57 protein-coding genes, 3 tRNA genes and 1 pseudogene (2 of these 61 cut by a window edge) are annotated in these 54,476 nt (G+C 62.8%); 34 read left to right on the top strand and 27 right to left on the bottom strand.

Going from position 1 to position 54,476, the window contains the following annotated elements; translation table 11 throughout:
* The 6 genes from CK215_RS02210 to CK215_RS02185 all read left to right on the top strand — a co-directional run.
* Positions 1-434: the 3' portion of an ABC transporter permease gene (locus CK215_RS02210; RefSeq protein ID WP_067328257.1), read on the top strand. The gene continues 322 nt to the left of window position 1, outside the view; the window shows 434 of its 756 coding nt (coding positions 323-756); the start codon falls outside the window, past its left edge; its stop codon occupies positions 432-434.
* Between the two features lie 141 nt (positions 435-575).
* On the top strand, positions 576-1,742 hold the full coding sequence (locus tag CK215_RS02205) for an ROK family transcriptional regulator (protein WP_095827866.1): 1,167 nt from the start codon (positions 576-578) through the stop codon (positions 1,740-1,742).
* Positions 1,739-2,503: an ATP-binding cassette domain-containing protein gene (locus tag CK215_RS02200; RefSeq protein ID WP_095779583.1), complete on the top strand. Its 765-nt coding sequence runs from the start codon at positions 1,739-1,741 to the stop codon at positions 2,501-2,503. The genes CK215_RS02205 and CK215_RS02200 overlap by 4 nt, the downstream gene beginning before the upstream one ends.
* 40 nt (positions 2,504-2,543) lie before the next feature.
* On the top strand, positions 2,544-3,584 hold the full coding sequence (locus CK215_RS02195; RefSeq protein ID WP_066995049.1) for a sugar ABC transporter substrate-binding protein: 1,041 nt from the start codon (positions 2,544-2,546) through the stop codon (positions 3,582-3,584).
* A gap of 97 nt (positions 3,585-3,681) precedes the next feature.
* A complete protein-coding gene (locus tag CK215_RS02190) occupies positions 3,682-4,677 on the top strand; it encodes an ABC transporter permease (protein WP_095827869.1) in 996 nt (331 codons plus the stop codon).
* A gap of 13 nt (positions 4,678-4,690) precedes the next feature.
* On the top strand, positions 4,691-5,461 hold the full coding sequence (locus CK215_RS02185) for an SDR family oxidoreductase (protein WP_095827870.1): 771 nt from the start codon (positions 4,691-4,693) through the stop codon (positions 5,459-5,461).
* 22 nt (positions 5,462-5,483) lie between these two features.
* Here CK215_RS02185 and CK215_RS02180 read toward each other — a convergent pair.
* Positions 5,484-5,559 (bottom strand) — tRNA-Val (locus tag CK215_RS02180).
* A gap of 218 nt (positions 5,560-5,777) precedes the next feature.
* Here CK215_RS02180 and CK215_RS02175 point away from each other — a divergent pair.
* Both CK215_RS02175 and CK215_RS02170 read left to right on the top strand, forming a co-directional pair.
* A tRNA-Asp gene (locus CK215_RS02175) sits at positions 5,778-5,854 on the top strand.
* A gap of 228 nt (positions 5,855-6,082) precedes the next feature.
* Complete coding sequence (locus tag CK215_RS02170; protein ID WP_095829956.1) at positions 6,083-7,429, top strand: FAD-binding oxidoreductase; 1,347 nt, start codon at positions 6,083-6,085, stop codon at positions 7,427-7,429.
* Between the two features lie 451 nt (positions 7,430-7,880).
* Here the strand turns inward: CK215_RS02170 and CK215_RS02165 are convergent, their stop codons facing one another.
* From CK215_RS02165 to ugpC, 4 genes are all read right to left on the bottom strand, one after another.
* A complete protein-coding gene (locus CK215_RS02165; RefSeq protein ID WP_245322422.1) occupies positions 7,881-8,132 on the bottom strand; it encodes a hypothetical protein in 252 nt (83 codons plus the stop codon).
* 293 nt (positions 8,133-8,425) lie between these two features.
* Entirely contained in the window at positions 8,426-9,355 is a 930-nt protein-coding gene (gene rbsK / locus CK215_RS02160) for a ribokinase (RefSeq protein ID WP_095829955.1), read from the bottom strand.
* A gap of 4 nt (positions 9,356-9,359) precedes the next feature.
* On the bottom strand, positions 9,360-9,812 hold the full coding sequence (locus CK215_RS02155) for an RbsD/FucU family protein (protein WP_095829954.1): 453 nt from the start codon (positions 9,810-9,812) through the stop codon (positions 9,360-9,362).
* Positions 9,813-9,838: 26 nt separating this feature from the next.
* On the bottom strand, positions 9,839-10,897 hold the full coding sequence (gene ugpC / locus CK215_RS02150; RefSeq protein WP_067328236.1) for a sn-glycerol-3-phosphate ABC transporter ATP-binding protein UgpC: 1,059 nt from the start codon (positions 10,895-10,897) through the stop codon (positions 9,839-9,841).
* A 279-nt stretch (positions 10,898-11,176) separates the two neighbouring features.
* Here ugpC and CK215_RS02145 point away from each other — a divergent pair, with 279 nt between their 5' ends.
* The 3 genes from CK215_RS02145 to CK215_RS02135 all read left to right on the top strand — a co-directional run bounded on the left by CK215_RS02145 (position 11,177) and on the right by CK215_RS02135 (position 15,042).
* Positions 11,177-12,841, top strand: coding sequence for a sugar ABC transporter substrate-binding protein (locus tag CK215_RS02145; RefSeq protein ID WP_095829953.1), 1,665 nt, complete (start codon positions 11,177-11,179; stop codon positions 12,839-12,841).
* A gap of 153 nt (positions 12,842-12,994) precedes the next feature.
* Positions 12,995-14,116 (top strand): sugar ABC transporter permease, encoded by a 1,122-nt coding sequence (locus tag CK215_RS02140; protein ID WP_095779633.1) that lies wholly within the window; start codon positions 12,995-12,997, stop codon positions 14,114-14,116.
* Between the two features lie 8 nt (positions 14,117-14,124).
* Positions 14,125-15,042: a carbohydrate ABC transporter permease gene (locus CK215_RS02135; RefSeq protein WP_066998838.1), complete on the top strand. Its 918-nt coding sequence runs from the start codon at positions 14,125-14,127 to the stop codon at positions 15,040-15,042.
* 30 nt (positions 15,043-15,072) lie between these two features.
* Here CK215_RS02135 and CK215_RS02130 read toward each other — a convergent pair whose 3' ends face one another.
* Together CK215_RS02130 and CK215_RS02125 are read right to left on the bottom strand one after the other, a co-directional pair.
* Positions 15,073-15,816: a creatininase family protein gene (locus tag CK215_RS02130; RefSeq protein ID WP_095780646.1), complete on the bottom strand. Its 744-nt coding sequence runs from the start codon at positions 15,814-15,816 to the stop codon at positions 15,073-15,075.
* A gap of 4 nt (positions 15,817-15,820) precedes the next feature.
* Positions 15,821-16,387, bottom strand: coding sequence for an SIS domain-containing protein (locus tag CK215_RS02125; protein WP_095829952.1), 567 nt, complete (start codon positions 16,385-16,387; stop codon positions 15,821-15,823).
* 188 nt (positions 16,388-16,575) lie between these two features.
* On the opposite strand from CK215_RS02125, the gene CK215_RS02120 reads away from it, so the two are divergent.
* Positions 16,576-17,598 (top strand): aldo/keto reductase, encoded by a 1,023-nt coding sequence (locus tag CK215_RS02120; protein ID WP_095829951.1) that lies wholly within the window; start codon positions 16,576-16,578, stop codon positions 17,596-17,598.
* Positions 17,599-17,681: 83 nt separating this feature from the next.
* On the opposite strand, the gene hupB is transcribed toward CK215_RS02120, so the two are convergent.
* The 4 genes from hupB to clpP form a co-directional block, all read right to left on the bottom strand.
* The gene (gene hupB, locus CK215_RS02115) at positions 17,682-17,954 is read right to left on the bottom strand and encodes a DNA-binding protein HupB (RefSeq protein ID WP_027166452.1); all 273 of its coding nucleotides are present in this window, start codon (positions 17,952-17,954) and stop codon (positions 17,682-17,684) included.
* Positions 17,955-18,149: 195 nt separating this feature from the next.
* On the bottom strand, positions 18,150-20,561 hold the full coding sequence (gene lon / locus CK215_RS02110; protein ID WP_066998851.1) for an endopeptidase La: 2,412 nt from the start codon (positions 20,559-20,561) through the stop codon (positions 18,150-18,152).
* 274 nt (positions 20,562-20,835) lie between these two features.
* Positions 20,836-22,110, bottom strand: coding sequence for an ATP-dependent Clp protease ATP-binding subunit ClpX (gene clpX, locus CK215_RS02105; RefSeq protein WP_059185169.1), 1,275 nt, complete (start codon positions 22,108-22,110; stop codon positions 20,836-20,838).
* Between the two features lie 295 nt (positions 22,111-22,405).
* Positions 22,406-23,035 (bottom strand): ATP-dependent Clp endopeptidase proteolytic subunit ClpP, encoded by a 630-nt coding sequence (clpP, locus tag CK215_RS02100; protein WP_066998854.1) that lies wholly within the window; start codon positions 23,033-23,035, stop codon positions 22,406-22,408.
* Positions 23,036-23,467: 432 nt separating this feature from the next.
* Here clpP and CK215_RS02095 point away from each other — a divergent pair, with 432 nt between their 5' ends.
* A complete protein-coding gene (locus CK215_RS02095; RefSeq protein WP_095829387.1) occupies positions 23,468-24,016 on the top strand; it encodes a hypothetical protein in 549 nt (182 codons plus the stop codon).
* Between the two features lie 64 nt (positions 24,017-24,080).
* On the opposite strand, the gene CK215_RS02090 is transcribed toward CK215_RS02095, so the two are convergent.
* Together CK215_RS02090 and cysE are read right to left on the bottom strand one after the other, a co-directional pair.
* Positions 24,081-24,284, bottom strand: coding sequence for a DUF3126 family protein (locus CK215_RS02090; protein WP_040969488.1), 204 nt, complete (start codon positions 24,282-24,284; stop codon positions 24,081-24,083).
* A gap of 145 nt (positions 24,285-24,429) precedes the next feature.
* Positions 24,430-25,278: a serine O-acetyltransferase gene (cysE, locus tag CK215_RS02085; protein ID WP_095829386.1), complete on the bottom strand. Its 849-nt coding sequence runs from the start codon at positions 25,276-25,278 to the stop codon at positions 24,430-24,432.
* A 136-nt stretch (positions 25,279-25,414) separates the two neighbouring features.
* Between cysE and CK215_RS02080 the strand changes: the two genes are divergently transcribed.
* Both CK215_RS02080 and speB read left to right on the top strand, forming a co-directional pair.
* Positions 25,415-26,014, top strand: a complete 600-nt coding sequence (locus tag CK215_RS02080) for a hypothetical protein (protein ID WP_245418585.1) — start codon at positions 25,415-25,417, stop codon at positions 26,012-26,014.
* Positions 26,015-26,056: 42 nt separating this feature from the next.
* Positions 26,057-27,021: pseudogene (gene speB, locus CK215_RS02075) on the top strand (agmatinase).
* 117 nt (positions 27,022-27,138) lie between these two features.
* Here the strand turns inward: speB and CK215_RS02070 are convergent.
* The 3 genes from CK215_RS02070 to CK215_RS02060 form a co-directional block, all read right to left on the bottom strand.
* The gene (locus CK215_RS02070) at positions 27,139-27,906 is read right to left on the bottom strand and encodes an alpha/beta hydrolase (RefSeq protein WP_095829950.1); all 768 of its coding nucleotides are present in this window, start codon (positions 27,904-27,906) and stop codon (positions 27,139-27,141) included.
* Positions 27,907-27,921: 15 nt separating this feature from the next.
* Complete coding sequence (locus CK215_RS02065) at positions 27,922-28,434, bottom strand: DUF192 domain-containing protein (protein WP_066998868.1); 513 nt, start codon at positions 28,432-28,434, stop codon at positions 27,922-27,924.
* Positions 28,435-28,625: 191 nt separating this feature from the next.
* Positions 28,626-29,219: a cold-shock protein gene (locus tag CK215_RS02060; RefSeq protein WP_066998870.1), complete on the bottom strand. Its 594-nt coding sequence runs from the start codon at positions 29,217-29,219 to the stop codon at positions 28,626-28,628.
* Between the two features lie 258 nt (positions 29,220-29,477).
* On the opposite strand from CK215_RS02060, the gene gloA reads away from it, so the two are divergent.
* Positions 29,478-29,918: a lactoylglutathione lyase gene (gene gloA / locus CK215_RS02055; protein ID WP_095829949.1), complete on the top strand. Its 441-nt coding sequence runs from the start codon at positions 29,478-29,480 to the stop codon at positions 29,916-29,918.
* A 125-nt stretch (positions 29,919-30,043) separates the two neighbouring features.
* Positions 30,044-30,331, top strand: a complete 288-nt coding sequence (locus tag CK215_RS02050) for a DUF2218 domain-containing protein (protein WP_067328442.1) — start codon at positions 30,044-30,046, stop codon at positions 30,329-30,331.
* A 12-nt stretch (positions 30,332-30,343) separates the two neighbouring features.
* Here CK215_RS02050 and CK215_RS02045 read toward each other — a convergent pair whose 3' ends face one another.
* Together CK215_RS02045 and ilvA are read right to left on the bottom strand one after the other, a co-directional pair.
* The gene (locus CK215_RS02045) at positions 30,344-30,916 is read right to left on the bottom strand and encodes a DUF1697 domain-containing protein (RefSeq protein WP_066998876.1); all 573 of its coding nucleotides are present in this window, start codon (positions 30,914-30,916) and stop codon (positions 30,344-30,346) included.
* Positions 30,913-32,169, bottom strand: coding sequence for a threonine ammonia-lyase IlvA (ilvA, locus tag CK215_RS02040; RefSeq protein WP_095829948.1), 1,257 nt, complete (start codon positions 32,167-32,169; stop codon positions 30,913-30,915). Before ilvA ends, CK215_RS02045 begins: the two co-directional genes overlap by 4 nt.
* Positions 32,170-32,384: 215 nt before the next feature.
* Between ilvA and CK215_RS02035 the strand changes: the two genes are divergently transcribed.
* Together CK215_RS02035 and CK215_RS02030 are read left to right on the top strand one after the other, a co-directional pair.
* A complete protein-coding gene (locus CK215_RS02035) occupies positions 32,385-33,494 on the top strand; it encodes an alpha/beta hydrolase (protein ID WP_164747326.1) in 1,110 nt (369 codons plus the stop codon).
* Positions 33,495-33,600: 106 nt separating this feature from the next.
* On the top strand, positions 33,601-34,764 hold the full coding sequence (locus CK215_RS02030; RefSeq protein ID WP_095829947.1) for an alpha/beta hydrolase: 1,164 nt from the start codon (positions 33,601-33,603) through the stop codon (positions 34,762-34,764).
* 54 nt (positions 34,765-34,818) lie between these two features.
* Here CK215_RS02030 and ade read toward each other — a convergent pair whose 3' ends face one another.
* Positions 34,819-36,630 carry an adenine deaminase gene (gene ade, locus CK215_RS02025; RefSeq protein ID WP_095830165.1) on the bottom strand — a complete coding sequence of 604 codons (1,812 nt, stop codon included), beginning with the start codon at positions 36,628-36,630 and terminating at the stop codon, positions 34,819-34,821.
* A gap of 165 nt (positions 36,631-36,795) precedes the next feature.
* Here ade and CK215_RS02020 point away from each other — a divergent pair, with 165 nt between their 5' ends.
* The 4 genes from CK215_RS02020 (at position 36,796) to CK215_RS02005 (ending at position 38,392) form a co-directional block, all read left to right on the top strand.
* Positions 36,796-37,008, top strand: a complete 213-nt coding sequence (locus CK215_RS02020) for a hypothetical protein (RefSeq protein ID WP_066998892.1) — start codon at positions 36,796-36,798, stop codon at positions 37,006-37,008.
* A 90-nt stretch (positions 37,009-37,098) separates the two neighbouring features.
* Positions 37,099-37,767, top strand: a complete 669-nt coding sequence (locus CK215_RS02015) for an outer membrane protein (RefSeq protein ID WP_066998895.1) — start codon at positions 37,099-37,101, stop codon at positions 37,765-37,767.
* Positions 37,768-37,961: 194 nt separating this feature from the next.
* The gene (locus CK215_RS02010) at positions 37,962-38,186 is read left to right on the top strand and encodes a hypothetical protein (RefSeq protein ID WP_066998897.1); all 225 of its coding nucleotides are present in this window, start codon (positions 37,962-37,964) and stop codon (positions 38,184-38,186) included.
* A 117-nt stretch (positions 38,187-38,303) separates the two neighbouring features.
* Positions 38,304-38,392, top strand: a tRNA-Leu gene (locus tag CK215_RS02005).
* A 100-nt stretch (positions 38,393-38,492) separates the two neighbouring features.
* Here the strand turns inward: CK215_RS02005 and CK215_RS02000 are convergent.
* On the bottom strand, positions 38,493-39,071 hold the full coding sequence (locus tag CK215_RS02000; RefSeq protein ID WP_095830164.1) for an NUDIX domain-containing protein: 579 nt from the start codon (positions 39,069-39,071) through the stop codon (positions 38,493-38,495).
* A gap of 153 nt (positions 39,072-39,224) precedes the next feature.
* Between CK215_RS02000 and CK215_RS01995 the strand changes: the two genes are divergently transcribed.
* The 3 genes from CK215_RS01995 (at position 39,225) to CK215_RS01985 (ending at position 40,970) form a co-directional block, all read left to right on the top strand.
* Positions 39,225-40,328: an NADH:flavin oxidoreductase/NADH oxidase gene (locus CK215_RS01995; RefSeq protein ID WP_095829946.1), complete on the top strand. Its 1,104-nt coding sequence runs from the start codon at positions 39,225-39,227 to the stop codon at positions 40,326-40,328.
* A 90-nt stretch (positions 40,329-40,418) separates the two neighbouring features.
* Positions 40,419-40,697 (top strand): DUF982 domain-containing protein, encoded by a 279-nt coding sequence (locus CK215_RS01990; protein ID WP_095829945.1) that lies wholly within the window; start codon positions 40,419-40,421, stop codon positions 40,695-40,697.
* Positions 40,698-40,730: 33 nt separating this feature from the next.
* Complete coding sequence (locus CK215_RS01985; protein WP_067328195.1) at positions 40,731-40,970, top strand: DUF2188 domain-containing protein; 240 nt, start codon at positions 40,731-40,733, stop codon at positions 40,968-40,970.
* A 70-nt stretch (positions 40,971-41,040) separates the two neighbouring features.
* Here CK215_RS01985 and CK215_RS01980 read toward each other — a convergent pair whose 3' ends face one another.
* On the bottom strand, positions 41,041-41,322 hold the full coding sequence (locus CK215_RS01980; RefSeq protein ID WP_095779290.1) for a hypothetical protein: 282 nt from the start codon (positions 41,320-41,322) through the stop codon (positions 41,041-41,043).
* A gap of 190 nt (positions 41,323-41,512) precedes the next feature.
* Positions 41,513-42,481 carry an alpha/beta fold hydrolase gene (locus CK215_RS01975; RefSeq protein WP_095829944.1) on the bottom strand — a complete coding sequence of 323 codons (969 nt, stop codon included), beginning with the start codon at positions 42,479-42,481 and terminating at the stop codon, positions 41,513-41,515.
* A 127-nt stretch (positions 42,482-42,608) separates the two neighbouring features.
* On the opposite strand from CK215_RS01975, the gene CK215_RS01970 reads away from it, so the two are divergent.
* The 5 genes from CK215_RS01970 (at position 42,609) to CK215_RS01950 (ending at position 46,118) form a co-directional block, all read left to right on the top strand.
* Positions 42,609-43,349: a competence/damage-inducible protein A gene (locus CK215_RS01970; protein ID WP_095829943.1), complete on the top strand. Its 741-nt coding sequence runs from the start codon at positions 42,609-42,611 to the stop codon at positions 43,347-43,349.
* 103 nt (positions 43,350-43,452) lie between these two features.
* Positions 43,453-44,286: a universal stress protein gene (locus tag CK215_RS01965; protein WP_095829942.1), complete on the top strand. Its 834-nt coding sequence runs from the start codon at positions 43,453-43,455 to the stop codon at positions 44,284-44,286.
* A 197-nt stretch (positions 44,287-44,483) separates the two neighbouring features.
* Entirely contained in the window at positions 44,484-44,984 is a 501-nt protein-coding gene (gene gpt, locus CK215_RS01960; RefSeq protein ID WP_066998919.1) for a xanthine phosphoribosyltransferase, read from the top strand.
* 218 nt (positions 44,985-45,202) lie between these two features.
* Positions 45,203-45,691, top strand: coding sequence for an NUDIX hydrolase (locus CK215_RS01955; protein ID WP_095829941.1), 489 nt, complete (start codon positions 45,203-45,205; stop codon positions 45,689-45,691).
* Between the two features lie 115 nt (positions 45,692-45,806).
* Positions 45,807-46,118 carry a PilZ domain-containing protein gene (locus tag CK215_RS01950; protein WP_066998925.1) on the top strand — a complete coding sequence of 104 codons (312 nt, stop codon included), beginning with the start codon at positions 45,807-45,809 and terminating at the stop codon, positions 46,116-46,118.
* Between the two features lie 51 nt (positions 46,119-46,169).
* Here the strand turns inward: CK215_RS01950 and CK215_RS01945 are convergent, their stop codons facing one another.
* The 3 genes from CK215_RS01945 to CK215_RS01935 form a co-directional block, all read right to left on the bottom strand.
* A complete protein-coding gene (locus tag CK215_RS01945) occupies positions 46,170-47,975 on the bottom strand; it encodes an ABC transporter ATP-binding protein (RefSeq protein ID WP_095829940.1) in 1,806 nt (601 codons plus the stop codon).
* 409 nt (positions 47,976-48,384) lie between these two features.
* A complete protein-coding gene (locus CK215_RS01940; protein WP_095829939.1) occupies positions 48,385-50,064 on the bottom strand; it encodes an NAD+ synthase in 1,680 nt (559 codons plus the stop codon).
* 104 nt (positions 50,065-50,168) lie between these two features.
* On the bottom strand, positions 50,169-50,888 hold the full coding sequence (locus tag CK215_RS01935; protein WP_095829938.1) for a DNA-3-methyladenine glycosylase I: 720 nt from the start codon (positions 50,886-50,888) through the stop codon (positions 50,169-50,171).
* A 197-nt stretch (positions 50,889-51,085) separates the two neighbouring features.
* Between CK215_RS01935 and CK215_RS01930 the strand changes: the two genes are divergently transcribed.
* Both CK215_RS01930 and CK215_RS01925 read left to right on the top strand, forming a co-directional pair.
* Positions 51,086-51,646: a DUF1003 domain-containing protein gene (locus tag CK215_RS01930; RefSeq protein ID WP_095779282.1), complete on the top strand. Its 561-nt coding sequence runs from the start codon at positions 51,086-51,088 to the stop codon at positions 51,644-51,646.
* On the top strand, positions 51,646-52,254 hold the full coding sequence (locus tag CK215_RS01925) for a DedA family protein (protein ID WP_095829937.1): 609 nt from the start codon (positions 51,646-51,648) through the stop codon (positions 52,252-52,254). The genes CK215_RS01930 and CK215_RS01925 overlap by 1 nt, the downstream gene beginning before the upstream one ends.
* A gap of 23 nt (positions 52,255-52,277) precedes the next feature.
* On the opposite strand, the gene CK215_RS01920 is transcribed toward CK215_RS01925, so the two are convergent.
* Positions 52,278-52,637, bottom strand: a complete 360-nt coding sequence (locus CK215_RS01920; protein ID WP_095829936.1) for a diacylglycerol kinase — start codon at positions 52,635-52,637, stop codon at positions 52,278-52,280.
* Positions 52,638-52,714: 77 nt separating this feature from the next.
* The gene (locus tag CK215_RS01915) at positions 52,715-53,134 is read right to left on the bottom strand and encodes a GFA family protein (RefSeq protein WP_095780899.1); all 420 of its coding nucleotides are present in this window, start codon (positions 53,132-53,134) and stop codon (positions 52,715-52,717) included.
* A gap of 322 nt (positions 53,135-53,456) precedes the next feature.
* Between CK215_RS01915 and CK215_RS01910 the strand changes: the two genes are divergently transcribed.
* Positions 53,457-54,476, top strand: partial view of a diguanylate cyclase gene (locus tag CK215_RS01910; RefSeq protein ID WP_095829935.1) — the 5' portion only. The gene runs 51 nt beyond the window's last position; only the first 1,020 of its 1,071 coding nucleotides appear in the window; the start codon lies at positions 53,457-53,459; its stop codon lies off the right edge, out of view.

The raw sequence follows: 54,476 nt of genomic DNA, 5'->3' as shown, positions 1-54,476 counted from the left end.
TCCTGGCGCTGTCGCCGATCATCATCCTGATCTTCGGCCTCGGCATGACGCCAAAGATCGTCATCGCCGCGGTGATCTGCTTCTTCCCGACCCTGGTGAACATGATCCGGGGCCTGGATTCGGCAAGCGACAACGAACACGAGCTGTTCCGCGTGCTGTCGGCGACACGCTCGGAGATCTTCTGGGCTCTGCGCCTGCCCCGCGCCTTGCCGATGCTATTCTCCTCGCTGCGCATCGCCTCGGCCACTGCGGTGATCGGCGCCATCGTCGGCGAATGGATCGGCTCGGACAAAGGCCTCGGCGCGCTGATCATCCAGGCGACGTTCAACTATCAATCCGACCGGCTCTACGCCGCGATCGTGCTGTCCTCGTCGCTGTCGATCGCGCTTTTCTGCATCGTCGTGCTGATCGAGCGTCGCGTCATCAGATACTAGCTTTCCGCACATTGCCCGGGTCGCAAGCGCCGGGGCCGCAGGGAAACTTGCTCTCCTCGGGAGCCGGGCAAATTATTTTTGAATTCCATTTGACTGAATAAATCTTCTCTGCGAACCTTGCGTCCGTCAGGAGCGCAAGCCATGGCGTTGCGGGGAACCAATCAGGAGTTCGGGCGGCCATACAACCGGCGCATCGTGCTCGAATCCATCCGCCGCTTCGGTCCGATCGCCCGCGGCGACATCGCGCACCACGTCGGGCTCACCGTTCAGACGGTCTCGACCATCGTGCGCGAATTGGAGGAACAGGGTTACATACTGTCGGTCCGCGAGGAACCGAAGGGCCGCGGCCAGCCGCCGGCCACGCTGCGCATCAACCCGGAAGGCGGCTATGCCGTCGGCATCCACCTCACCCCGCTGGGGATAGACGCCGCACTCATCAACCTGAGCGGCGACGTGATCGAGAGCGTCCATCGCGAAGCGCCGAGCCCGACACCCGATCTCGCCTTCGAGGCGATCGGCGCCATGGTTGCCGATCTGACCGGGCGCCGCGCCGGAGGACGGGTCATCGGCGTCGGCATGGCGCTTCCCGGCCCGTTCGGCGTCGAGTCCATGAGCTTCGTCGGACCGACCACAATGGCGGGCTGGAAAGGCGTGCCGTTGCGCGAGCGCCTTGCCGCCGCGACCGGCCTGCCCGCCTTCTTCGAGACCGATATGGCGGCGGCGGCCATGGGGGAACGCCTCTACGGCCTCGGCCTCCAGCGATCCGACTACTACTATCTCTATTTCAGCGTCGGGCTTGGCGGCGCCATGGTGCATGACGGCGGCGTGCTGCGCGGGGCCTGGGGCAATGCCGGCGAGATCGGACACATCCCCGTCGTTCCGGAAGGCGAGCTTTGCCCCTGCGGCAACCGGGGCTGCCTCGAACGCTATCTCTCGCTCGAGGCGCGCGGCCGCTGGAACGGCAACGACGCCGAATGGGTGGCCGAAGTCGCTCCGATCTTCCGCAATGCCATCGTCGTGATTGAAAATCTTTTCGATCCCGAGACGATCGTGCTTGGGGGCCTCGCCTCGCCTCAGTTGCTCGAACGCCTGGCTGCATTGGCGGAGCCGCTGCACAATTCGGTTTCGGCTCGCAAGGATCGCGCCGCGCCGCGCATCCTCGTGGCGCAGGGCGGGCAGCATGCCGTGTTGCGCGGCGCCGCGGCACTTGCGGTTTCCGGCGTGCTTTCGCCGCGCTTCGGCCAGATCTTCACCGCCAAGCGGCAGCGCGAAGGCGACCTTCTGAACGGCGGAGACATCGCGGCATGAGCGAACCCCTGCTGGTCCTTGACAACGTCACCAAGAATTACGGCGCCATCCGGGCGCTGAGGGGCATCAGCTTCTCGATCGCGCGCGGCGAGGTGGTGGCGCTGCTCGGCGACAACGGCGCCGGCAAGTCGACGCTGGTCAAGATCATCGCCGGCGGACTCGAGCCGACCTCGGGCCGCATGCTGTTCGAAGGCAAGGAGTTCCTCGCCAAAACCCCCGCCGAGGCCAAGGCCGCCGGCATCGAGACCGTCTACCAGGACCTCTCGCTCTGCACCAATGTCGACGTGGTGGCCAACTTTTTCATGGGCCGCGAGATCACCCGCAAGGTGCTGGGCGTTCCGGTGCTCGACGAGCGCGCGATGGAGTCAGTAGTGGCGAAGGCGCTGGCCAATGCCGGCACTCGCATTCCCTCGCTGCGCACCAAGGTCGAGCATCTCTCGGGCGGCCAGCGGCAGGCGATCGAGCTCAACCGTTTCGTTCATTGGGGCGGCAAGCTGGTGCTGCTCGACGAGCCCTTCGCCGCGCTCGGCGTCGAGCAGACGCGCCGCGGCCTCGACATGATCCGCAAGGTGGCGAGCCAAGGCATCGGGGTCGTCATCATCACCCACATCATGCAGCAGGCCTTCCAGGTCGCCGACCGGATCGTGGTGATCCGCCAGGGCGTCGTGGCGGGCGACGTTGCCCGCAACAAGACAAGTCCCGATGCGGTGATCAACATGATCACCGGGGAAACGCTCGCCGGTGCCGGACCGGCGGGCTGAGGGACAAATGAGGGGTCCGGCGAAAAGAGGAGCGAACGACATGAAGCGAATGCTACTTTCTGTCTTCGGTATCCTGGCCCTGGCCATTGCCACGCTCACGCCGGCATTCGCCCAGTCCAAGGGTACCGTCTACTACCTGGTGCCGACCTTGCTCGACGAATTCCAGACCGGCTCGGTGAGCGCGCTGGAACTGTTCCTGAAACAGGTCGGCTACGAGATGAAGACACTGAACGCCGACAACAAGACCGACGCTCAGCAATCGCAGATGAACGACGTGATCGCGCTGAAGCCGAAGGCGATCATCCTCGCCGCGGTCGATTTCAATGCGTTGAAGCCATCCGTTGAAGCCGCCCGCGCGGCCGGCATCCCTGTGGTCGAGTTCGACCGCCAGATCACCGCCACGCCATCCGACTTCACATCGGTCGCCGGCACGGTCGAGATCGGCCACATTGCGGCGGAGCAGGCCGAAGCGCTGCTGAAGGCCAAGCATGGCTCGGTCAAGGGCAAGATCCTGCAGGTGCTCGGCGATCCCGGCGATCCTTACACGCTCGACATCCAGAAGGGTTTCGAGGAGAAGATGAAGGCGTTTCCGGACGTCAAGATCATCTCGCTGCCCGCCATGCAGTGGGAGGCGAGCAACGCCGGCACCATCGTTGCCGACCAGATCTTGGCCAATCCCGACATCGACCTGATCTTCAGCCACGCCGCGCATCTTTCGGTCGCGGGCGTTGCCTCGCTGGAGGCTGCCGGTAAGAAGCCGGGCGACGTGATGATGATGAGCTCGAACGGCGCGCCGGTCGGCCTCGACCTGATCCGCAAGGGTTGGCTCAACGTCGAAGTCGAACAGCCGCTCTACGCCCAGGCCGCGGCCGTCGCCATGTTCATGGACAAGGTCGTCAACAAGCAGGAGATCAAGCCCGGCGAGTACGACGTGCTCGGCCTGAAGTCGGTGGTGACCAAGGAAGCCTGGGGCCCGAACATCAAGATCCCGGGCGCGGCGATCACCAAGGAGAATGTCGACAACCCCGCTTTCTGGGGCAACCTGAAGCCGCCGACGGATACCGTTAAGCCCGTCGAGTAGGCCTTTTCCATCGAGCTCCGGGCCTCCCGGCCCGGAGCCTCGCGGGCCCGCCCCGCGGCAGCCGCATATTCAAATTCGACGCTAACCGGATCGGCCGATGAGCCCACGCACCCGCCACAGTCTCGAGCTTGTGCTCGACAATCTCGTCTGGTTCATGCTGGTCTTCGTGCTGGCCGTGTTCTCGACCCTCATTCCGAACTTCTTCCAGCTCGGCATCTTCGCCAACATCGTCGAGGCATCGAGCGTGCTGGGCGTGATGTCGATCGGCCTGGCGCTAGTCATCATTGCCGGTCACATGGACCTGTCGGTTGAATCGGTCGCGGCGCTCAGCGCCATGGCAGTCGGCATCATGTTCTGCTCGTCAGGCATCGGCCTCGGCCTGCAGTTGCATCCGGACTGGCTGATGGTGCCGGTCTCGCTCGCCGTAGCCCTGGCGGTGGGAGCCATTATCGGCGTCATCAACGGTTTCCTCATCGTCAGGCTGCAGATGAGCGCCTTCATCATCACGCTTGCCTCCTATATCTGGGTGCGCGGCCTGGTGCTTGTCGTTTCAGGCGGACGCTCGGCGCAGGACCTTGCGCCGGCCATCCGCTGGTTCGGCATCCAGCGGCTCGTCGGGCTGCCGCTCACCGCCTGGATCGCTGTCGGCTGCTTCGTCGTCTTCTCGCTGATTCTCGCCAAGACGCCGTTCGGCCGGCATCTGGTGATGATCGGCGGCAACGAGACCGCGACCTTCCGCGCCGGCATCCGCGTCAACCGCAACCTGATCATCGCCTTCGTGCTTGCCGGCGCCATCGCCGGCCTCGCCGGCTGGCTGCTCGCCATCCGCACCTCCGGCGCCACCGCCAATCTCGGGGTCGGCCTGCTCTTCAACGCCTTCGCCGCCGTCGTCATTGGCGGCGTCAGCCTGAAAGGCGGCGTCGGCACCCTGCCCGGCGTCTATGCCGGCGTGCTGCTCCTGTCGGCCATCAACACCGCCATCAACCTCATGGCCCTGCCGGCCAACTTCACCCAGGTCATCCACGGCTTGCTGGTGCTGGCGGCCGTGCTTCTCGACGCCTTCAAGCAAACCATTCGCCAAAGACTCGCATGACAGGGCGGCTCGCATGACCGGACGCATCCAAGGCAAGGTGGCGGTGATCGTCGGGGCCGCGCGTGGCATCGGCAGGGGCATAGCCCAGCGCTTCGCCGAGGAAGGCGCCAGCCTTGTGCTGGCCGACAGTGAAGCCGAAGCCGGCAGAGCGAGCGCCGACGAACTGGGTGCCGCCTTCATCCGCACCGATATTTCCAAGATGGCCGACGCCGAAGCGGTGGTGGCATTGGCGCTGCAGCGTCACGGCTGCCTCGACATCATCGTCCAGAACGCCGGCATCTATCCCTGGCAACTGATCGAGAACACCAGCCCGGAAGATTGGGACCGGGTCATGGCGGTCAATCTGCGCGGCAGCTTCAACGCCGCCCGGGCAGCGCTTCCACCGATGAAGGCTCAGGGCAGCGGTCGCATGCTCTTCACCTCTTCCATTACCGGCCCGCAAGTGAGCAGCCCCGGCCACGGTCATTATTCGGCAAGCAAGGCCGGCATCAACGGCTTCATCCGCTCGGCGGCGCTGGAGTTTTCTGGCTATGGCATCACCGTTAACGGCGTCGAGCCTGGCAACATCCTGACCGAAGGCATGAAGCTTCACCGCGATGCCGCCTTCATCAAGAGCATGGAGGACGCCGTGCCGCTCGGACGTCTCGGCACGCCGCGCGACGTAGCCAACGCCTTCCTGTTCCTGGCCTCCGACGACGCCAGCTACATCACCGGCACGACGATCGTCGTCGATGGCGGCCAGCTCCTGCCCGAAGGCCAGGATTTCCGCCTGACGCCGCCGTGAGTTCTTGATTGTGCCGGGAAAGTGGTGGGCGATGACGGGCTCGAACCGCCGACATCTTCGGTGTAAACGAAGCGCTCTACCAACTGAGCTAATCGCCCGCTCCGGGCCGGACCTTTAAGCAGTTAGAGCTCTATTCGCAAGGCCCAATGAACAGCCGGCGCACCCGCTATCGGACGGATTTCGCCAATGCCGGCGCACTTGTCAAAAAACCTTCTGCTGATTGCTGTTATGCTCACATGCCGCGCTTGACACCCGCAAACGAACCCCTTATCCAGCGCCCCAACGACGAACACGCCTGACACGTGCTCGTCAGTGCGCGGGTGTAGCTCAGTCGGTTAGAGTGCCGGCCTGTCACGCCGGAGGTCGCGGGTTCGAGCCCCGTCACTCGCGCCAGTCTTTCAAGGGTTTAGGCCCTGCTCTTCAAAAGCTTGAACTTTCATTTTCCGGAGAGTTTCAACGTTTTGTATTCGCTGCGGCCAACATTCGCGATCCACCGCGTCTGAATTGGCGACTACGGCAGCCGCTCGTCAGGCGCCTGTGCTCCACCTTCCCCAGAACTGCCTCAAGAAAGGATGGCTGCCGGTGGGCCATAGCTGTCGCAGCCTTTTCAGGATTCTCCCCTTGCCTACTTTCCCGTTCTCCGAAGCAGATCCGATTCAATTTCCCGGCCCTCCACCAAAAAGCGCTGACGTGGTCATTATCGGTGGCGGCGTTATCGGCGTGACGACAGCGCTTTTTCTTGCGCGGCGCAACATCTCGGTGACCCTATTGGAAAAGGGACGCATCGCCGCCGAACAGTCCTCCCGCAATTGGGGATGGATCCGCAAACAGGGACGCGATGCGGACGAACTGCCGATCGTGATCGAGGCGTCGCGTCATTGGCGGCAGCTGGCTGAGGAATGCGGCGAAGACATCGGCTTGAAGCAGACCGGCGTGACTTACCTGGCAAGCTCCGACCGCGAAATGGCCCGCTTCGAAAAATTCATGACGATCGCCGCCGTCCATGAGATCGACACGCGCCTTCTGAACGCACGCGACACCGCCGGTCTCATCAAAGGCATGTCGCGCAGTTTCAAGGGCGCGATGACGACGCCTTCCGACATGCGGGCGGAGCCTTGGCTGGCCGTGCCGGCACTCGCCCGGCTTGCCGCCCGCAGGGGCGTCAAGATTGTGGAGAATTGCGCAGCGCGAACCCTGGAAATCTCGGCCGGGAGGATCAGCGGTGTTTGGACAGAGGCGGGTCACATCGAGACGTCGAGCGTTCTGCTTGCCGGCGGTGCGTGGTCTTCCCTGTTCCTGAGAAGACATGGCGTTTCCATTCCCCAACTCAGTGTAAGGTCGACCGTCGCGGCAACCGAGCCGATGCCTGAAGTCTATGCAGGAGCCGCGGCAGGAGAGCATATCGCTTTCAGACGCCGACAGGATGGCGGATACACGCTCGCTGCCGGAGCCAGTCATTTGCTCCACCTTGGCCCGGACGCATTCCGGCATGCTAGGAAATACCTTCCCGCGCTTATAGCCAATCCTTTCGGCTCACGCTATTCGCCGGCTGCGCCGGCGGGCTACCCGGATAGCTGGTCAACGCCGCGTCACTGGGCGCCGGATTCGCAAAGTCCTTTCGAAAGAATGCGGGTGCTTAATCCGGCTCCCGAACGTTCTGGTCTGCGTTCCATCGAGTGCAATTTCAGGCGCCTGTTCCCACAGCTCGACGCGGTGCGCCTAAAGGCAAGCTGGGCTGGCATGATCGACGCGATGCCGGATGTCGTTCCCATTGTGGACAAAGTGCAGGCGATAGCTGGCCTCGTTGTCGCAACCGGCATGAGCGGTCACGGCTTCGGTATCGGACCCGGAATCGGCCGCGTTGTCGCCGACATGATCCAGGGAAACCAGATCGGGCACGATCTCACCCGCTTTCGCCTGTCGCGCTTTTCTGACGGAAGCGCCATTCGGCCGGGCCCGGCCCTCTAGAGCAGTCACCGACCGGCCAGCCTGCAGTGAGCAGCAAAATTCTTCAGCTGCGCTTCGGCGCCCCTGTTCACTCGCCCAATATCACACCGGAGGCGACAATCTGCGCGGTTCGGGCGGTGAGCTTCTCGCGCTTTACAAGCGTGGGCTTTTTATAGGGCTTTTTCATCTCACCGTTCCGGGAAACCAGGCTGCCTGTGCTGGTCAAGACGGTGAACGCGCTGGCACTGCTTGCGTTCCGCAGGCGCGTTTGGCGGGTTGAGCCAGCCTTGGCCGGCCCCGGTCATCAAGCCATGGCAGGTAATCGCAACGGCTTTGCGTTTCCGAAAACCCAGGTCTCGAAAGCCTTGTCGGCTCGAACTGCTGCCCGGTCGCGCAGTTCCACGAGAAGGGCGGGACGGTTTGGTCGTCGCCAAGGGTTTACGGTCTGCACTCGCTCGGGAGGGTGAGCCCTCTAGTGTGGACGCGCTCGCTGCACCGGTGGCGCCGCATTTGCCGATATAAAGTCAGCTCCAGTGCCTTGCGATCCCCGCTTGTAGATGAGCCGCATGACCAGTCCGGCATATCCAATCTGGAGAATGATCATTGCAAGCATAGCGCAGCCGAGCGCCTTCCAGGCGGAGCCGGTTTGCAACCCGACCCAGATTGCGACGGTGAACGACGTCGCGAACATGCCCACCAGAAATTGCGGAAAATACATCGCCATTACCCTCGACCCTTAAAGCGCCCGCCGCTCCATCGCGGAGCGGCGGGCCCCCCAAAATACCCCCCGGCTACCGAGGCACGGTCCACCCCGGCATTGCTGACAGTGCAATTGCGATGCCAGACACGGTGGCCCATTACGGGACACCTATGCCGTTGATGCAAGGCGTTGGCGCCGATTAATATTAACCGTGGCTAATATGCAACCCTGGGGGCGTGAGAGACCAACTTCTGTGAGTTGTGGTCAAGCCGATGACCGGCTAGCGTCGCTGAAACGCCACGCGAGATTTAGCGGCTTCAACCGCGCGCCAGCAGCGCCTCGACTTCCTGGAGCGTCGGCATGGAAGGCGCGGTGCCCGGCCGGGTCACCGAAATGCCTGCGACGGCACAGGCGAAGCGCACCGCCTCCAGCGGCTCGACGCCCTTGGCAAGCGCTGCCGCCAGTCCGCCATTGAAGGCGTCGCCCGCCCCCGTGGTTTCGATTACAGGGCCGGCAGTGACGGCGCCGACGTGATCGGATCGCTCCCTGGTGTGCAGCAGCGCGCCCTTCTCGCCAAGCGTCACGATAACGGCGCCGACGCCCTTTGCCAGCAGGCTGTCGGCGGCGCGGCGGGCATCGTCGACCGAAGAGACGGCGATGCCGGTCAGCCCCTCGGCCTCGGACTCGTTGGGTGTGACGTAGTCGCAAAGCGCGTAGATGCTGTCCGGCAGGGTGGCGGCCGGCGCCGGGTTAAGAATGGTAGTCACCCCTGCCCCGTGCGCAATTTGCAAGGCTTTCAGCGCCGCGTCGATCGGCTGCTCGAGCTGGGTGACGAAGACGCCCGCCGAGCGGATCAGGTCGGCATGCGCCTCGATGTCAGCGGACGAGATCAGCATCGCAGCACCCGGGCTGACGATGATGGCGTTGTTGCCGCTGCCCTCCTCGACAAAGATATAAGCCGCCCCGGTGTAGCTGTCCGGCGTGTCGATGACCGCGCTCTTGACGCCCGCATCCCTCCACGTCTGCTTGGCCATGTCGGCGAAGGCATCGATGCCGAGCCGGGTCAGGAAGGTGATGTCGGCGCCGAGTTTGCCGGCTGCGACCGCCTGGTTCGAGCCCTTGCCGCCGGGTCCGAGCTTGAACGAATTGCCGAGGATCGTCTCGCCCATGCGCGGCTGGCGGTCGGCGCGATAGGCGGTGTCGGCGACGAAGACACCCAGGATGACGACTGGCTTGCTGGCGGACATCTCCTTACTCCGCATCCGGCGGAATGACGCCCTTGCGGAAGGCAAAGCAGCCATAGAAGCGGGGCTCACCAGTCTGGATGACGCAATACGCCTTCTTGGCCCGCTCGTAGAAGGCGTAGCGCTCGATCGAGATCATCGGCCAGGGTTTGCCCTCAGCCGCGTCGATTTCCTGCTGCACCTCCTTCTGCACCGGCGGGATCTCGTTCGGCTTGCCGACGATCTCCATGCGCGCGGCCGCGTCGTTGACGAAGCTGTCCAGCGGATAGAGCGACAGCACCGCCTTCACCACTCCAGCCGCCGGCGCATCGATGCGCAGCAGCTTGCCGAGCACCGTCTGCTTGGCGACGGAGTCGGATGGGAAATTGGTGTCGGCGATGATCAGGTCGTCGCCGTGCCCCATCGCCCGCAGTGCCTGGAGCACGTCGGCGTTGAGCAGCGGATTGATCCCTTTGAGCATTGGGTTTCCTCGATGTGTGTTTGCGGTCAGAGACGCTTGCCGGTCCCTGCGTCGAAGAGATGGACATGGTCGAGCCGCGGCCTGAGCTTCAGCGTATCGCCAGGCTTGAAGTCGTGACGCTCGCGGAACAGCGCCACCATCTCGCCCTCGCCGAAGCGCACGAACACCAGCGTTTCCGAGCCGGTCGGCTCGACCACCGAAATCGTGGACGCCACACCGTCGGGATGGATCTCCAGATGCTCGGGACGGACGCCATAGACGACGGCCTGGCCGTCCGCCGCGGCGATGCTGGCAGGCATCGGAAAGGCCGAGCCTGCTATGTCGACCTCGGACCTTTCACCCTTCTTCACCGTGCCCTTGAGCAGGTTCATCGCCGGCGAGCCGATGAAGCCCGCGACGAACAGGTTGGCCGGCCGGTCGAACAGTTGCAGCGGCGCGCCGATCTGCTCGATGCGGCCGTCGCGCATGACCACGATCTTGTCGGCCATGGTCATGGCCTCGATCTGGTCGTGTGTGACGTAGATGGTGGTGGTCTTCAGCCGCTGATGCAGTTCCTTGATCTCGGTGCGCATCTGCACGCGCAGCTTGGCATCGAGGTTTGAGAGCGGCTCGTCGAACAGAAACACCTGCGGGTTGCGCACGATCGCGCGGCCCATGGCGACGCGCTGGCGCTGGCCGCCGGAAAGCTGGCGCGGATAGCGCTTGAGATAGGGATTGAGGTCGAGGATGTCGGCCGCACGCTTCACCCGCTCGGCGACGATGGCCGGATCGGTGCCGCGCAGCTTCAGCGCGAAAGCCATGTTCTGCTCCACCGTCTTGTGCGGATAGAGCGCGTAGTTCTGGAACACCATGGCGATGTCGCGCTTGGCCGGCGGCAGGTTGTTGACGATGCGGTCGCCGATCGAAATCGTTCCGCCGGAAACCGTTTCCAGCCCCGCCACCATCCGCAGCAGCGTGGACTTGCCGCAGCCCGAAGGGCCGACCAGGACGACGAATTGACCGTCGGCGATATCGACGCTGACCTCATGTAGAACCTTGACGGTTCCGAAAGCCTTGGCCACATTGGCGATCGCGACTTGAGCCATTGTCTCCCCTATCTTTTTCGGTGAAGCTAGCCATTGCCAACGGCAAGGGCAAGTCGGTATCTTATAGATAAAAAGCCAATCTTGTTGACAAGGTAATCGATTACGCGAATAGTGACGAGTGCCAATCCGAATGCCGGTCCTTGTCCCGAAAATCGGATCTCCAGGCGACGCAGGGTGGGGTCCCACGCTGCCCTATGGTATAGGAGAACCGCAGACGTTTCGACGTCCGAGAGATTGGCAGAATCAATTCACGACTGAAGTTCTGGGAGGAACCTTGAGATGAGAGTCGATCTTTACGAAAAACTGGTGCGTGCCGGGGCGACCCGCCGCGATTTGCTGAAGGGCGCGGCCAGCATGGCGGCGCTCGCAGCGGCGTCCGGCACGGGGCTTGGCGCGCTGACCAGGCCGGCGGCTGCCGCCGACGACCTGCGCGCGAAAATCCTGCAGATACCCGGCGTCGGCAAAGGCCAGCCGACGGACGCCGACTTCCAGAAAGTCGGTGAGCTCTGCCTGGATGCGACCAAGGCCAACGTCAAGCAAGGCGAGTTCGCCGGTGTCGAGCTCACCTTCATGGGCCTCAACAACCAGAACCTGCACAACGTGCTGTTCCGCGGCTTCCTGAAGCCGTGGGAGGCCTATACCGGCGCCAAGATCAGCTGGATCGACCTCGCCCAGGCCGACTACAACGCCCGTCTGCAACAGTCGATCGCGACCAAAACCGTCGACTTCGACATCATCGAGATGGGTGCGCCCTTCGAGGGCGACGTCTGCGGCAAGGGCCTCACCTCGGAGATGCCCGACTGGGTCAAGAAGCAGATCGACATGGACGATCTCGTCAACTACCTCAAGCCGCCGGTCGGCACCTGGGACGGCAAGCAGTATCGCGTGACCATCGACGGCGATACGCACAACTTCAACTACCGCACCGACGTATTCTCCGATCCCGACCTCGCCAAGGCTTGGAAGGAGAGCGGCGCGACGACCGAATGGGGCGTGCCCAAGACCTGGCAGGAAGTGCAGGCCGTCACCAAGTTCCTCAAGGGCAAGCAGTTCAAGGGCCAGGACGTCTATGGCTATCTTGACGCGCCCAAGCCCTGGGGCGGCTTCGGTTTCTACTTCCTCGGCAGCCGCGCCTCTGCCTATGCCAAGCACCCCGACGACAAGGCCTGGCTGTTCGACCCGGATACGATGAAGCCGCGCATCAACAACCCGGCTTGGGTGCGGGCCATCCAGGACGTCATCGACGCCCTGCCCTCGGAGCCGCCGGATCAGATCAACGCCGATCCGAACACCACCGGCTTCCAGCAGTTCCTGGCCGGCACGGGGTCGATGATCCCGTGGTGGGGCGATATCGGCTCCAACGTCAAGACCAACGACTCTTCGGTCATCGGCGACGTCACCGGCTTCTCGATCCTGCCGGGCTCGGACGACGTCTACAATTCGAAGACCGGAAAGTGGGACAAGCTGGCCAGCGGCCCGAACTATGCGCCGAACTGCGCCTATCTCGGCTGGGGCGTCTACGTCATGGCCCGCGTCGACAGCGACGAGAAGAAGAAGAAGGCGGCGTGGTCGGCGGCGGCCCATCTCGGCGGCAAGGATCTGTCGCTGTGGTGCGCGGCCTATCCTTCCGGCTTCCAGCCCTACCGCAACTCCCATTTCAACATTCCGGAATGGGTGGCGGCCGGCTATGACGAGGCCTTCATCACCTCCTATCTCAAGTCGGAGGGCGACTCCTACAACCATCCGAACGCCGCGATCGAGCCGCGCATCCCCGGCATCTTCCAGTACTACAGCGCCGCCGAGGATATTCTGGCCAACACCTTCGCCGGCAAGATGAAGGCGCAGGAAGGTGCGGATGCCATCGCCGCCGCCTGGGAGAAGCTGACCGACCAGATCGGCCGTGAGAACCAAATCAAGCTCTACAAAGCCTCGCTCGGCATGTAGGCTGTCCCATGAGAAGTCGCGGCCCGGCGACCTCGTCGCCGGGCCGCATGTTGACCGGCAATGGCCGGTCATTTGGACTTCCAGCAATTCCAGGAAAAGCGTGAAGCGGTTTTCCTCCGGAATTGCATCCAAAGCAAGGTAGAGGCGAGAGGCGTGGCTGAGCAGACTTCAACCGCCAATGCATGGCCGGCTAACTCCGCAGCGATCGATCTGATTCCGCCCGGCCGCAAGCGCCTCGGCTGGGCCCTGATGATCGCCGCGACGCTCGTGCTGCTGGCGACGATCGTCATGCAGATCCTTTACAAGACTGAGGTCGACACGATCGGCTTCTATACCTGGCGTCCGGTGGTCTACGCCTATGTGCTGTGGGGCGTGGCGCTCGGCGCCTGGCAAGTGCTGACGCGCGGCGAGGACGGCCAGCGCGCGCTGTTCCTGCTGCCGGCGCTGCTCTTCACCGTCGCCATGGTGATCTTCCCGACGCTGTTCGGCTTCTATATCGCGCTGACCGACTGGAACCTCAGCTCCTTCGCTGGCCGCAGGTTCAACGGTCTCGACAATTTCTGGCAGATGCTGGCCGACCCCTACTACCGCAACGCGCTCTTCAACATGGTCCTCTATGTGCTGGCGGTGCTGGTCGAATATGTCATCGCCTTCGGACTGGCGCTGCTGCTCAACGCGCAGATCCGCGCCAGGAAATTCTTCCGTGTGGTCTTCCTGCTGCCGCTCATGCTGTCGCCGGTGGCGGTCTCCTGGATGGTTGGCAAGTCGCTGATGGAATACCGGTTCGGACCGGCATCGACGCTGGCGCGCCATCTCGGCTGGGACAATCCTGCCTTCTTCTCCGACCCGATCATCGCGCGCATCTCGATCATGGTGCTCGACGCCTGGACCTTCATTCCGTTCATGATGATCATGCTGCTCGCCGGCCTGCAAGCGATGTCGCGCGAGGTGATCGAGGCGGCGCGCGTCGACGGCGCGACGACATGGCAGACCTTCTGGCAGGTTACTTTCCCGCTGATGCTGCCGGTGTCCGTGACGGCGGTGATCCTGCGCATCATCTTCAAGCTGAAGCTCGCCGACATCATCATTACGGTGACGTCCGGCGGGCCCGGCGGCGCCACCGATTCCGTTTCGAGCTTCATCTACCGCGAATATCGCGACCGTTCGAATGTCGGCTACGGCACCATGCTCGCCATGGTCTATCTGATCATCATCGTCGTGTTCGTCACCTGGCTGCTGAAGCTCGCCAGTCGCTTCGTGCGCAACGTCAACTGAGCGTCCATATGAGCGTCCAGACCACCGAATATACCGTTTCCGATATCCGCTCCCCGGCGGCCTTCCTCGCCAGCCGCGTCTTCATCTATGGCGCCCTGGTGTTCTGGTCCTTCGTCTGCCTGTTCCCGATCTATTGGACGATCACCACTTCGTTCAAGTCGGCGGTCGATGTCACGCAGGGGCACCTCATCCCCTTCGTCGACTTCCAGCCAGACTGGAAGGGCTGGCGCTCACTCGGCCTGTCGCCGGATTCGATCGTCCAGACCTCGACGGTGCGCGACGAGTTCCTGAAACGCTTCATGAACTCGGTCATTACCTCTGTCGGCGCGTCGAGCCTCGCCATCATCATCGGCAGCCTCGCCGCCTATGGCTTGACCCGATACCGCTACAAGTTCGCCTGGTTCAAGAACGAGGACATCTCCTTCTTCTTCCTCTCGCAGCTGATCCTGCCGCCGGTGGTGCTGGCGCTGCCCTTCCTGGTGCTTTACCGCGAAGTGGCCCTGCTCGACACCCGCATCGGCCTTGTGCTCCTCTACACGCTGATGGTGCTGCCGATCGTCATCTGGATCATGCGCGACCAATTCAACTCCATTCCCGTCGAGCTCGAGGAGGCGGCACTCGTCGACGGCCTGTCGATCTGGGGCGCCTTCTTCCGCATTGTCATGCCGATCGCGCTCCCAGGCATGGTCGCCGCCTTCATCCTGGCGATGGTGCTCTGCTGGAACGAATATTTCTTCGCCGCCCTTCTGACGTCGACGGATGCCAAGACCATCCCAGTTATGGTGGCGAGCCAGACCGGCTCGCAAGGTATCAACTGGTGGTCGATGGCAGCCCTGGCGACAGCAGCCATCACGCCGCTGGCGATCATCGGCATCGCGCTCGAACGCTATCTGATCATGGGCATGACGGCCGGTTCGGTGAAATAGCCGCCTTCCCCTTCTTGTGGGAGAAGCGAGCTAGGCCCGCAATATCGCCCGCAAATGCTCAAGGATCATCGCCACACCCTTCCGGCCCAGCTCGGCCGAGGCATCCGATGCGCCTTTTGTGTACCAGCCGGTATTGTCCGCGAAATGACCGGCATCCACCGCTTCGGGACGTAGCGCCAGCATCAGCGATGTCTCGCCGATCCCGGCATGGTCGAATGGATATTTGCCGGTCATTGCGGCCGGCATCAGCGGGTGCACCTGCACCCAGTTGAAGACGTTCTCGCCCTGGGCATGGCCGGCATAGTAGTCGACCATCTTCTCCGAGCCCCACCAGCCCTCGCCGCGTTCCTTCTCCAGGAAGCGGAAAATCGCCTGCCGGCCGGCGGTCTTGAAGGCGAGATCGGTCGGCATGCCGGCGACGAAATTCTCGGTCTGGTGATGGATGATGGCGTGAATGTTGCGGAAGCCGATGCGCAGCAGGCCATAGAACAATTCCTCCGCAAAGGGCGCCAGCACCGGACCGCCGACCTGCACCGAGCCGCTGCCTTCCGGCGGCGCCACGGCATAACTCGCCGCGCCATAATAGAAGGGCGGCAGGATGACGATGTCCCGCTCCTTCTCGATAAGCTCGAGCGTCTTGATGACGGCCAGCGTGTCCATGCCGACCGCCATGTGCTCGCCATGGTATTCGAGCACGCCGAGCGGCAGCGCGACCGGCCAGTTCTCCTCGATCGCGTTGCGGATCTGGTGCGGCAGCATCAGTTCGTAGCGCATGTCCCTACTCCATGTTGGTGTGCCGGGTGCGCATCGTCTCCGGCGTTGCGCCGGTGAGCGCCTTGAGTTTCAGCACCATCACCTCAAACACCAGGAAAAGCGCTCCCTCGAACAGCGAGCCCATGGGCAGCACCGAGCTTCTGGCGGCGCCTTGGTCGCTCGCCATGGTCTGGGCCGGAACGAGCAGCGTGAAGTCCGCAAGCTTTGCCGCGCTGCCCGCCGGTTCGGCCGTGAGCAACACCACCTTGGCGCCGGCCTCCCGGGCCACGCGCATCAAGGTGAGAACGGTGGCGGTCTCGCCCGGTCCGGAACTTGCCAGGAAGACATCGCCCTGGCCGAGTGGCGGCGTGGTCATATCGCCGATCACCGAAACCGGCAGGCCGAGATGGAAGAGCCGCATTGCGAAACCCTTGACCTGCAGCGCTTCGCGGCCGCAGCCATAGACGACGATCTTGCCAGCGCCGGCGAGCATTGCGCAGGCGGCGTCAACCCGACCGTCATCGATGCGCCCCAACACGGCGCCGAGCTCGCCCAGCGCTGTCGCAAACAACTCCGATCCGGCTTGCGTCATGGCTGCCTAATCCTGTCTGCCGATGTCTTGATAGGCATGCGGCTTCGCGGTCGCGTTCGGCGCGAAACGCTTGTTTTCGTTCATGCTATCACCGCGAAAATTCGTGTCCAACGAGCCTCGGCGCTTTTGCTGTGCCACCGGCGTGATAGTGTCATGTCAGACAAATCAATCCAGGACATCGTGCGGATATGAAGACACGGCATTTCGACCGCATCGGCAATGGCGGCATCACCTTCACCGAGCTTGGTTTCGGCACCGCGCCGCTCGGCAATCTCTACCGCGCCGTCTCGGACGAGGATGCCAATGCCACGCTGGAGGCGGCATGGAAAACCGGCTGCCGCTATTTCGACACCGCTCCGCTCTATGGCCTTGGCCTTTCCGAAACCCGGCTCAACCCCTTCCTGCGCGGCAAGAAACGCGACGACTATGTGCTGTCGAGCAAGGTCGGCCGCCTCATGCGCGTCTCTGCGCCCGACCAGCGAACCGGCATCGGCAAGTTCTTCGACACGCCCTCGCGCCGGGAAGTTTACGATTACAGTTACGACGGCGTGATGCGTTCCTTCGAGGCCTCGCTGGAGCGTCTCGGCGTCGACCGCATCGACATCCTTTATGTGCACGATGTCGACATCTTCACCCATGGCAGCAAGGAGGCTTCCGACCGGCGCATCGAGGAGTTCATGTCTTCGGGCTATTACGCGCTGCTCGCGCTGCGTGACCAGGGCGTGATCAAGGCCTTCGGAGGCGGTATCAACGAGTGGCAGGTTTGCCAGACGCTCGCCGAGCGCGGCGATTTCGACCTCTTTCTGCTCGCCGGCCGCTACACGCTGCTCGAGCAGGATGCGCTTGCGAGCTTCCTGCCGCTCTGCGAGCAGCGCGGCATCGGCATCGTTCTTGGCGGGCCCTACAATTCCGGCATCCTGGCGACAGGGCCGAAGCCCGGCGCCTTCTACAACTACACAGAGGCGCCAAAAGACGTGCTCGATCGCGTGGCACGCATCGAGGCGGTCTGCAAGCGCCATGGCGTGCGGCTGATCGAGGCCGCGTTGCAGTTCCCGCTGCGGCACCCTTCCGTCATGTCGGTAATACCCGGCGGCCAACGGCCGGCCGAGGTCGAAAGCAACCGTGCACTGCTCCACGTGAAGATCCCGGCAGCCTTGTGGGCGGATCTCAAGCAAGAAGGCCTGATGCGCGCCGACGCGCCTACCGGCTGATACCACACATGTGGCCCTGGCGCGGGTCACAAAAAGGAAGAGCCGGGCAAGCCCGGCTCATCTGATCTTAAAAACAAAAGGTCTTAGTTGACCGCGTCCTTGAGGCCCTTGCCGGCCGAGAACTTCGGCACGGTGCGCGCCGGAATCTTTACTTCCGCGCCGGTCTGCGGGTTGCGGCCGGTCGAAGCAGCACGTTTTGACACGGTGAAATTTCCGAAGCCGACAAGCCGGACATCGCCGCCCTTCTTCAGTTCGCCAGTGATCACAGAGAACACCGCATCGACGGCGGACTGCGCATCAGCCTTCGAAATGCTTGCGGAGTCGGCGACGGCGGACACCAGTTCGTTCTTGTTCATAAAAATTCCCTTCCATGAGAAAACCGGAACTACGACTCATCCGGCAGGAAACGGACTTTAGAAAGAAGCGTTCCGGAACCCAAGCCGAAAACCGCAGAATTCCGGGCTTTTTTCCACTTTTTCGGAGATTTTTCACATGAAAAAGCCGGGCTGAAAGCCCGGCTCTCTCTTTGTGCATTGCAACCTTAGAAGAAACTAATGCGCAAGCGACTTGCCGGCGTCGTCGCCGGCGTCCGCGCCGGCCGGCGGATTGACCGGCTCGACCCATTCGATCGGCTCCGGCATCCTGACAAGCGCGTGCCTCAGCACCTCGCCGACCCGCGACACCGGAATGATCTCCATGTTGTTCTTCACATTGTCCGGGATCTCCGCCAGGTCCTTGGCATTGTCTTCCGGGATCAGCACCTTCTTGATGCCGCCGCGCAGCGCGGCAAGCAGCTTCTCCTTCAGGCCGCCGATCGGCAGCACCCTGCCCCGCAGCGTCACCTCGCCGGTCATTGCCACATCGGCGCGGACCGGAATGCCCGTGAGCACGGACACGATCGCCGTCACCATCGCCACACCCGCCGACGGGCCATCCTTGGGCGTCGCGCCCTCCGGCACGTGGACGTGGATGTCGCGCTTGTCGAACAGCGGCGGCTCGATGCCGAAATCGATGGCCCGCGAGCGGACGTAAGAGGCCGCCGCAGAGATCGATTCCTTCATCACGTCGCGCAGGTTGCCGGTCACCGTCATGCGTCCCTTGCCGGGCATCATGACGCCCTCGACCGTCAGCAGCTCGCCGCCGACTTCCGTCCAGGCAAGACCCGTGACGACGCCGACCTGATCGTCGGCCTCGACCTGACCGAAGCGGAAGCGCGGCACGCCGAGATAATCGGCGAGGTTGTCGGCCGTGATCTTCACGGTCTTCTTCTTCGTCTTCAGTATCTCGGTCACCGCCTTGCGCCCGAGCTTCATCAGCTCGCGCTCGAGGCTTCTGACGCCCGCTTCACGGGTGTAGGTCTGGATGATGCCGCGGATCGCGTCCTCGCCGACCGAGAACTCGTTCGGCTGCAGCGCGTGATCGCGGATCACCTTCGGCATCAGGTGCCGCTTGGCGATCTCGATCTTCTCGTCCTCGGTGTAGCCGGCGATGCGGATGATCTCCATGCGGTCCATCAGGGGCGCAGGGATGTTCAGCGTGTTCGCCGTCGTCACGAACATCACGCTCGACAGGTCGTATTCGACCTCGAGGTAATGGTCCATGAACGTCGAGTTCTGCTCCGGATCGAGCACCTCGAGCAGGGCCGACGACGGATCGCCGCGGAAGTCCTGGCCCATCTTGTCGATTTCGTCGAGCAGGAAGAGGGGGTTGGACTTCTTGGCCTTCTTCATCGACTGGATGACCTTGCCGGGCATCGAGCCGATATAGGTCCGCCTGTGACCGCGGATCTCGGCCTCGTCGCGCACGCCGCCGAGCGCCATTCGGATGAACTCACGCCCCGTGGCCTTGGCAATCGACTTGCCGAGCGAGGTTTTGCCGACGCCGGGCGGGCCGACGAGGCACAGGATCGGACCCTTGATCTTCTTCTGACGGCTCTGCACGGCGAGATACTCGACGATGCGCTCCTTGACCTTGTCGAGGCCGAAGTGATCGGCGTCGAGCACGTCCTGGGCGTAGCCGAGATCCTGCTTGACCTTGGAGTTCTTGCCCCACGGGATCGACAGCAGCCAGTCGAGATAGTTGCGCACGACCGTCGATTCAGCCGACATCGGCGACATCGACCGCAGCTTCTTCAACTCGGCTTCCGCCTTCTCGCGGGCTTCCTTGGAGAGCTTGGTCTTCTTGATGCGCGCCTCGATCTCGGCAGCCTCGTCGCGGCCGTCCTCGCCCTCCCCGAGCTCCTTCTGGATCGCCTTCATCTGCTCGTTGAGGTAGTACTCGCGCTGCGTCTTCTCCATCTGGCGCTTGACTCTGCTGCGGATGCGCTTCTCCACTTGCAGCACGGAAATCTCGGCTTCCATGAAGCCCATCGCCTTCTCGAGACGCTCCTTGACGGAAAGCGTGGCGAGCATCTCCTGCTTCTCGGGGATCTTGATGGCCAGGTGCGAGGCAACCGTGTCGGCGAGCTTGGAATAGTCGTCGATCTGACTGGCGGCACCTACCACTTCGGGCGAAATCTTCTTGTTCAGCTTCACGTAGTTTTCGAAGTCGGTGACGACCGAGCGGGCCAGCGCCTCGATTTCGACCTCTTCCTCCTCCGGCTCGACCAACGCGGTGGCGCGGGCCTCGTGGAAGTCGGCACGATCGGTGAACGAGACGATCTTGGCGCGCGAGGCGCCCTCGACCAGCACCTTCACGGTGCCATCGGGAAGCTTCAGGAGCTGCAGCACATTGGCGAGCGTGCCGATGTCGAAAATCGCATCGGGTTCAGGATCATCGTCGGCTGCGTTCATCTGGGTGGCAAGCAGGATCTGCTTTTCCTGACCCATCACTTCTTCCAGCGCCTTGATCGACTTTTCACGCCCGACAAAGAGCGGGACGATCATGTGCGGGAACACGACGATGTCGCGCAGTGGGAGGACTGCAAACACGCCGTCGCCGGAAGCCCTGGATATTTTGGCCATTGTCCAACCTTTCATGTCGCGGCCGCTAATTGAGCCAACCGCGAATCTTATATTAACGACCGAGCGTCGTTCCGCCTACCACCGTTTGTGACGGGAATTTTACAGCGCAGAATTCTGGCCCTCGGCCTTCCGCTGTTAGGTGGATGCGGGCGGTGCAAAGATCAAGGGTTAGCATGCTTTGATCAGCCACTCCATCACCTACAGGTAAGCCCCTCACAGCAAAACGGCGCCACACGGGCGCCGTTCCATGAAAATTTGCCGGATCAGTGCCATTTCAGGCGCTGACATTGCCCTTCTTTTCCTTCTGCTCGGAATAGATGTAAAGCGGCCGGGCGTTACCCGAGACCACCTCTTCCGAGATCACCACCTCACGCACGCCTTCCAGCGCCGGAAGCTCGAACATCGTGTCGAGCAGGATCGCTTCCATGATGGAACGCAGGCCGCGCGCGCCGGTCTTGCGCTCGATGGCGCGCTTGGCGATCGCCGACAGCGCGTTCTCGTGGAAGGTGAGATCCACATTCTCCATCTCGAACAGCCGCTGATACTGCTTGACCAGCGCGTTTTTCGGTTCCGTCAGGATCTGGATCAGCGCCGGCTCGTCGAGGTCCTCGAGCGTCGCCAGAACCGGCAGACGGCCGACGAATTCCGGGATCAGGCCGAATTTCAAAAGATCCTCGGGCTCGACTTGGCGGAACAGGTCGCCGGTGCGGCGATCCTCGGGCGACGCCACGGTTGCGCCGAAGCCGATCGAGGTCTTGCGGCCGCGATCCGAGATGATCTTGTCCAGTCCGGCAAAGGCGCCGCCGCAGATGAACAGGATGTTGGCGGTGTCGACCTGCAGGAATTCCTGCTGCGGGTGCTTGCGGCCGCCCTGCGGCGGCACGGAGGCCACCGTGCCTTCCATGATCTTCAACAGCGCTTGCTGAACGCCCTCGCCCGAGACGTCGCGGGTGATCGACGGGTTGTCCGACTTGCGCGAGATCTTGTCGATCTCATCGATATAGACGATGCCGCGCTGGGCACGTTCGACATTGTAGTCGGCCGACTGCAAGAGCTTCAGGATGATGTTTTCGACGTCCTCGCCGACGTAACCGGCTTCGGTCAGCGTCGTGGCGTCGGCCATGGTGAACGGCACGTCGATGATGCGGGCGAGCGTCTGGGCGAGCAGCGTCTTGCCGCAGCCGGTCGGCCCGATCAGCAGGATGTTCGACTTTGCCAATTCGACGTCGTTGTTCTTGCCGGCATGCGCCAGGCGCTTGTAGTGGTTGTGGACGGCCACCGACAGCACCCGCTTGGCGTAGGGCTGGCCGATGACATAGTCGTCGAGAACCTTGAGGATCTCTTGCGGGGTCGGCACCCCCTCGCGCGACTTCACCATCGAGGTCTTGTTCTCCTCGCGGATGATGTCCATGCAGAGTTCGACGCACTCGTCGCAGATGAAGACGGTCGGACCGGCGATCAGCTTGCGCACTTCGTGCTGGCTTTTGCCGCAAAACGAGCAATAGAGCGTGTTCTTTGAATCGCCGCCGTTGTTGCTAACTTTGCTCATTTTTCTGTCCTTTCACCGCCTGCCAGCCGATGGTCTGGCCGCATTGGCGTCTCATCAATCTATCGCAGGAATCCGCCGGCGCCAGTGTCCCGGCTCACACAGCGCATTCCGTCCGAAACACAATCAGAAAACGCGACAATGATTCGCAGCAACCCCATGCAAAGCTAAGCCGTCGAAAATCAACATAGCCTTAACGTAGGCAATCCCGAACCTTGAGGGAACAGGCAATTGTGGCCGAAATGCCGCAAGCCGCGCCAAAAGCGCGTTATCCCGCCATTCAGCCCCCAATCAGAGCCTATGCGGCGGGGGTTTCGCCAAGTTCGCGCGTCGTAATGACCTTGTCGATCAAACCAAACTCCTTGGCCTCGTCGGCGGTCATGAAATGGTCGCGGTCGAGCGTCCGCTCGATCTCGTCATAGCTCTTGCCGGTGTGCTTCACATAGACCTCGTTCAAGCGGCGCTTCAGCTTGATGATGTCCTGCGCATGACGTTCGATGTCCGACGCCTGGCCCTGGAAGCCACCGGACGGCTGATGGACCATGACACGGGCGTTCGGCGTGGCAAACCGCATATCCTTGTGGCCGGCGCAAAGCAGCAACGAGCCCATCGAGGCTGCCTGGCCGATGCAGAGCGTCGATACCGCCGGCTTGATGAACTGCATGGTGTCGTAGATCGCCATGCCCGATGTCACCACACCGCCCGGCGAGTTGATGTACAGGTTGATTTCCTTCTTGGGGTTCTCCGCCTCGAGGAACAAAAGCTGTGCACAAACCAGCGTCGCCATCCCGTCCTCGACCGGGCCGGTGATGAAGATGATGCGTTCCTTCAACAGGCGGGAGAAGATGTCGTAGGCACGCTCGCCGCGATTGGTCTGCTCGACCACCATCGGAACGAGGTTCATGTAGGTTTCGACGGGGTTCTTCATGGACTACCCTTGTTGGATGGATTCCGGCGCCGTAGACCTGAGCAATCGGGCGGAATCGGTTCTGGATCGTTGAATCCTAAATAGGATGCCGGCTCACCCTAGCGCAAGGCCGCCCCTCCTAGCCATCTGGTTAAGTCGAAGCAAGCGGCTCGGCCCAAGGAAATGCTGCAGGTTGCGCCGGAGATGGCCCTCTGCCCGAAATGCGAGGGCGCTACCCGGCCGCCACGGTAGCAGTTTCTTAACCGCGCTGCTTAACGACAAGCCGTGAAATCCCCGTCCATGGCGGACCTTCCGATACGCTCCCGCGTTGAACCGGCGTCCTTTTTTCAACGGGTGAACGTCATGTTTAGCCAGAGTTCCTTTTGCACGAGTTCCTTTTGCAAGAGCTCCCTTCGCAAGAGTGCCGCATCGCTCGCCTCGACCAGCCTCGCAATGCTTGCGGCCGTGTCGCAGGCCGCGGCCGGCGGCCGCACGCTCGAATGCTACGAGCCGGTGCATCGGCCGGCGATCTACGACACGGTCTATGAAGACGTGATGGTGAGCCCCGGCGGCCAGCTCGTCCACTATGACCCGCCGATCTACGGCACGACCGAGAGCACCGAACAGATCGCCACGCCTCGCATCAGCTATGAAGTCGTACCGGCCGTGACGCGCACCGTCTATCACACGGTCAAGGTGGATGACGGCGGCTATGCCTGGGAATGGCGGGTCATCCACGGCCGCAAGGTGCTGTGCAAGGTGTGGCGTAAGGCGCGCTACGCGCGGGTTGCCACAACGGTCATCGTCGAGCCGGAGCGCGTCCGGCGCGTCGTCCTTCCGGCCGAATACGAAGGCGTCGCCCGCGAGGTGCTGGTGCGGCCAGGAGAGCGGCGCATCACGGAAATCGCGCCCTCATACCGGAGGGTGGCGCGGCGGGTGGTGGTGCGGGAAGGCTCGACCGACTGGCGGCGGGTGCATATCCCGCGGCACTGCGTGGACTAGCCGCAAAATCACGCAGGGATGTTTCCGACCGGGGCGGCATGGCGAGCCCGGCCGGAAAGCCGGCTTAGGCCAGGTCGACGTCGAGGATCGCCATCGAGAAATTATAGTCGCCGTCGTCCTCGTCCTTGAAGACGATGCCGAGGAATTCGTCGCCGACATAGACCTCGGCAGAGTCTTCCTTGCGCGGGCGCGCCTTCACCTGCAGCTTGGGATTCTGGAAGACGCGCTTGAAGTAGGCGTCCAGCTTTCTGATTTCGTCTGGCTTCAAAAGTCTTCTCCGAATGCGGCTGTTCGTTGGAACGCGCTTCTGACACGCCGACGATGGCGATGTAAAGGCAAGCCGGCAGCATAACACGCCACAACCGGCGTCTGGAACGGCGACCGGACTCCGGCCGCTGGCGATGACCGCAGAATCAGATGTCGAAGCTGACGACGTGGTCCATCGTCTGCGAGGGCAGGAGCTGGTCCATCTGTCGCGAAGGCTGGTCGCAGCCGGTCTCGCCGACGACACGCGCCGGCACGCCGGCGACCGTCTTGTTGTGCGGCACGGGCGACAGCACCACCGAACCGGCCGCGATCTTGGAGCAATGGCCGATCTCGATATTGCCGAGGATCTTGGCGCCTGCGCCGATCAGCACGCCGCGGCGGATCTTCGGGTGGCGGTCGCCACTGGCCTTGCCGGTGCCGCCCAGCGTCACCCCGTGCAGGATCGACACATCATCCTCGATGACGGCCGTCTGGCCGACCACCAGGCCGGTGGCGTGATCGAGGAAAATGCCCTTGCCGATGCGGGCGGCCGGGTTGATGTCTGTCTGGAACACCGAGGACGAGCGGCTCTGCAGGTAGAGCGCGAAGTCCCTGCGGCCCTGGTTCCACAGCCAATGCGCCAAACGGTGCGTCTGGATGGCATGAAAGCCCTTGAAATAAAGCACCGGCATGATGAAGCGGTCGCAGGCAGGGTCGCGATCGTAATAGGCTTGGATGTCGACGCGAACCGTCGTGCTCCACTCCGGATCGTCGGCAAGCATGGCCTTGAAGGTCTGCCGGATAAGATCGGAGCCGATATCCTGATGCGCCAGGCGCTCGGCCAGGCGGTGAATGACCGCTTCTTCCAGGCTCTCCTGGTTGAGGATGGTGGAATAGAGGAAAGCAGCCAGCAACGGATCGCGGTTTACCGCTTCCATCGCCTCATCCCTGATCGCGCGCCAGATCGGGTCGACCGGCTGCACCATGCTGGGGCGGGCTATCGTAATGCTGTTCATCGACGGTCTCCGGCCTGCTCATTCATCCGGCGGCACATATAGGCCAGATCATAACACGGTTGAACTCAATTTTCCTTAGTGCTTTGTCAAATGGACTTGGTTCACCGAGATTCAAGCGGCGAAGGAAAACGAACCCTTGATCGACGATGCGCTGAAAAGCGAGCTTGCCGCGATCTATCAGACCGCGGATCGCCACTATCACGGCTTGCCTCACATCGAAGCGATGCTGGCGTTGGCAGCCGAACACCGGCACCTTCTTGATGATCCAGAAGCAGTGGAAGCGGCGATCTGGTTCCATGACGCAGTCTATGACAGCCGCGCCAAGGACAACGAGGCAAAGAGCGCGGTGCTGGCAGAAAGGAAACTCTCCGGCCGCACCGACCCGGCCCGGCTTGCCCGGATTCTGGCCATGATCAGCGCCACCGCCACGCACCAGTTGCCGCCGCTCGAAGATGAGGGTGCCGCGAGTGATGCCGCCCTTTTCCTCGACATGGACCTCGCGATCCTCGGTGCCGACCCGAACCGCTTCGACGCTTACGAGAAGGCGGTCCGGCGCGAATATGGCTGGGTCGAGGACCCGATCTGGCGCGCCGGTCGCGCGGCTGTCCTGACGAGTTTCCTGGCCCGTCCGCATATTTTCTACACACAATCGTTTCGCGATCGGTTCGAGGCGCGGGCCAGGGAAAATCTGGTCCGATCGCTGCAGGTCCTGCAAGACCAGTCTCAACAGACCTGATCGCCACGCCGAACGTGAACGCCCTCTGAGATGACCGACACCATGGAAAACAACTTCTTCCAACCCGTCGACGCCGCCCAGGTGCCGCGATTTGCCGGGCTTTCCACCTTCATGCGGCTGCCGGCGGTGCCGAACGCGAAGGGGCTCGATATTGCCCTTGTCGGGATTCCTTGGGAGGCGGCACGACCAATCGGGCCGGCGCTCGCCATGGTCCGCGCGAAATCAGGAACCAGTCGAGCCTGATGCGCCGCGTCCACCACGTATCGGGAACCGAGCCGTTCAGCATTGCCAATGTCGCGGATGTCGGAGACCTCTCGGTCAATCCCATCGACTTGCTCGACGGGTTGAAGCGCATCGAAGACGGCATTGCCGCGATCGTTGCTGACGGCGCTCTTCCTTTGGCCGCCGGAGGCGATCATCTGACGACCTTGCCGGTGCTGCGCGCCATCGCCCGCGAGGGACCCGTCGGCATGATCCACTTCGACGCGCATTCCGACACGAACGACCGCTACTTCGGCGAGAATCCCTATACACACGGGACGCCCTTTCGCCGCGCGATCGAGGAAGGGCTGCTCGACCCGAAGCGGGTTATTCAGATCGGAATTCGAGGCTCGATCTATGAGCCGGGCGAACACGACTGGGCGACCGCTCAGGGCGTGCGCATCGTATATATGGAAGAGTTCGTCAAACGCGGCACCGCTTCCGTCATGCAGGAAGCACGCGATCTTGTCGGCGACAGCCTCACTTACGTGACCTTCGACATCGATTGCATCGATCCGTCGATGGCCCCTGGCACCGGCACGCCGGAGCTCGGCGGCTTCACCACCCGCGAGGTGCAGGAGCTGGTTCGATTGCTCGACGGATTGAATTTCGCCGGAGCCGACGTCGTCGAGGTCGCGCCTCCTTTTGATATTGGCGGCATGACGGCGCTTGCCGGCGCGACCATGATGTTCGAGCTGCTTTGCGTCATGGCGAAATCCATCGCCGACAGGAGAACGCGCGGCTAAAGCATTCTCCCCGAAGTGCTTCCAGTTTCGGGAAAAGGACATCGCAAAGGTCAAAAGCAGGTCGCGTTTCGCGCAACCTGCTTTAGACGCGTCGTCGCCCGCAGCGGACGGTATGGGTCAGAGCGGATTTTCGGCGTAGAACTCCAGCACGCGCTGCTTGAAGCTCTTGTCGCCGACGGCGAGCATGTGGTCGCGGCCCTCGATGCGAAAAGCCTCTGCGTGGGGCATCAGCGCGGCAAGCTCGTCGGGCGAGCCGGCGATGTCGTCCTTGGTCCCGACGGCAATCAGGGTCGGCTGGGCGATCCGCGCGACATCGTCCTCGCTCATTGACGCGCGTGAGCCGACTATGCAGACGGCCAGCGCCTGGCGGTCGCTGCGCGTCTGGTCGGCGAAGGCGCGAAACGAGCGACCGCGCGCATGGCTGATCGTACCGGCATCCTCGGCCAGAAGCGCATCGGCGATTGGATCCCAGTCGCCGACGCCGTCGACAAGACCGATGCCGAGGCCGCCGAACACCAGCGTCGCCACCTTGTCAGGATTGGACAACGCCATGAAGGCGGATACCCGCGCGCCCATCGAATAGCCCATGACATGGGCGTGCTCGATGCCGAGGTGATCGAGCAGCGCGGCCGCGTCCGAGGCCATCTTGGCCGGCGTGTAGTCCGCCTCCTGGTAGCTCTTCGTCGACGCACCGTGGCCGCGATTGTCGACGGCGATGGCGCGGTACCCCGCGTCGTTCAGCGTCTTGAACCAGCCCGGCGAGACCCAATTGACGTAGTGGCTGGAGGCGAAGCCGTGGATCATCAGCACCGGATCGCCCTGACCGGACGCCGGCCGGCGGTCGAGGTAAGCGAGTTCGAAGCCGTCATGGGAAAAATATTGCATCTGGTGCAGCCGCGGTCAGTTGGAGCCGGCGCCCGAGGTCTTATCGATCGCTGGGTGACGCAGGAGATCGCCGTCCTTCAGACCGTCCTTGGCGGCCGTTCCCGCCTTCAGCTCAAGCACGAAGCTTACCGGCTGTCCGGGCGAGATGATCGCCTCCGATTCCGGTTCGCCACGCTTGACGGCCTTGATCCTGCCGTCCTGGCCGATAAAGACCAGGTCGAGCGGCATCGGTGTATTCTTCATCCAGAAATTCACCTCAGCGGGCCGCTCGAACACGAACAGCATGCCGTGATCGTCGGCCATGTCCTTGCGGTACATCAGCCCGGCCTCGCGTTCTTCCGAGCTGTCGGCTATCTCGATTGAGAAGGAATGCTTGCCGGAGCCGGTGATCGCGACGAGCCGCGTCGGATCGGCAGGCAGCATCATCGCCTGACCGTCCGCCGAACTCGGTCTCAAGGCGCTGAAAATGGCGGCCAGAGCGATGGCGGCGCAAAGCGCGCCTGCGGTCAGCCAGTTGCGATGAGCCATGTGATACCTCGTCCAGGCCCTGTCCTAGACCATGATCCGAGCGAGTGGAACTGGTTTTTGGACAGGAACGGCCTTGCACCGGGCAGGGCATCCCGATCGTATCGAGAGAGCCCGATGCATGTCGCCCAAAACTGCCAAGCGGTTTTGGCGAACCTGCATCAAGCAAAAAATAAAGTGCGTCGGGCCGCGCTTTAATGCGAGACCGGCAAGGTGCCCATATCGGGGTGTATTTCGGCGGCCATAAGGCCTTTGTCGCCGCGTCCGAAACGGACCAGAACGACCTGGCCGGGCCTCAGCTCGGTAATGCCGTAGCGGCGCAGCGTCTCCATATGGACGAAGATGTCCTCGGTGCCCTCGCCCCGGGTCAGGAAGCCGAAGCCCTTGGTGCGGTTGAACCACTTCACCAGCGCCCGCTCGAGCCCGCTCTCGGCAGTCACGGTGACATGCGTGCGTTGCTCCTGCTCGGCCGGATGCACCGCTGTCGAGGCGTCCATGGAAAGAACCCGGAACGCCTGCAGGCCACGCTCGCCCTGCTTGACGAGACAGACGACGCGCGCGCCTTCCAGCGCGGTCTGAAAGCCATCTCTTCGAAGACATGTCACATGGAGGAGAATATCACCCGAGACGCCGTCGTCCGGAAGAATGAAGCCGTAGCCCTTGGCCACGTCGAACCATTTGATAGCGCCGGCGATTTCGACAAGACCGGCGGAGTCGCCGCCACTGTCTCGCGTCAAGGCGTCGTCAAGGCTTCCGTCCCGCCTCGTAAAAGAGGCTTTTTCCCCCATAAGAACGCCCCCTTTTCCAACTGCAACCGCTAGTGATTCTTGCCATCAGATTAACACTGCGGCTTCCGGGGTGTGCAAGACCTGACGTGCCTTTTTTCACCGTTGAGCACCGGAAAGCCTCAATTGTTGTTTACCGGCGCGCCTGAAGCGCAAAGGGACGGCTGAAATCGATCCCTCCATCGGTTTTGTCGGACGATTGCCCTTTGGCGGAGCGGCTCCTATGGTGCGCCGCAAACGTAACGCCGCGAGGAATCCGATATGCGCTATCTTCACACAATGGTCCGCGTCGCCGACATTGATCAATCGCTCGATTTCTACTGCAACAAGCTCGGCCTCAAGGAAGTGCGTCGCTACGAGAACGAGCAGGGACGCTACACGCTGATCTTCCTCGCCGCGCCCGATGACGAGCAAAGCGGCATTGCCGAGAAGGCGCCGCTGGTCGAACTGACCTACAATTGGGATCCGGAGGAGTACAAAGGCGGCCGCAACTTCGGCCACCTCGCCTATGAGGTCGACGACATCTACGCCACCTGCCAGAAGCTGATGGACAATGGCGTGATCATCAACCGGCCGCCGCGCGACGGCAACATGGCCTTCATCCGCTCGCCGGACGGCATCTCCATCGAGCTCCTGCAGAAAGGCCCGGCCAAGGCAAAGGCGGAGCCATGGGCCTCAATGTCGAATACGGGAAGCTGGTAGGCGCCTGCCCTTCCCGGGGATTTGACCGGCCGGTCTATGGCGTTTTGCCGGATCGCGCCTATCTAAGCGCTTGTGGCGCCAGCCAGATCAGGCTGGCGCTTTTCTTGATCCGCCGGGAGAATTTCATGCCGACCAGCCGCGCCGACGTCGCCACTGAAAACGCCAGCCGCTATCTGCAGCAGCTCTGCAAGCACTGGGCGCACAAGTTCCCGGTCGAATTCGACCCGCATCACGGCGCCATCCAGCTCTCGCTCGGCCGCACCGTGATGGATGCAGACGACAAGGCTCTCCACATCGCGGTCGCCGCTGACGACGCCGCCTCGCTCGAGCGGCTGGAAACCGTGGTCGCCGACCACATCAAGCGCTTCGCCTTCCGCGAGGAGCTGACCTTCGACTGGCAGAAGGCTGCCTGAAAGAATTGAGCGTCAGCCGGCGGCCTTGCTAGCCATTTCGAGCAGCGCAAGCACGCTGCGCCAGTTCCGCGCCGTGCCCGGCACCTTGAGCGTTCGCCCAATAAGGTTGGCAAACACCGATTTGCCAAGCCCTTCCGGCGCATGCAGGTAAAGCACGTCGCCTTTGATCTCGAAGCGCTCTGGGCCGGCACACTTTTCCGCCAGCCGCTTCGCCTCTTCCGCGGTCGGCTCTCGCTCCAGCGCATAGGCATGCAGCTTGGTAGGCTCGCCCGCAACCTCCGGATAGGGATTGTCCTTCACCAGGCGCTCGAACCAGCCGGCATTGCGCACCATGATGCGGGAATTGAACCCCCATTTCTTCTCGAAGGCCGCTTCGAGTGCTTTGGTCAGCGCCGCAGCGTCGCTGTTGTTGGCACGAAACACGACGTTGCCGCTTTGCACGTAGGTCGATACGTCTGTGAAGCCGAGGTCTTCGAAGAACGACCTCAGCTCCGCCATCTTGACGATGCGGTTGCCACCGACATTGATGCCGGAAAACAGGGCTACGAACACCGTTCCTTTGTCGCCCGTTTTTGGCCCGCTCATATGATGAACCCCGCGAGCGTCTCGTTGTCGGTGATGTCCTGATACTGCACGCCCTCGGCGTCGAAATTGGCCTTCAGCAGATCGAAATTGCGCCGGTCCTTGGTCTCGATGCCGATCAGCACAGAGCCGAAATTGCGCGCCGACTTCTTGAGATACTCGAAGCGCGTGATGTCGTCGTCCGGGCCGAGCATTTCGAGGAAATCGCGCAATGCGCCCGGCCGCTGCGGGAAGCGGATGATGAAGTACTTCTTCAGCCCTTCGAAACGCAGCGCTCGTTCCTTGACGTCCGGCAGGCGCTCGAAATCGAAATTGCCGCCCGAGACGATCGCGACGATGGTCTTGCCCCTCATCTCCTTGCGGGAAAAATCCTTGAGCGCGTCGATCGCCAATGCGCCGGCTGGCTCCAGCACCACGCCCTCGACATTGAGCATCTCGATCATCGTCACGCAAAGCCGGTTTTCCGGGACAAGGCGCACCGCGTCGGCGGTGAATTCCTTGAGATGGCGCAGCGGCTCGCGGCCGATTTCAGCCACCGCCGCCCCATCGACGAAGTTGTCGACCTTGGCGAGCTTGATCCGCTTGCCGCCGGCGAGACTCTCGCTAAGGCTAGGCGCGCCCGCCGGCTCGCAGAATACGAAGTGCAATTCACGCTGCTGGTCGGCGAAATAGTGGGTGACGCCTGCAGCCAGGCCGCCTCCGCCCACAGGCAGCATGACGATGTCGGGCATGCGTCCGCCCGGCATCTGGGCTGCGATCTCATAGGCAACGGTCGCCTGCCCCTCGATGATGTCCTTGTGGTCGAAGGGCGGCACCATATGCGCGCCGGCGGCTTCGGTGAACTCGAAGGCGGCGCGATAGCAATCGTCGAAGAAGTCGCCGACCAGCCTGATCTCGACGAAATCGCCGCCGAAAAGGCGCGTCTTGTCGATCTTTTGCTGCGGCGTCGTCACGGGCATGAACACCACGCCCTTTTTGCCGAAATGGCGGCAGACGAAGGCAAAGCCCTGCGCGTGGTTGCCGGCCGAGGCGCAGACGAACAGCTCGGCATTGTTGCCGGCGGCGAGCGCCTTGCGGAAGAAGTTGAAGGCGCCCCTGATCTTGTAGGAGCGGACCGGCGTCAGGTCCTCGCGCTTCAGGAGGACGCGGGCGCCGGTCTTTTTCGACAGATAGTCGTTCTCCTGCAGCGGCGTTTCCGGAAAGATCCCGCGGATCGCCTCCGCGGCGCCTGCGACGCGGGAAGAAAAACTGTTCATGAGGCAACCGGCTCCGAGACCATGTGGTTCGCAGCCCAAGCCTATTGCATAGTTTGGTTTTCGCGGCCACCGATGCAGCCGCTCGCCGGCCTGCTGCGGCCACTTTGGTTTTCGCGCAACAGTGCCAAGGCGGTTGGCACCCGCCGATCAAATTTCCGCTGGACACGACTTACTTCCGCCGCACTTCCCCTGTCCGGGAGATTTCGCGGAGGCAGATGGCCAATTGCGGCCGGAATGGAAGTTTCGACGTGCATTTGAAGACGATTTGCATCATTGCCCTGGCCTTGCTGGTTGTAGGCTGCGCGGGACGACCGTCACAGGAAATCCTGGGCAGCGTCGTGGTGCCGACGACGGCGACCGAGATCGCCGGCAACCATTCGATCTTCATCGCCACCACCCGCAAGCGCTCAGACGACCCGAACAAGGTTTTCGACGGCGAGCGCTCGGCGACGCTCAATTACGCCCGCGTCAACGTCACCGTCCCGCCGGTTCATGAGACTGGTCAGATCGAGCGCCGCTCGCGCGGGACGTCGAACGATCCGACCAAATATTTCATGGCTTCCGAGGTCGTCGGCTACGACACGCAGCCGAAATTCTCCAGCGCGCTCAATGCCGACATCGACGCCCGCGGCGGCCGCGTCATGGTCTTCGTCCACGGCTACAACACCGGCTTCGACGATGCCGTCTACCGTCTGACCCAGATCGTTCACGATTCCGGATATCCCGGCACGCCGGTGCTTTTTTCATGGGCTTCGGGCGCCAAGACCACCGACTATGTCTATGACAAGGAAAGTGCCGCCGCCGCCCGCGACCAGTTGGAAGTGACGCTGAGAATGCTGGCGCAGACCGGTGCGCGCCGCATCGACATCGTCGCCCATTCGATGGGGACGTGGGTGACGATGGAAACACTGCGACAGCTCGCCATCACCGGTGACCGCGACCTCGGCGGCAAGCTCGGCGATGTTCTCCTGGCCTCGCCCGACATCGACGTCGATGTCTTCAAGAGCCAGATGCGCCGCTACGGCAAGCCCGACAAGCCGTTCATCCTGCTCCTGTCGGACGACGACCGCGCTCTCCGGCTCTCCGGCCTGATTGCCGGTGCACGGCCGCGCGTCGGCGACTACAGGGACGCGGCCGACCTCGCCTCCTACGGCGTCACGGTGGTCGACCTCTCCAAGGTGAAGGGCAACGACAGCTTTAACCACACCAAATTCGCCGACAACCCGATGCTGGTGAAGATGATCGGCCAGCGGCTGCGCCAGGACGACGGCTTTGCCAGCGACCGCGACGTCACCGACCGGATCAGCCAGCTCGCCACTCAATAACCGTGTTCACGCGGTTGCCGCCCTGCACGGACTTTGAACTGGACCAGACCGCTCGCTGGCTTTATCGAAGGAGCCCGAGAGGTTTGCCGCCCTTGGGGGATCCCGGGTGATCGTGCGTTGGAAGATCGTCCTTGGCCTTGCCTTCACGCTCGCCCTGACGGGCTGCGCCGGGCAGAACGCGCATGACCTGCTCAATCGGAAGGCCGTTACCGCGCCTGCATCCGAAATTGCGGCCAAGCATGAGATCTTCGTCGCCACGACCCGGCAGCAGGCGACCAAGGACCCGCGGCAGGTTTTCGACGGCGACCGTTCGCTGACCACCAGCTACGCGCGTGTCGACGTCACGGTTCCAAGGATCCACCAGCTTGGGGCGATCGAGCGCGCCAAGGGTTCGGCCGACAGCATTCCGGCCAGGCAGTTCACCGCCACCGATGTCGTCCACTATGGGGACGCTTCGCAATTCGCGAAGGCGGTCGGCACAGATATTGCCATACGCGGCGACCGCGCCCTGGTCTTCGTGCACGGCTTCAACAACGGCTTCGACGATGGCGTTTACCGCCTGACGCAGATCGCGCACGACACGAATTATCCGGGCACACCGGTGCTGTTCTCGTGGGCGTCGAGCGGCAAGACAACCGGCTACATTTATGACAAGGACAGCTCCACCGCCGCGCGCGACGACCTGGAAGCGACACTGAGGATGCTTGCCAAGTCACGCGCCAAAAGCATTGACATCATTGCCCATTCGATGGGGACCTGGCTGACGATGGAAGCTTTGCGCCAGCTCGCCATCACCGGCGACCGCGATCTCAACGGCAAGCTCGGCTACGTCATCCTCGCCTCGCCTGACATCGACGTCGATGTCTTCAAGAAGCAGATGATCCGCTACGGCAAGCCCGACAAGCCTTTCGCCATCCTTCTCTCGGGCGACGACCGGGCGCTGAAGCTGTCCAGCTTCATTTCCGGCGAAAAGCCGCGCGTCGGCGATTACGACAACGCGGCAGATCTCGCCAACTACGGCGTGACGGTGGTCGATCTGACCCAAACCAAGGGCGGAGACCGGTTAAACCATGCCAAATTCGCCGACAATCCGATCCTGGTGCAGTTGCTCGGCAATCGACTGCGCACGCCTGCCGGTCTTGCCTCCGACGAGCCGGATCCAACGCAGCTCAACAATATCGGCCAGGGTCTCGGCAAGGCGGTCGGCTCGGTCGCCGAGGTGGTCATCACCACGCCGTTCAGGGTGCTGACGATCGCCACCGGCGGCTGAGCACCGGTTAGGCGTGTCGAGGTGCGGGTCAGGCCGGCCTCACCCGAACATCGACTAGACGAACAGATCGACCTTCTGGAACGACGTCACGTCGACAAGGCCGACATCGGAAATCCTGAGTTCCGGTATGACGACCAGCGCCAGCAGCGAATGCTGCATGTAGGCATTGTTGAGCGAACAGCCGACCTTGCGCATCGCTTCCGTCAACTGCTCGGCTTTGGCCGCGACGATCTCGGCGCGCTCGTCCGACATCAGCCCTGCGATTGGCATTTCCACCAGCGCCAGTTCCTTGCCCTTGGAGTAGAGCACGACGCCGCCGCCGACCTCGCCCAGTCGGTTCACGGCTAAAGCCATGTCCTCCTTGTTGGTTCCGACGGCGATGATGTGGTGCGCATCATGCGCCACGCTCGAGGCCATCGCGCAGTCTTCCACATAGCCGAAGCCCGACACGAAGGCGTTGGTGACGCCGCCCGTGCCCCGGTGGCGTTCGACCAGGGCGATCTGGCAAATGTCGTTGCGGCGATCCATGGCGACCAGCCCGTCCTCGACGGGCAGGTCGGCCTCGAGCGCTCTGGTCGGCGCCTGGTTCTCGATAACGCCGATCACCCGCGCCCGCACCTCGTTGGCACCCTGTGGCGCGGCGATGTCAAAGTCAGAGGCCTTGAGCCTTTTGCCGAGCTTGACCGTGTTTTTCGCCGTCCCGGGATAATCATAGGCCGGGATGTCGATCTCGAGCTTGCCGGCTTTCGCCAGCCTGACGCCGCGGCCATAGACCTCGTCTATCGTCATTTGGGCAAGATTGGAGACGATCAAAAGATCCGCCAGCCGCCCCGGCGCGATCGAACCGACCTCGCGTTCCAGCCTGAAATGCTGGGCGGTGTTGAGCGTCGCCATCTGGATCGCCGTCACCGGCTTCAGGCCCTGGCTGATGGCGTGCCGCACCACCCGATCCATATGACCCTCATGCACCAGCGTGCCGGAATGGCTGTCGTCGGTGCACAGGATGAAGTTGCGCGGGTCGATGCCGCCTTCGGTGACCGCCTTGATCTGCGCAGCGACGTCGTACCAGGCGGACCCCAGCCTCAGCATCGCCTTCATGCCCTGGCGCACGCGGGCGATCGCATCCTCGGCGCGCGTGCCCTCGTGGTCATCCTCGGCGCCGCCGGCGACATAGCCGTGGAACGGCAACCCGAGATCGCGCGAGGCATAGTGGCCGCCGACGGTTTTGCCGGCCTTCACCGTCTCGGCGATCTCGCCCGACATTACCGGATCGTTGGCGGCGACTCCCGGGAAATTCATCACTTCGCCAAGGCCGATGATGTTCTCCCAGGTCATCGCCTCGGCGACGTCTGCGACCGTAAGCTCCGCGCCGGCATGCTCCAGGCCCGGCGCCGAAGGCACGCAGGACGGCATCTGCACATGGACGTTGATCGGCATCGCGACCGCCTCGTCATGCATCAGCCGAACGCCCGGCAGGCCCAGAACATTGGCGATCTCGTGCGGATCGATGAACATCGAGGTGGTGCCGTGCGGGATCACGGCGCGGCAGAATTCCGTCACCGTGACCATGCCGCTTTCGACGTGCATGTGCGCATCGCAGAGGCCGGGCACCAGATAGCGACCGCCCGCATCGACCACCTTGGTCCCCTGCCCGATCGTGTGACCGGCATTCGGCCCACAATAGGCGAAGCGTCCGGCGGCGACGGCGATGTCGGTGCCCGGAATGATCTCGCCCGAATGGACATTCAGCCAGCGCCCGTTGCGGATCACGAGATCGGCAGGCCGGCGCCCCATCGCCACGTCGACCAGATGGGTCGCCACGTCGGTCCAGGGTTTGGGTTTCGTCGGATTGGTGCGGCTCGCCATGAAGAACTCCTGTTTGCCCGACTGTGCCAAGCTGGCGCGGTTTTGACCAGTTGGCAAAACTGCTTTGTTCTTAAGGCAGGAATCTGGTTCCCCGACAGATTCTCTCCCGCAGCAGGGCGAAATCTCGCCTAGACTGGATCTCCGGCTATTCGGGTTGCAGAAGAGATGGCAAAAACGATCCGGTTCGCAATCTTCATGCTGTCGGCATGTTGCGCCGGCCTGGCCTTCTTCACCTTGCATTCATTCTGGGCATGGGCCGCCCCAATCGCCATCTTCATCGCCGGCTCGTCACTAGCCGAATATGCTTTCACACGAATGGCCAAGTCCGACGAGAAACAGCGTGACCTGGAAGATCGCGTGCGCAATCCGCCGAAGTAAACCACTGTTGCAGGAATACAATTCCGTTTTCGGGCGAATAACGCTAGGTTGCACCGAGAAGTTTTCGAAACCGCCATTTCGGAGCGCTCGATGGGTCGCCTGACACTTGCCAGTGCCGGCTTTTTCGCCCTGTTGTCCGGGCCGGCCTTGGCCGCGGACGCGATCGCCGACTTGCCCATGACTGCGCCGGGCTTCGACTGGACAGGCTATTATGCCGGCCTGCAGGCCGGCTATGGCTGGGGCTCATCTGACATCTCCGGCACGGAAGGCGAGCCGTTCGCCGCTTCTCCCGATGTCGACGGCGGCTTCGTCGGCGGCCATGTCGCCGGCCTCTGGCAGTTCAATCAGGCGGTGATCGGCGCGCGCGCTGAGCTCAACTATGCCTCGATCGACGGTTCGGCCTTGCTCGACCCTGGCAATGCCGTCGGCACCGAGGTCAAATGGCTGGGATCGATCAATGCCGAAGCCGGCTTGGCGGTCGATCGCTGGCTGATCTATGGCGTCGGGGGCGTCGCCTTCGCCGGTATCGAGACCTCGCAAGATGTCGGCGGCAGCGGCTTCGCCAGGACACGCACCGGCACCGGTTGGACGATCGGTGCCGGGGTCGACTATGCGCTGAGCAGCAACATCGTCGTCGGCGCCCAATACCGTTACTACGATTTCGGCAAGGAGCATTTCGACGTCCCGGACGACTTCTCCGATCGTGATCAGGACCTGAAGCTCCATACCCTGGGCGTAAACTTCAGCTACAAATTCTGATTTGCGGAGCAGAACGCGGAAAATCCAACCGCATCCTTCAAGGAAAATCCCGATTGGCGGAACTTCATGCCAAAGGGATTTGTCGAGCATGTCAGCGCGCGTGCTAACCCAGCCGCTCCACAATGGTCCTTGCACAAGGTACGCCTCAACAAACGCCCACGTGGCTGCGCCTCTAAGCGCTGAGGAATCCCATAATGATAATGATGGTAGCGGTGGTTGTCTCACTCGGTTTGGCGATCTTCCTAGTGGAACGCTACGACCTGTTCGACGGGAAGAAGTGGCGGCGCGCATCGGAACCGAAGATCGCTCGAGCCTATATGCTGCTATTTGTGACCGTCGCCCTTGCCGGCGCGGCGGTGTTCTTTCACGAGGCCGTGGTTGCTAAAGTGATAACACCGACCGAACGGCTCCCAGGGTAAGTAGCTAGCGCTTCACTTACCCTAGTGCTAATCGGTGCGCCGCGAGCCACACATGAACTCTGGCAATCGTGTGGGATTTTTCGTGGGAGATCGGTGGTAAAACCCCACCATGTGGGAGTGGGCGTGGCGGAACTGGTATACGCAGCAGACTTAAAATCTGCCGGTGTTTCAAGCACTTACGGGTTCAAATCCCGTCGCCCACACCAACTCGTCAAAGGGACTTAAAATCCCTCGATCTCTGATCGTACGGGTTCGATTCCCGTCGTCCGCACCACCCTTCGCTCCTCGCTTCGGGTGGCAGGCCACTCAACCCCTGATCGGATTGAGCTTCAGGTGCTGGATCAAAATGATGGTCTTGGCGTCGACGATACGGCCGTCGGCGATGCCGGCCAGAGCGTCGTCGAGCGGCATTTCCAGCACCTCGATGTCTTCGCCCTCTTCCGGAGCTCCGCCGCCGTCGGAAATACGGTCGGCCGGCGAATAGCGCGCGGTAAAGAACCAGAGCCGTTCCGTCACGCTGCCGGGGCTCATATAGGGCGCGAACAGCCGCTCAACGTTCTTCAAATGATAGCCGAGCTCCTCTTCCGCTTCCTTGCGGATGCAGGTTTCCGGATCGTTTTCGTCGAGCAGACCGGCACAGGCCTCGATCAGCGGCTCGCGATGGCCAGTGACATAGGCCGGATAGCGGAACTGCCGCACCAGCAGCACCGTCGAGCGCTGCGGATCGAAAGGCAGGATCACCGCGCCGTCGCCGCGATCGTAGGTCTGGCGGATCTGCGTCTCCCAGCGCCCATCGCGGCGGCGATAGTCGAGCACCGTCTTCTTGAGCACCGCCCAATCGTCGGACAGGATTTCTTCAGACTGGATGCGGACGCGATCTTCCATGATGGGCTCCATGCTGTCGGCAAGCGTTATCGGCGAACAGGCGCGGGCGCAATCCTGGAAACCGACTGGTCCAGCGTGACTTTCACCGGCTGTTGTCTGGCGCGAAGTGCCGCGGCTGCCTAGATAGCGATATCTCTCCCAGGAGCCGTTTCCATGACATCATCGCTTTTCCAGCCGATCACCCTCGGCGGCCTGACCTTTCCAAACCGTATTGCGGTAGCGCCGATGTGCCAGTATTCGGCCGAGGACGGTTCCGCCAGCGACTGGCATCTGCATCACTGGATGAACCTGGCCATGTCCGGCGCCGGCATGGTGACCGTCGAGATGACCGACGTCGAGCGGCGCGGCCGCATCTCGCATGGCTGCCTTGGCCTCTACTCGGACGGCAACGAGGCGGCGGCCAAGCGCACGCTCGATGCCGCCAGGCGCGTCGCCGCGCCCGGCACCAAATTCGGCGTCCAGCTCGCCCATGCCGGCCGCAAGGCATCCAACAGAAGGCCTTGGGAAGGCGGCGGGCCCCTGCAACTGGGCGAGGATCCCTGGCAGACCGTTTCGGCTTCGGCCATCGCCTATGACACCGGGTGGAATATACCGCACGCATTGGACGAGGAAGAGATCCGGCACGTCATCCAACATTTTGCCGATGCGGCCAAGCGGGCCGAGCGCGCCGGCTTCGACTTCATCGAGCTGCACGCCGCTCACGGCTATCTGATCTTCCAGTTCCTGTCGCCGCTTTCCAACCAGCGCACCGACCGCTGGGGTGGCCCGCTGGAAAACCGCATGCGCTTCGCCGTCGAGATCGCCAGAGCGGTCAAGAAGGCCGCGCCGGGCCTGATGCTGGGAGCGCGCCTTTCGGTGAAGGAATGGGTCGACGGCGGCTTCGAGATCGAAGAGGCGATCGAAGTGGCCAAGGCGCTGAAGGCGGAAGGCGTCGCCTATCTGTGCTGTTCCAGCGGCGGCAATTCGCCGTTGCAGAAGCTGCCCAGCGGCCCCGGCTACCAGGTGCATCTGGCCGAGGCTGTGCGCAAGGGCGCCGGCATTCCGACGCGCGCCGTCGGTCTGATCGACGATCCGCAGCAGGCCGAGGCGATCGTGGCCGACGGCCGCGCCGACATGGTGGCTCTGGCGCGCGCCTTCCTTGCCGATCCGCGCTGGGGCTGGCGCGCGGCGGCGACGTTCGGCGAGGAAATCCGCCCGGCGCTGCAGTTGGCGCGCTCGGTCACGACGATGCAGCACTGGATGAAAGCGGCCGGCTGAACGGCTTGCACAGGTGACGATGGGCTGAGACCTTTGGGCGCAGCCATCCGCCACCATTGCAACCAAATTGGCCGTTTTACGTTGGCGGCCATGACAGACAGCAAGCCATTTGAGAAGCCGGTGGTGGTCGAACTCGGCCATGTCGGCAAATATCACCAAATAAGCAGCACCCGCGAAGCGGCCGAGTGCCTGATGACCGTGTGGCCGCTCAATCGCGGCCAGCGGCATCGTGATGCTCTCGATACTTGCCTGAAAGCGCTGGAGGGGTATCGTTCGACGGCGGACGCGCGCCGCGCGCTGATCGAGGCAGCCGAGGAATCTGAAGTGCTGGTTCCCGAAGAAAGGCTGTCCGATGGAAAGCTGCATTGAGCAGGCAAAGGGCTTCTCGACCCGGAGGATTCCATGGCGAAACTGACTTACAAGATCGTCGAGCATGACGGCGGCTGGGCCTACATGGTCGGCTCGACTTTTTCAGAAACATTTCCCACCCGCCAGGACGCGCTGCGCGCGGCTGAAATTGCTTCGGCCGAGCAGCAGGTCGCCGGCACCACGGATGGCATCCAGTATGAGGATTCCGAGGGTGTCTGGCATGACGAACTGGCCGATGGCCGCGACCGGCCGCAGACCGAAGTCTCAGATTAATTTCCGTCGCTCGACCTTGCTGCGACCGACGCTGTAAAAGCTTCACGTCGGTCGCTCGCTGGCGAACGGACTACTTGCCGCAATACTGGTCGTTGACGTTCGGGCCGGCATTCGCGTCGGGGCCGGCCGTATCCGAGGCGCATGGGCCGACGGCACCGTTGCCGAAGCTGTTTAGCGCGCTGGCGTCGCGATCGGAATAAATGCTGCCCGTGGTGTAGGGATCAACCGGCACTTGCTCGCTATGGACCGGGCGATCACGATGCCACCACCACCAAGCGTCCGACGATTGTGCCATAGCCGAGGTGCCCATGGCCAGGACAAGCGCTGAGGCTGCAAAAATCTTCGTAAGCATAATTGGTACTCCATCTGGTGATTTGCCGCATTCTTGCTGGCCGGAAATTCGCCAGCCGACACGGTTTAAAACCGAGGGTTGGAGCCGAAGTTCCCGTTGAAAGTGTAGGTGAGGCAGAATGTCCGACACTTTTGTGTGACGGTTCGTGAACGGACGCGATCCCTCTCGGCCTTTGACTCGAACGGGATCCTCACGCTGGGAATGCGCGCGCGGCGATGCGCTCGATGAAGGCTACGACGCGTTCCGGTTCCACGAATTGCGGCATGTGCCCGAGCCCTTGGACGCGTTCGAAATCGAGCTCTCTGATCCTGCCCGGCATCGGTTCGCCATGAGCCGCGATGCCGATCACGCGGTCATCCGCGCCGAACAGAATGCCGGCCGGCATCAGGATCTCGCCATAGCGCTGTTCGAGGCGGCCGAGATCCTCTTCCACCGCCACGATATCGGTGGAGGTCGCCTGGAAATGGGCGGGCCGCAACCCGAGCCAACCACCTCCGGCGATCATGTAGTCCCCCGGCACGGCTTGCGGCGCAAAGATGAACTTCATCGTCGGCTCCGCATATTTCAGGCTGTACGGTATCGCTAAAGTATGGGCCAAGATCCAGCGCTTCAGGCGCGAGGGGACATAGAGCAGGTCGAATTTCTGGCGCACCCTCGCCTCCAGATGCGTCAGCGGCGCGATGAGCGCGATGCCGGAAATCGCCGTCGGATGCTCGATCGCAAGTGCAAGCGCGATGGCGCCGCCCAGCGAATGACCGACGATCAAAGGCCGTTCGAGCCCAAGCTCCTCGATGAAGCGCCGCACCACTTCCGCCTGTTCGGGCAGACGGCCGCTCGCCCCGCCCGCCCGCACCGAGTATCCCGAGCCCGGCCGGTCGAGAGCGATCAGCCGGTAGCCGGCGCGGAAGCGGCCGAACAACGTGTGCCGGAAATGGTGGAGTTGCGCGCCTAGCCCGTGCAGGAACACGATCGGCCTGCCCTCGCCTGCTTCGACATAGTGGATGCGGCTGCCGCCGATCTCGATGAACTTGCCGCACGCCGGTACCAGGCTCTCGGCCTTGGTCGCGATCCACCATGTTGCGAGCATGAAGCCGAGCACGACGGCGGCCGCCGCAACGAGCAGGCCACCGATTAGCCACGGCAAAATCGATATCAGCATCTTGCACCCGAGCCGTACCGACGCACCTTACTCGCAACCGTGTCTGCCACAAGAGCCCCGCCTCGCGTGCGCATTGCGGCCGGCTGTCCGCCGCGTTATTTCAGGCCACCTGCAGCCGGAGTGAGCCATGCCCGAAATCGTCACAGCCGCCATGCTCGTCATTGGCGACGAGATCCTCTCCGGCAGGACCAAGGACAAGAATATCGGCCATCTCGCCGATATCATGAGCGCGATCGGCATCGACCTGAAGGAAGTGCGCATCGTTCCCGACGAGGAGGACGAGATTGTCGCCGCCGCCAACGCGCTGCGCGCCCGCTATACTTATGTCTTCACCACCGGCGGCATCGGCCCCACGCATGACGACATCACCGCCGATTCGATAGCCAAGGCCTTCGGCGTGCCTTGCGAATACGATGCCAGGGCTTACGCCATGTTGGAGGCAAGCTATGCCGAGCGCGGTATCGAATTCACCGAGGCGCGCAAGCGCATGGCGCGCATGCCGCGCGGCGCCGACCACATCGATAATCCGGTGTCGATCGCGCCAGGCTTCCGTATCGGCAACGTTCACGTGATGGCCGGTGTGCCGTCGATCTTCCAGGCGATGCTCGACAATGTCGTGCCGACGCTGAAGACCGGCATCAAGATGCTGTCGGCAACCGTGCACTGCCCGTTCGGCGAAGGCCTGATCGGCGGACCGCTGGCCGACATCCAAAAGGCGCATCCCGACACCATTATCGGCTCCTACCCGAAATATGGCGAGGGCAAATTCTGGACCGAGCTCGTGGTACGTGCCCGCGACGAAGCGGCTCTCGAGGCCGCGCGCCAAGACGTTGCGGCCATGGTGGCGGGCCTGTCGGCCGCGAGCTGACCCCGGAACCAGAAGGCGCGCGCCGACGTTTCTGGCACGGCACTTTCGTTGCGGCCATTGATGCCGGTGGCGATCTTGCGCCGATAAATTTGAGGGATCTGCCATGCGCTTCAAGACGATCGTCGCCATTCTGCAGAACGAACAAGACGCCGAGCGCGTGCTCGATTGCGCCATCCCGCTTGCCGAGCGGTTCGAAAGCCACCTCGTCGGCATCCACGCCGAAGCGCTTCCCGTCCCCTATACGTCGGCAACCGGTTTCCCCGACACCGAATTCCTGCAGGTCTCGGCCGAGATGAACAAGGAGCGCGCCGAGAAGCTGCAGGCGGTCTTTCTCAGGCGCGTCGAGGATTCCGACCTGTCCTTCGACTGGCGGAGCCTCGAAAGCTTCTCCGGCGACAGCGCGCTGACCGGCATTTCGAGCGTGCGGGCGGCTGACCTGATTATCGCCGCGCAGCGCGACACCGGGGGCGATCCGGGCGCCGATGTCGATACGCTGGTCTACGATGCCGGCCGGCCGGTGCTTGTCGTTCCGCATGCCGGGCCGCTCGTCACCACCTTCAGGCGTGTGCTGCTGGCCTGGAACGGCAGTAAGGAGGCGGCTCGTGCAGCATTCGATGCCCTGCCCTTCATCAGCGAGGCGGACAAAACCGACATTCTCGTCATCGATCCGCCGGAAACGCTCGACGAGGCTCCCGAGGCGGCGGGCGCCGAGATCGCGGCTGCCTTGTCACGCCACGGCGCCAATGTCAGCGTTTCGGTGCAGAAATCGGGGGCAAGCTCGGTCGACGACATCATCCAGGAGAGGATCGCCGAATCCGGCGCCGATCTGCTGGTGCTCGGCGCCTACAGCCACTCCTGGCTGCGACAGCTCCTGTTCGGCGGCGTCACCCGCACCGTGCTGCGCACGGCAAACGTGGCAGCCTTCCTGTCGAGATAAGCCTTTCTCCGCGAAGTGGAATCGGGTTCGGGACATGTATCAAACAGGGAACTTGCACCGCGTCGCCTGAACAGCGCGATAGAAGTACACAGCCATCCTTGGCTACCACCTTGCCAAGGCTGGCGCTTTCCGGCTAATTCCGGCTGCATTCCATCGTATCTGCGCGCTGCGGCGCGCGCTTGCGGAGTGCACGAACCATGTCCCTTCCCGAAAAAGCCTTTCCGGTCTCCTGGGACCAGTTCCACCGCGATGCCCGCGCGCTCGCCTGGCGGCTTTCCGGCACCAACAAAGGCCAGTGGAAGGCGATCGTCTGCATCACCCGAGGAGGCCTGGTGCCCGCCGCGATCATTTCGCGCGAGCTTGGCATCCGCGTCATCGAAACGGTCTGCGTCGCCTCCTATCACGACTACACCAGCCAGGGTCAGTTGCAGGTGCTGAAGGAGATCTCGCCTTCGCTTCTTGCCGATGACGGCGCGGGCGTGCTCATCATCGACGACCTCACCGATACCGGCAAGACGGCCGGCATCGTGCGCGCCATGATGCCGAAGGCGCATTTCGCCACCGTCTATGCCAAGCCGAAGGGCAGGCCTCTGGTCGATACATTCGTCACCGAGGTCAGCCAGGACACCTGGATCTACTTCCCGTGGGACATGGGCTTCACCTATCAGAAGCCCATTGCCGACGATCACGCCGGCTGATCGTTGGAAGCCGCTGTTTCCATCCAGCGCCCGCCCAAATCACTGTTTGCTGCATAGAGAAGGCTCTCGGGGAGAAGGCTCTCGGGGGCGATGATTTCGCAATTGCCTGCCCTGTCCGGGTTAACACCCGAGTGAAGTTTTTTACTTTTATCGTCCACAATCCGTCGTAAGATTCGTTTGATGGCAAATGATTCTAGAGGCTCGGGGCAGCTTCTACGATGTTGACGAGGCCAACGACGCACAACCAGATTGCCGAAAGAGTCCGACGACTCTTCGGCTCAGTGCCCTGCCGCCTGCAGGTTGCAGCCCTGCCTTGGCGTGAGAACGAAAACGGCGTCGAGATCATGCTGATCACCAGCCGCGATACCGGGCGCTGGGTGCTGCCGAAAGGCTGGCCGGAAGCCAGGGAGCCGCTTTGCGTAGCTGCCGCGCGCGAAGCGGGCGAGGAAGCGGGGTTGCACGGCACGGTCTCGCATCTCGAAGCCGGCCGCTATTTCTACGGCAAGGTCCTGGCATCCGGCGAGGAGGTGCCTTGCGAGGTCCTGGTGTTCCCGCTCAAGGTCGACCGCGTCGCGGACCGCTGGAAGGAAAAGCGCGCCCGCACCCGCAAATGGGTCGGCTCCGCCGAGGCCGCCGGCATGGTCAACGAGCCCGATCTTTGCCAGATCATTGCCTATTTCTGCGCCGATCCGCATAGATTCGCCTGAGTCATCGCTCAAATAACGCATATGTGACCCGACGAGCATGCCGCACGTTGCGGTGCGCGAACATCGGTGCTTTGTGTGGTTAATGCAGTGCCGATTCGGCTAATGGCGTCGATCGATGACGAACTCCGCGCAACCACTTGAAGAAAACTCCGGCGAACACCGGCGCGAGCACCGCCAGCGCGTGCTGAAGGGCGGGACGATCATCACCGGTATCCAGAATTCCGAGGTCAGTTGCACGTTGCGCAATCAGAATGCCGGTGGCGCCGAGCTGAAAGTCGCACCGGAATCACGCGTTCCCGATCGTTTCCTGCTCTACGTCCCGCTCGATGGCGTGGCTTATCGCGCGGAAGTCCGCTGGCGACGCAACGACCGCGTGGGCGTCAAGTTCACCGGTACCGAGGCCAAGCCCAAGTTGCACTACGGCTGACGGTCGGTCCGCAAGGCGGGAAGGCACCCGGCCGAAGCCGGAGGCCTTTCCTCAGGCGACCAGGCCTTTGGTGAGTTCGAGCGCCTGGCGCTCGAACAGCCGACGGTAGATACCACCGTTCAGCCGGATAAGCTCGTCATGCGAGCCTTCCTCGATGATGCGGCCGCGGTCGAAAACCAGCAGCCGGTCGAGTGCCCGCACGGTCGAAAGCCGGTGTGCGATGACCAATGTCGTGCGCCCGACCATCAGCCGCTCCATCGCCTTCTGGATGAGCATCTCCGATTCGGAATCCAGGCTCGATGTCGCCTCGTCCAGGATCAGGATGCGCGCATCGGCCAGGAAGGCGCGCGCGATCGCCACGCGCTGGCGCTCGCCGCCCGACAGTTTCACGCCGCGCTCGCCGACCAGGGTTCCGTAACCCTTGGGCAGATCGGCAATGAAGTCGTGCGCGCTGGCGAGCTTCGCGGCATGCTCGATCTCGGCCTGCGTTGCGCCCGGCCTGGCATAGGCGATGTTCTCGGCCAGCGACCGGTGAAACAGGATCGGCTCCTGCTGCACGATGGCGATCTGGCTGCGCAACGATGATTGCGCAACCTTCGAGACGTCCTGGCCGTCGATCAGGATCCGGCCCCCGTTCACGTCATAGAGGCGCTGGATCAGCTTGACGAAGGTCGTCTTGCCCGATCCCGAATGACCGACCAGCCCGACGCGTTCACCCGCGGCGATCTCGACCGAGAAGTCGCGATAGAGCGGCAGCCGGTGATTGCCGTAATGGAACGTTACGTTGTCGAACGCAATACGGCCGTCGGTGATCCGGATCGGAGCGGCACCGGGCCGGTCCTCGATGCCGAGCGGTTCAGACTGGAAGTCGACCAATTCCTCCATGTCGTTGATCGAGCGCTGCAGGTTGCGGATATGCGTGCCGATATCGCGCAGATAGCCCTGCAGGACAAAGAACGACGTCAGAACGAAGGCGATGTCGCCGGCACTCGCCTCGCCCCACGCCCAAAGCATGAGCGCAAGGCCGATCACGGCCGCCCTCATCAAGAGCAGCATCGTGCCTTGCGCGGTGCCGTTGAACGTGCCGCGCACCCAGGTACGGCCCGTTCGCAGACGCCATTTGGCGACCACGCGGGCAAGCCGCGCTTCCTCGCGCGCCTCGGCGCCAAAACCCTTGACCACGGCATTGCAGCTCACCGCGTCGGCCAGCGCGCCGCCGAGGCGTGTATCCCAGCTGTTGGCGAGGCGTGCCGCCGGCGCGACGTAGCCAAGCGACAGCATGGCGGTGACGGCGATGAACAGCACCGAGCCGATCGCGACCACCAACCCCATCATCGGCCAGAACCAGCCGAGCAGCAGCGTCGAGCCGACCAGCATGACGAACGACGGCAGCAGCGCGATCAGGATCGTGTCGTTGAGCAGGTCGAGCGCCCACATGCCACGCGTTATCTTGCGCACCGTCGAGCCGGCGAAGCTGTTGGCGTGCCAGTCCGTCGAGAAGCGCTGGACGCGGTGGAACGCGTCGGCGGCGATGTCCGACATCATCTTCAACGTCAGTTCGACAATCCCCATGAAGGCGGCGTTGCGCAGCACCACAGCCGCCAACGCCAGCGCCATGAGGATGGAGAACGCCGTCATTGCGGCGTGCCACGCAACCTCGTCGGCGCCGGCGCTGCTGGCGACCGCGTCGACCAGCCGGCCGGAATAGAGCGGCGTCAGCACGTCGGCCAGCGTCGAGAGCAGGAATGCGCCCATGATGAGCGACAGGCGCCACGGCTGGCGGCGCCAGTGGCCGAGCGTGAAGCCGAGCACGCTGCGAAAGGCGCTGGCGCGCAGATCTATTCTGAAACGAGCCATGATGTCATCCGGGCGCAGAGAGGCCCGGTCCCGCTAAAATCAAATTGGAAAACCCGCGCCGGCGCCTTATGGCGCCCTTAAAACGGGGAGGTTCAGTATGGCTGGTCGCGCGCCCTCGGTGGCGACCGGCAGGAGCCAGATGCCTGCCTGCGGCTGGCCTTCCGAACGGAGTTCGGACGGCCGGTGCAGATCTAGGCTTCGCGGCCTCGCATAACGATGTCAAATCCTGCCATACGGTCCTCCCGAAAGGGAATCGCGGAAGCGCTTTTATAGAGGCGGCTCACCATCTCGCCAAGGCAGGGCGGCGCCAGGAGGGCGTCTTGTCCGGCCACTGAGACGATTTTGCAACAATGGTGGGTTGCGCTGCCAACAGCGCCGGTTCAGGCGAACAGCCTTGCGTTTCAGCGGACTAGTTGCGATCCCGGAACCGATTGGTGATCGGGTAGCGGCGGTCGCGGCCGAAATTCTTCTTCGTGATCTTCACGCCTGGGGCCGCCTGCCGGCGCTTGTACTCAGCAATGTAGAGCAGATGCTCGACGCGCGTCACCGTCGCCCGGTCGTGGCCGCGCGCGACGATGTCGTCGACGCCCATCTCGTGCTCGACCAGGCATTCGAGAATGTCGTCCAGCACCGGGTAAGGCGGCAGCGAATCCTGGTCGGTCTGGTTTTCGCGCAGCTCCGCCGACGGCGCCTTATCGATGATGTTCTTCGGAATGACCTCGCCCGATGGGCCGAGCGCCCCCGGCGGCACATGCGCGTTGCGCCAGCGCGCCAGCGCATAGACCTGCATCTTGTAGAGGTCCTTGATCGGGTTGAAGCCGCCGTTCATGTCGCCATAGAGGGTGGCGTAGCCGACCGACATCTCACTCTTGTTGCCTGTGGTGACGACCATCGAACCGAACTTGTTCGAGATCGCCATCAGGATCGTGCCGCGCGCACGGCTCTGCAGGTTTTCCTCGGTGATACCTTCCTGAGTGCCCTCGAAGAGCTGGGTCAGCGCATGCCGGAAACCTTCGACCGGCTCGGAGATCGGCACGATGTCGTAACGGCAGCCGAGCGCGCGGGCGCAATCCTCGGCGTCCTTCAGCGAGTCCTTCGAGGTATAGCGATAGGGCATCATGACGGTGCGCAGCCGCTCCTCGCCAAGCGCGTCGACCGCCAGTGCAGCGCAGATCGCGGAGTCGATGCCGCCGGAGAGGCCGAGCACCACGTTCTTGAAGCCGTTCTTGTTCACGTAGTCGCGCAGGCCCAGCATGCAGGCCCGGTAGTCGGCCTCCTCCCGCTCCGGAATCTTCGACATTGGGCCTTCGGAACAGACCCAGATGCCATCCCTTCGCTTCCAGGTGGTGACGTCGACCGCTTCCTCGAACTGGCTCATCTGGAAGGCAATCGTCTTGTCCGCGCCGATGGCGAAGGAGGCGCCGTCGAAGATGAGTTCGTCTTGGCCACCAAGCTGATTGGCGTAGATCATCGGCAATCCGCATTCGATGACCTGACGGATCACCACCTGGTGGCGGACGTCGATCTTGGCGCGGTAGTAGGGCGAGCCGTTCGGCACAAGCAGGATCTCGGCGCCGCTCTCGGCCAGCGTCTCGCAGACGGCGATGTCGCCCCAGATGTCCTCGCAGATCGGGACACCGATGCGCACCCCGCGAAAATTCACCGGCCCTTGCAGCTCCGGCCCGGCCTGGAAAACGCGCTTCTCGTCGAACTCGCCATAGTTCGGCAGGTCGAGCTTGTAGCGCTCGGCGATGATCTTGCCGCGATCGGCGAAGACGATGGAGTTATGCGTGCCGGTCCGGCGCTTCAGCGGCGTGCCGATGATGACGCCAGGACCGCCATCGGCGGTGTCGGCGGCGAAATCCTGCGCCGCCTTTTCGCAAGCATTCAGGAAGGCCGGCTTCAGCACCAGGTCTTCCGGCGGATAGCCGGCGAGGAAGAGCTCCGTGTAGAGCACCAGATCGGCGCCCTGGCGGGCCGCATCCGCCCTTGCCTCGCGCGCCTTGGCGAGATTGCCGGCGACGTCGCCGACGGTCGGGTTGAGCTGGGCGACGGCAATGCGCAGTAGGTCGGGAGCGGTCTGGGTCATGAATTGGATTTAGCGTGGCGGCAATCGCCGGGCAATGGCGATTGCTTGTGCCACCCAGGACTGGCCGGCGAATGCCGGTCATGTCCCGCCTCAGCCGGAGGCGATCAGGCCTGCTCGCCCATGTATTCGCGCAGCGTCTCCGGCGAATGGTTCTCGCCGATCGACATCGCCAGAATGCGCGAGATGTGCCGGCGCGGCAGCCCGGTCGCCGCGGACCATCGGTTGATCTGCGCCTGGATCTTGTCGAGATCCCGCTTCGAAGTCGGGCTTTCGGCGATGTCGAGACCGGCGTCGCGCAGCGCCGCCGCCATGTCGGCGGAAACAATGAAGGTGTCCCACTCCAGCCAGCGCAGAAAATACTGGCCGGTGTTGCCGCCGAGCCTGCTGCCATGCTTGCCGAGATAGGCGGTCAGCCCGACCTGGTCGTCGGCCGGCCAGTCGGCCAGGAACTTGCCGAAGCCGCCATGTTCCTTCGAGACGCGGTCGACGAAAGCCGCGTTGTCGCGCACGGATTTGATCTTTTGCGGGTTGCGCACGATGCGCTTGTCGGACGCCAGCTCGTGCCAGAAGTCGTCCGGCTGGAACAGGAGCCGCTTCGGCTCGAAGCCAAGGAACGCCTCCTCAAAACCAGGCCATTTCTGCTCGATCACACGCCAGACGAAACCGGCGGCAAAGATGCGCTCGGCCATGGTGGAGAGGATGCGGTCGTCATGAACTTTCGCCACGGCAGTGTTGTCGGGCATGGGTCCGAGCAGCGACGCCAGCGCCTCTTCACCGCCCTTGCGTTTTGCCGCCCGGGCACGAATTTGCTGGAAGTCGGCCATTTCCGCCCTCGCCTGTTCCGACCAATCTATCACTTCCCGTCAGGCTCGGTAGCCTCTACCTCTATAAGCAATTCCAGGAAAAGTGCGCAGCGGTTTTCCGTCCGGAATTGCGTGAGATAAGTGAGCAATCTCAGGAAAAACGCGCAGCGGTTACCATCCGGATTCTTGGAAACGCGGGCCTGACGACGGAGAGGACGATGAACAAGACGGTCGAGGATCTGTCGAACCGCTGGCTGAAACGACAGCCGGACGGTCTCTCTCCTCTAGAGAGCCGCGTGCTCAAGTCGACGCTGGAACGCACCACCATCACTAGGGACACCAACAAGGCAGTCGCCTTTCATCAGAGCTATGGCGATCGCGTTGCCGACACGATCGCCCGTATCGGCGGCTCATGGTCCTTCATTCTGGGCTTCATCGCCTTTCTGGTGCTGTGGACCTTTGGCAATGTCTGGCTCTTGTCGCGGAACGCCTTCGATCCCTATCCCTTCATCTTCCTCAACCTCGTGCTCTCGATGGTCGCCGCCTTGCAAGCACCGGTGATCATGATGTCGCAGAACCGCCAGACCGAGCGTGACCGCATCGACGCCGCCCATGACTATGAGGTCAACCTGAAGGCCGAGATCGAGATCATGGCGCTGCATGAGAAGCTCGACGAACTGCGCCACAGTGAGCTCATCGGCATGCGCGACGAGATCCTGCGCATGGCCGAGCAGATCAGGCGGATCGACGAAAAGCTGTCGGCGCGGTCGGCGGGCTGATGACCGAGGCCATCCATCGTCTCATCGAGCAATACGGGCTGATCGCGGTCTTCCTCGGTTGCGTCGCCGAGGGCGAAAGCGCTGCCATCCTCGGCGGCTTCTTCGCCCATCAGCACATATTCGTGCTCTGGCAGGCTTTCCTGGCCGCCTTTCTCGGCGCCTTCGCCGGCGACACGGCTTTCTTCACCCTCGGCCGCAGCTTTGCCGATCATCCCTATGTCGTCAGGCTGCGCAGGCGGCCGGGTTTTCGCCGCGCCTACCGGCTGCTCAACACCCACCCCAACATCTTCGTGCTGACGAACCGCTACATCTACGGAATGCGCCTTGTCGGCGGCATCGCCGCAGGGCTGTCGACCGTGTCGGTGCCGCGCTTCGTCATCCTGAACGCCATCTCGTCGGCCGTCTGGGCAACCCTCTTCGGCACCCTCGGCTATGTCTTCGGGCTTGGGGCGGAGCGCATGGTCGGCCAGGCATTTGCCCGCCATGAACGCGTGCTCGTCGCCCCCGCCGTCGGCATCGCTGTGGCCGTCCTCGCCGGGCTGGTTGCCCGCCACTTTGCCGGAAGGGAGCGCGCAAAGGACGCAAAAGAGGATCAGGCCGAATCCTAAGCTGTCGGACCGATGCCTCCCGGTCAGATCGGCGCGCCGATGATGCGCTCGATGATGGCAATGCCCCACACGGCGCCCGCGATCACGATCGAAATCAGCACCGCCAGCGAGCCGCAGTCCTTGGCGAGTTGGATGTCGATGTGGAACTCGCGGGAGATCGCGTCGCACGCCGCCTCGATGCCTGTGTTCAGCACCTCGACCAGGATCATCAGCAGAACCGCGCCGATCAGCAAGGCGTAGCCGCGCCAGGATACCGAGATGAACCAGCCGGCCGGCAGAGCGAGCGCAAGCAGCATCAACTCCTGCTGGAACGCCTTTTCGTGAGCAGCCAGCTTGCGGAAAGCCCGCACCGAATTGATGAAAGCGTCGATCAGCCGCTGCATGCCCAGCCCCGTTTCGAATCACCGTGAGGGGATATCGCAACAGCCGGGTCAAGGGAATAAGGCAGGCGGCCCAAAAGTCACTCGACCGCGACCTTTATCGACGGCGTCGACTTGTCGAACTGCGGCAGGCCGTCGTCGATTGCATAATAGTCGCCCTTGTCGCCGACGAAGATGTGGCTTTCGGCCGAAAGCCCGGTCGGCTTGTCGAACGAGCCGGCCATGATGGAGATCGTGTCGAGCTCGTTGTGCTTCCAGAACAGCACCGAGCCGCAGCTGCTGCAAAAACCGCGTTTCGCTATGTCGGACGCGCCGTACCAAGCAAGCGCGTCGGCCCCCTCGATGTCGATGTCGGCGTCCCTCGAAGAAGTCGCTGCAACGAAATGGCCGGTTTGCTTGCGGCACTGCGAGCAGTGGCAATAGACCACTCCGCGCAGCGCTCCTCTCGTCGTGAAGCGCACCGCTCCGCACAGGCACGATCCAGTGTGATTTTCCCCCATCCCGGCCTCCTTCAACGCCATTCACCTCGAGCGCGCCGGACAAGATTCCAGTTTTGCGCTCGTCCGGCGCAGGCAAATGCGACACCGAAGCGGCGCGTTTCAAAAGCTGCGCCTGCACCGCAGTGCAACCTGAAGCAGCAAAAACGGTCTGGAAACGCCCGCCATTAAGGAAACTTTAGCGCAGCTGCATTTATGGTTCCTGCAGGCGATGGTCGTGTTGGGGACGCGGCCTAGCATCGCAATTCTGATTCGATCCCCATATTGGCGGCTCCCGGCGGTGGCAGGTCTCCGGTCGCGCACTGAAGGGGGTAGTGAACAGACTATGCAGCCGGCAGCCGTCCCGAGCGACAGAAATGGCGACATCGCCAGCACCGTTGTGGCGACCATGCGCCAGCTCGGCCTGCTCGGCCTGCCGCGCAACTACGAAATCTTTTATGAAGCGCTGAGCGGCAGCAATCACGAGCTCAGCCTCGCTGTCGTCTCGTTGAGCAATCGGCCGACGCAAGAGGATCTCGATCGCATCGGACGCACCTTCTTCCCGCAGCACCACGGGCCTGCGATCGTCGAACACGCCCGCGAGGTGGTCGCCAAGGAGCTTGAGGACGTCGCCGCGCTGCTGCGCAGCGAGCGCAGCCATATCGAAAAGTACGGCCGCATCCTCGACGAGACGTCGAGCGGCCTGAGCAATCGCAGCCTGCTTTCCCAGGATCTGCTGCAAAAGATCGCCGGCGCGATGTCTGCCGCCACCAGTTCGACGCTGGATCACAACCGCCAGATCGCGAGCACGCTCAGCGAAAAGACGGCCGAGCTTGAGAGCGTCAAATCGAAGTTGGAGGAATACAAGCGGCTCGCCAATACCGATCCGCTGACGCAGATCTGGAATCGCCGTGCCTTCGACAAGGAAATCACGCGCATCTACAACAGCAACCGCGGTATCCTCTTCAACGCGCTCATCCTTGCCGACATCGATCGCTTCAAGGACATCAACGACCGTTACGGCCATCCGGTCGGCGACAAGATCATCCAGATCATCGCCGAAATCTTGCAGTCCAGCATCCGTGCCGACATGTTCGTGGCGCGCACCGGCGGCGAGGAGTTCGCGCTGATCGTCGAAGGCGCCAGCGAGGATACCACCTATGAAATCGCCGAGCGCATCCGCGCGCTTATCGAACAGACGCCGTTCACAAGCAGCCAGACCGGGATGAACTATGGCACGGTGACTGTCTCGATGGGCATTTGCATGGCTTCCGAGGCCGACACCCCCGAAGACCTCTACACCAAGGCCGACCGCGCGCTCTACCGCTCCAAGATCGGCGGCCGCAACCGCGTCACCAGGCATTCC

Source organism: Mesorhizobium sp. WSM3864, from assembly GCF_002294955.1.
Classification (GTDB): domain Bacteria; phylum Pseudomonadota; class Alphaproteobacteria; order Rhizobiales; family Rhizobiaceae; genus Mesorhizobium.
Note: the sequence above shows the minus strand (reverse complement) of the source record. Positions and strands in the feature narration are given on the sequence as shown.

Excerpts from the sequence above, each read along its gene's own strand:
- CK215_RS02205 (WP_095827866.1), top strand. The coding sequence starts at position 576 with ATGGCGTTGCGGGGAACCAATCAGGAGTTCGGGCGGCCATACAACCGG.
- CK215_RS02200 (WP_095779583.1), top strand. The coding sequence starts at position 1,739 with ATGAGCGAACCCCTGCTGGTCCTTGACAACGTCACCAAGAATTACGGC.
- CK215_RS02195 (WP_066995049.1), top strand. The coding sequence starts at position 2,544 with ATGAAGCGAATGCTACTTTCTGTCTTCGGTATCCTGGCCCTGGCCATT.
- CK215_RS02190 (WP_095827869.1), top strand. The coding sequence starts at position 3,682 with ATGAGCCCACGCACCCGCCACAGTCTCGAGCTTGTGCTCGACAATCTC.
- CK215_RS02185 (WP_095827870.1), top strand. The coding sequence starts at position 4,691 with ATGACCGGACGCATCCAAGGCAAGGTGGCGGTGATCGTCGGGGCCGCG.
- CK215_RS02165 (WP_245322422.1), bottom strand. The coding sequence starts at position 8,132 with ATGGCGATGTATTTTCCGCAATTTCTGGTGGGCATGTTCGCGACGTCG.
- rbsK (WP_095829955.1), bottom strand. The coding sequence starts at position 9,355 with ATGTCCGCCAGCAAGCCAGTCGTCATCCTGGGTGTCTTCGTCGCCGAC.
- CK215_RS02155 (WP_095829954.1), bottom strand. The coding sequence starts at position 9,812 with ATGCTCAAAGGGATCAATCCGCTGCTCAACGCCGACGTGCTCCAGGCA.
- ugpC (WP_067328236.1), bottom strand. The coding sequence starts at position 10,897 with ATGGCTCAAGTCGCGATCGCCAATGTGGCCAAGGCTTTCGGAACCGTC.
- CK215_RS02145 (WP_095829953.1), top strand. The coding sequence starts at position 11,177 with ATGAGAGTCGATCTTTACGAAAAACTGGTGCGTGCCGGGGCGACCCGC.
- CK215_RS02135 (WP_066998838.1), top strand. The coding sequence starts at position 14,125 with ATGAGCGTCCAGACCACCGAATATACCGTTTCCGATATCCGCTCCCCG.
- CK215_RS02130 (WP_095780646.1), bottom strand. The coding sequence starts at position 15,816 with ATGCGCTACGAACTGATGCTGCCGCACCAGATCCGCAACGCGATCGAG.
- CK215_RS02125 (WP_095829952.1), bottom strand. The coding sequence starts at position 16,387 with ATGACGCAAGCCGGATCGGAGTTGTTTGCGACAGCGCTGGGCGAGCTC.
- CK215_RS02120 (WP_095829951.1), top strand. The coding sequence starts at position 16,576 with ATGAAGACACGGCATTTCGACCGCATCGGCAATGGCGGCATCACCTTC.
- hupB (WP_027166452.1), bottom strand. The coding sequence starts at position 17,954 with ATGAACAAGAACGAACTGGTGTCCGCCGTCGCCGACTCCGCAAGCATT.
- lon (WP_066998851.1), bottom strand. The coding sequence starts at position 20,561 with ATGGCCAAAATATCCAGGGCTTCCGGCGACGGCGTGTTTGCAGTCCTC.
- clpX (WP_059185169.1), bottom strand. The coding sequence starts at position 22,110 with ATGAGCAAAGTTAGCAACAACGGCGGCGATTCAAAGAACACGCTCTAT.
- clpP (WP_066998854.1), bottom strand. The coding sequence starts at position 23,035 with ATGAAGAACCCCGTCGAAACCTACATGAACCTCGTTCCGATGGTGGTC.
- CK215_RS02095 (WP_095829387.1), top strand. The coding sequence starts at position 23,468 with ATGCTTGCGGCCGTGTCGCAGGCCGCGGCCGGCGGCCGCACGCTCGAA.
- cysE (WP_095829386.1), bottom strand. The coding sequence starts at position 25,278 with ATGAACAGCATTACGATAGCCCGCCCCAGCATGGTGCAGCCGGTCGAC.
- CK215_RS02070 (WP_095829950.1), bottom strand. The coding sequence starts at position 27,906 with ATGCAATATTTTTCCCATGACGGCTTCGAACTCGCTTACCTCGACCGC.
- CK215_RS02065 (WP_066998868.1), bottom strand. The coding sequence starts at position 28,434 with ATGGCTCATCGCAACTGGCTGACCGCAGGCGCGCTTTGCGCCGCCATC.
- CK215_RS02060 (WP_066998870.1), bottom strand. The coding sequence starts at position 29,219 with ATGGGGGAAAAAGCCTCTTTTACGAGGCGGGACGGAAGCCTTGACGAC.
- gloA (WP_095829949.1), top strand. The coding sequence starts at position 29,478 with ATGCGCTATCTTCACACAATGGTCCGCGTCGCCGACATTGATCAATCG.
- CK215_RS02050 (WP_067328442.1), top strand. The coding sequence starts at position 30,044 with ATGCCGACCAGCCGCGCCGACGTCGCCACTGAAAACGCCAGCCGCTAT.
- CK215_RS02045 (WP_066998876.1), bottom strand. The coding sequence starts at position 30,916 with ATGAGCGGGCCAAAAACGGGCGACAAAGGAACGGTGTTCGTAGCCCTG.
- ilvA (WP_095829948.1), bottom strand. The coding sequence starts at position 32,169 with ATGAACAGTTTTTCTTCCCGCGTCGCAGGCGCCGCGGAGGCGATCCGC.
- CK215_RS02035 (WP_164747326.1), top strand. The coding sequence starts at position 32,385 with ATGGCCAATTGCGGCCGGAATGGAAGTTTCGACGTGCATTTGAAGACG.
- ade (WP_095830165.1), bottom strand. The coding sequence starts at position 36,630 with ATGGCGAGCCGCACCAATCCGACGAAACCCAAACCCTGGACCGACGTG.
- CK215_RS02020 (WP_066998892.1), top strand. The coding sequence starts at position 36,796 with ATGGCAAAAACGATCCGGTTCGCAATCTTCATGCTGTCGGCATGTTGC.
- CK215_RS02015 (WP_066998895.1), top strand. The coding sequence starts at position 37,099 with ATGGGTCGCCTGACACTTGCCAGTGCCGGCTTTTTCGCCCTGTTGTCC.
- CK215_RS02010 (WP_066998897.1), top strand. The coding sequence starts at position 37,962 with ATGATAATGATGGTAGCGGTGGTTGTCTCACTCGGTTTGGCGATCTTC.
- CK215_RS02000 (WP_095830164.1), bottom strand. The coding sequence starts at position 39,071 with ATGGAAGATCGCGTCCGCATCCAGTCTGAAGAAATCCTGTCCGACGAT.
- CK215_RS01995 (WP_095829946.1), top strand. The coding sequence starts at position 39,225 with ATGACATCATCGCTTTTCCAGCCGATCACCCTCGGCGGCCTGACCTTT.
- CK215_RS01990 (WP_095829945.1), top strand. The coding sequence starts at position 40,419 with ATGACAGACAGCAAGCCATTTGAGAAGCCGGTGGTGGTCGAACTCGGC.
- CK215_RS01985 (WP_067328195.1), top strand. The coding sequence starts at position 40,731 with ATGGCGAAACTGACTTACAAGATCGTCGAGCATGACGGCGGCTGGGCC.
- CK215_RS01980 (WP_095779290.1), bottom strand. The coding sequence starts at position 41,322 with ATGCTTACGAAGATTTTTGCAGCCTCAGCGCTTGTCCTGGCCATGGGC.
- CK215_RS01975 (WP_095829944.1), bottom strand. The coding sequence starts at position 42,481 with ATGCTGATATCGATTTTGCCGTGGCTAATCGGTGGCCTGCTCGTTGCG.
- CK215_RS01970 (WP_095829943.1), top strand. The coding sequence starts at position 42,609 with ATGCCCGAAATCGTCACAGCCGCCATGCTCGTCATTGGCGACGAGATC.
- CK215_RS01965 (WP_095829942.1), top strand. The coding sequence starts at position 43,453 with ATGCGCTTCAAGACGATCGTCGCCATTCTGCAGAACGAACAAGACGCC.
- gpt (WP_066998919.1), top strand. The coding sequence starts at position 44,484 with ATGTCCCTTCCCGAAAAAGCCTTTCCGGTCTCCTGGGACCAGTTCCAC.
- CK215_RS01955 (WP_095829941.1), top strand. The coding sequence starts at position 45,203 with ATGTTGACGAGGCCAACGACGCACAACCAGATTGCCGAAAGAGTCCGA.
- CK215_RS01950 (WP_066998925.1), top strand. The coding sequence starts at position 45,807 with ATGACGAACTCCGCGCAACCACTTGAAGAAAACTCCGGCGAACACCGG.
- CK215_RS01945 (WP_095829940.1), bottom strand. The coding sequence starts at position 47,975 with ATGGCTCGTTTCAGAATAGATCTGCGCGCCAGCGCCTTTCGCAGCGTG.
- CK215_RS01940 (WP_095829939.1), bottom strand. The coding sequence starts at position 50,064 with ATGACCCAGACCGCTCCCGACCTACTGCGCATTGCCGTCGCCCAGCTC.
- CK215_RS01935 (WP_095829938.1), bottom strand. The coding sequence starts at position 50,888 with ATGGCCGACTTCCAGCAAATTCGTGCCCGGGCGGCAAAACGCAAGGGC.
- CK215_RS01930 (WP_095779282.1), top strand. The coding sequence starts at position 51,086 with ATGAACAAGACGGTCGAGGATCTGTCGAACCGCTGGCTGAAACGACAG.
- CK215_RS01925 (WP_095829937.1), top strand. The coding sequence starts at position 51,646 with ATGACCGAGGCCATCCATCGTCTCATCGAGCAATACGGGCTGATCGCG.
- CK215_RS01920 (WP_095829936.1), bottom strand. The coding sequence starts at position 52,637 with ATGCAGCGGCTGATCGACGCTTTCATCAATTCGGTGCGGGCTTTCCGC.
- CK215_RS01915 (WP_095780899.1), bottom strand. The coding sequence starts at position 53,134 with ATGGGGGAAAATCACACTGGATCGTGCCTGTGCGGAGCGGTGCGCTTC.